We start from the raw sequence: 53,299 nt of genomic DNA, 5'->3' as shown, positions 1-53,299 counted from the left end.
CGAGACAAAGGTCTTTGAGCAGACCGGCCTGTCGGCGCGCTGGCAGGACACGCCCGACCAGTGCTCGGTGGAAGGCTGCAGCTGGGAAGCATCGTTCGACTTCCGCGTTAGTGACGACTGGCCGTCCGGCGCTTACCGGCTGACGCTGACGGCAGACGGCCGCGACGGCAAGCCTATCCAATGCCACCATCTCATCATCGTCGCTCCTTCCCCCGGCAAAAAACATGGCCGCGTGCTGCAGGTGGCGGCGACCGGCACATGGCTCTCCTACAACACCTGGGGCGGCTCGAACGCCTATCAGGGCATCACCGGGCCGGGCCGCGATCAGTATGCGCGTATGGTGTCGACACAGCGGCCGTGGTGCCGTGGCTTCGTCGTATTGCCGAAGGATGCGCCGCGGGTGCCGCTGGAGGTCGCGGTGCCGCCCAAGACCGTGCCGCGTTATCCCCATATGGAATGGGCCTATGCCACCGGCCATTCGAAGAAATACACGTCATCCGGCTGGGCAAGCTATGACAGCCACTTCTTCCGCTTTGCCGAGCGCGCCGGCTACGGCGTCGATCTCGCCAGCCAGCATGATCTGCATTTTTCGCCCGAAATTCTCGATGGCTATGACTGCGTCGTTTTCGTCGGCCATGACGAATACTGGACCTGGGAAATGCGCGACGCGGTCGATGCCTATGTGACAGGCGGCGGCCACGCGGCGCGCTTTGCCGGCAATTTCATGTGGCAGACCAGGCTGGAGGACGAAGGCCGCCGGCAGGTCTGCTACAAATACCGCGCACGGGCCGAAGATCCCGCCTACAGCGGTGGTGACGTTACCCGCGCCACCAACTCGTGGGAAGCGCCGGAGATCGGCCGTCCCGGCAGCGCCACCTTCGGGCTCAACGCCACACGCGGCGTCTATGCCGGCTGGGGCGGCTGCGCGCCGCGCGGCGTACGCGGCTTTCCAGTCTACCGTCCGGAGCATTGGGCCTTTGCCGGCACCGGCATCTATTATGGCGACCTGCTCGGCGCCGACAGCCATGTCTATGGCTATGAGGTCGACGGGCTCGATTTCGAGATCCGCGGCGGTCTGCCCTACCCGACATCGGACAGTGGCGCGCCCGACGGCCTGCAGGTGCTGGCGGTCGGCATGGCCAGCCAGGTCGAGGAAAGCGCCGACATCCCGATCGAAGACCAGTTTTTGACCGACGAGGATGGCCGCTTCACCGCCGAGACGCTGTTCGGCGAGCCGAGCGACGCCAATCTGGAAAAAGTCAAACGCGGCAACGGCATGATCGTCAATTTCCCGCGCGGCAAGGGCGAGGTCTTTCACGCCGGAAGTTGCGAATGGGTCGCCGGCCTGCTGAGGCAAGATCCGATGGTCGAGCGCGTGACCAGGAATGTAATCGACCGCTATCTCGGAAAGTCCTGACATGCAAAAACCTGCCGCACCCGAAGCCGGCCGCGCGTCGCATCTGTTCTACCTCTCCAGCCTGCGCCGGCCGCTGATCGACCGCGCCGAAGGCATCTACATGTGGACGCAGGATGGCCGCCGCTTCATCGACGGATCGAGCGGTCCGATGGTCGCCAATATCGGCCATTCCAATCGCAATGTGCTGGACGCCATGAAGCGTCAGATGGACCGCGCCACCTTCGCCTACCGGCTGCATTTCGAAAACGAACCGGCCGAGGAACTGGCGCGGGAACTGGCGGGCAAACTGCCTGAAGGCATGGACCGCATCTTCTTCGTCTCGGGCGGTTCGGAAGCGACGGAGTCCTGCATCAAGCTGGCGCGGCAATGGGCTGTTGCCGCCGGCCAGCCGAAGCGCTGGAAGGTGATCACCCGCTTCCCCTCCTATCACGGCGGCACGCTGGGTTCCCTTTCGATCACCGGCGACGATGCGCTGGCCGAAACCTTCACGCCGATGATGCGGGTGATGCCGACCGTGCCGGCGCCGACCGCCTGGCGCGACCGCGATAATCTTTCCATGGAACAGCGCGGCATCCGCTATGCCGACATGCTGGAGGAGAAGATCCAGGCCGAAGGGCCGGAAAGCGTCGTCGCCTTCATCATGGAGCCGATCGGCGGCGCGGCGACTTCCGCCCTGGTGGCACCGGACAGCTACTATGCGCGCATCCGCGAGATCTGCGACCGCTACGGCATCCTGCTCATCCATGACGAAGTGATGAGCGGCGCCGGGCGCACCGGCAAATTCCTCGGCGGCGACCACTGGAACTGCAAGCCCGACCTCGTCGCGCTGTCCAAGGGGCTGGGCTCGGGTTACGCGCCTCTCGGCGCGCTTGCCGCCCCGATGCGGCTGGTCGAGCCGCTGCTGGCGTCGGGCGGCTTCCAGCATGGCCACACTTATGCCGGCAATCCGCTCGCCTGCGCCGCCGGGCTCGCCGTGCTCGGCGAGATGGACCGGCTCGACCTGATCGCCAACGCCGCCGCCATGGGCGACGTGTTGATGGATGGGCTGAAAGGGCTGGCGAAACGTTTTCCGTTCATCGCCGACGTGCGCGGCAAGGGCCTGCTCACCGGCGCCGAGATGGTTGCCGACCCCGAGACGCTGCGGCCGATCGAGCAGGGCAAGAAAGCCACGCAGCGCCTGCTCGACCTTGCCTATGAACGCGGGCTGATCATCTATGGCCGCAGGGTCAAGGGCGGCGTCGACGGCGACAATTTCATGGTTGCGCCGCCGATGATCGTCACGGCTGAGCAGATCGGCGAGATCATTTCCATCATCGGCGACTCGCTCGAGGTGCTGGCCGGCGAACTCGACCTGCCGGTCGAAGGGTAAGAAGCATGGCGCCGCGAAAAGTCATCATCACCTGTGCGGTCACCGGCTCGGTGCACACGCCATCGATGTCGCCCTATCTGCCGCTGACGCCGGACCAGATCACCACGGACGCCATCGCCGCGGCGGAAGCCGGCGCCTCGATCCTGCATCTGCACGCCCGCGACCCCAAGGACGGTCGCCCGACGGCCGATCCTGAGGTCTTCATGCAGTTCCTGCCGCGCATCAAGCAGGCCACCGATGCGGTGATCAACATCACCACCGGTGGCTCGTCGCTGATGACGCTGGACCAGCGGCTGGCGGCGCCGCTCAGGGCCGAGCCTGAAATGTGCTCTCTCAACATGGGATCGATGAATTTCGCGCTGTTCCCGATGCTCGACAAGCCGAGGGAATGGCAGCACGAGTGGGAGCCGAAGCTGCTCGAGGCCACGCGCGACACGATCTTCAAGAACACTTTTGCCGATATGGAAGGCGTGCTTGAAAAGCTCGGTAAGGGCTGCGGTACGCGCTTCGAATTCGAATGCTACGATGTCGGCCATCTTTATTCGCTGGCGCATTTCCGCGACCGCGGGCTGGTGTCCGGACCGCTGTTCATCCAGTTCGTGCTTGGCATTCTGGGCGGCATCGGCGCCGACCCGGATAATCTCGTCCACATGAAGCGAATCGCCGACAAATTGTTCGGCGACAGCTACCAGTTCTCGGTGCTCGCCGCCGGCCGCAACCAGATGCCGCTGATCTCGATCGCGGCTGCGATGGGCGGGAATGTCCGCGTCGGGCTGGAGGACAGTCTCTATGACGGCCGCCAGCTGGCGAAATCCAACGCCGACCAGGTGCGCCGCATCCGAGCCATTCTCGACGGGCTGTCGCTGGACGTCGCCACGCCGGCGGAGGCAAGGGAAATGCTGGCGCTGAAGGGCGGCGATCGGGTGGCATTCTAGAGCTTGCATGCGATCGCGTGGTAAAAGGAGGCTGACATGGAAAAGATTCTCGTCTCAGCCTGCCTGCTCGGCAGCCACGTCCGCTACAACGGCTCCTACCGTCTCAACAACCATCCGGTGCTGACGCGGTGGCAGGCGGAGGGTCGGGTCGTGCAGATTTGCCCCGAGGTCGCCGCAGGTTTCTCCACGCCGCGTCCCCCGGCAGAAATTCTCGGCGCAGCCGGCGCTGTGCTGCACGGCCAGGGTCATGTGGTCGAGCAGACGGGAAACGATGTGACCGCACTCTATCTCGAAGCCGGACAGCTTGCTCTCGAACTCGCCCGGGAAACCGGATGTCGCTATGCGGTTCTCACCGACGGCAGCCCGTCCTGCGGTTCAAGCTTCGTCTATGACGGCAGTTTTTCCGGCAAGCGTGTGGCCGGTCACGGCACGACCACAGCACTCCTGGAAGCCAACGGCATTCGCGTCTTTTCGGAAGACAATATCGGCGAACTGGACGATCTCCTGAACGGCGCAGCCGGAACCGCGGCCTGATCCATGGCAGAGAAGATCCAGACCAGGACCGGCGATACCACCCTCCGCCCCGGCACCATCGACGACGTCGACACCATCCACGCCGCGCTTCTTCGCTTCGGCGCCCATACCGGCGGGCATCAGCAGATCACCTCCACCGCCGAGGATTTCCGCCGCTATGGCTTTGGCGACAAACCCGCCTTCTCCACCCTGATCGCCGAAGTCGGCGGCGAGTTTGCCGGGCTGTGCCTGCATTTTCCGATCTTCTCGACCTGGATGGGTCGGCCCGGCGTCTATATCCAGGACCTCTATGTCGAGGATCGCTTTCGCGGCCGCAAGATCGGCGAAAAGCTGCTGCGCCGGGTCGCGCGCGACTGCCGCAGGGATGGCGGCGTCTATCTCAGGCTGTCGGTCGACACCGACAATGACGGCGCCAAGGCCTTTTATGAAAAGCTCGGCATCGGCTGGGCGCATTATGAGCAGACGCAAAAAATCGTCGGCGAGGCGTTTTTTGCCTTTGCCGATGCCGTGCAGGACGGGGAAACGGAATGAAAGCCTTCTTTGCCGAGGAGCAGAAACGCCACGACCCGAAGGCCTTTCTGTCCAGCGGCGCACCGCAGCCAAACCCCGAACAGCCCGCGCGCGCAGAGCGTTTGTTAGCCGGCGCAAGATCTGCCGGATTGACGGTTGAAAAGCCCAGGGATCATGGCCTCGGCCCGGTGGCGGCAGTGCATACGCCAGAGTATCTAGCCTTCCTCGAACACATTTTTGCGCGCTGGCAGCGCATTGAAGGCGCTTCGGCGGAAGTGATCCCCAACATCCACCCGATTGCCCGCACAGGGTCCTATCCCGCCTCGGCGGTCGGCCAGGCCGGTTACCACATGGCCGACACCGCTTGCCCAATCTCGGCCGAGACCTGGCAGAGCGCGCTGTGGAGCGCCTGGAGTGCGGTCGAGGCAGCCGAAACCGTCATGGCTGGCGCGCCCGCCGCTTACGCGCTCTGCCGGCCACCCGGCCATCATGCCTTTGCCGATGTCGCCGGCGGCTTCTGCTTCATCAACAATTCGGCGGTCGCGGCGCAAGTGTTGCGCAAGCAGGCCGCGCGGGTGGCGATCCTCGATGTCGACCTGCATCACGGCAACGGCACGCAAGGCATTTTTTATGCGCGGCCCGATGTGCTGACGGTATCGCTGCATGCCGACCCGGTGCGCTTCTATCCGTTCTTCTGGGGCCATGCCGACGAGCGCGGCGAGGGGCCAGGCCTCGGCTATAATTTCAACCTGCCGCTGCCGCGCAAATCCGCCGACGCGGCCTTTCTCGAAGCGCTTCAAGCGGCATTCCAGCGTATCCGCGCCTTCTCTCCGGACGCGCTGGTCGTAGCACTTGGTCTCGACGCGTTCGAGGGCGACCCGTTCGGCGGGCTTTCCGTGACCACGCCCGGTTTTTCGCGCATTGGCGAGGCGATTGCAAAACTCGGCCTGCCGACGGTGATCGTGCAGGAAGGCGGCTATCTCTGCGATGCGCTTGGCGACAATCTCACCGCCTTCCTCACGGGTTTCGGCGGCAAGCAGCGATAGCGGACTAGCGCTGTTGCCTCAGCATTGCGATGACGCGATGCACGCTTTCCAGCGTTTCGTCGATCTCCGCTGCCGAGTTGTAATGCGCGATGCCGATACGCACGACGCCTTGCTCGGCCGGAATGCCGAGCTGATGGACGATCTCCCAGGCGTAGTTGTGGCCCGACCACAGGAAGATGTTTTCGGCATTCAGCTGCCGCACGATCGTCTCCGGCACGATGCCGTCGACCGTGAAGGACACCGTCGGCACGCGCTCGCTTACACGTTTGGGATCGGTGATGCCGCGAATGGTCAGGCCCTCGATATCGGACAGGCCTTCAATCAGCCTTAGCGCCAGCGGGTTTTCATGGGCGATCGAGACTTCGAATGCCTTGGCAATCTTGCGTCTGCGCGAACCGCTCTCACCGGCGGCCGCACCGAGATCGGCGAAATAGTCGACCGCGGCGGTCAGCCCGGCCATCAGTTCGATCTGCGGCGTGCCGAGTTCGAAACGCTCCGGCAGGCCGTTGGACGAGCAGCGGCATTTGTAGGGTTTCAGTGCGTCGATGACGTCGCGGCGGCCCCAAAGGATGCCCATATGCGGGCCGAAGAATTTGTAGGCCGAGCAGACCAGGAAATCGCAGCCGAGGTCCTGTACGTCGACCAGCCCATGGGGCGCGAACTGCACGGCGTCGACATAGACCAGGGCGCCGGCCTGTTTGGCGATTGCCGTCAGCGCCTTGACCCGGTTGATCGAGCCAGTGAGGTTCGAGGCATAGTTGAGCGCAACCAGCCGCGTCTTGTCGGAGAGCAGAGCGCTCAGCGCCGCCTCCTCGACCTGCCAGCTCTTTTCGTCGAACGGCAGAAAACGCAGGACGAGACCAAGGTCTTCAGCCAGTTGCAACCAAGGCGAGACATTGCCCTCATGGTCCATGCGGGTGACGATGATCTCGTCGCCCGGCTTGAAGCCGCGGCCAAGCGTGCGCGACATGTGACAGGTCAGCGTCGTCATATTGGCGCCGATGATGATTTCCTCAGCGCTCGCCGCACCCAGGAAATCGGCCATCGCCGCATGCGCGTCGTCAACCACCTTTTGCGCGGCAAGCGTGGTCTCGAAATAGCCGCCGAGATTAGCGTTGGTGGTCAAGAGGCAGCGCGCCACCGCATCGGCAACCGCTTGCGGCACCTGCGTGCCGGCCGGATTGTCGAGATAGATGCGCCGGCGGCCTTTGTCGGTCAGGTCCAGCGCCGGAAATTTCCCTCTGACGGTCTCGATCGGAAAATCCATTGCTGTCCCCTTCCCCTTGTCTTTGCTCGGCAATTTTTGCCGAATGGCCGCCTTACGGGCACGGATTGCCGACGCGCTGGTGGATCGCGTCGACGCCCTTCTGCATCTCCTCGGTCCAGGTCACGTCCGCCGAAGACAGCGCCATCTCGAGCTGCGCAATCGTCGTCGCGCCAATGATGCTGGAGGTAACAAATGGCCGGCTGGCGACATAGGCATTGGCAAACAGCGCCGGCTCGAGGCCGAAGGAGCGCGCCAGCTCATTGTATTCGAGCTGCGCCTCGGCGGCATTCGGCGTCTCGTAACGCTGGCCGCGGTTGAACAGCTGTGAGCGCGAGCCTTGCGGGCGCGCGCCATGGTCGTATTTGCCGGTGAGATAGCCTTGCGCCAGCGGCGAATAGGCGAGAAAGCCAACCTCTTCGCGTTCGCAGACCTCGGCGAGGTTCACCTCAAAGGTGCGGTTGACGAGATTGTAGGCGTTCTGCAGCGAGACGACGCGCGGACCGAGGCCCTTGTCGGCCTCGGCGATGAAGCGCATGACGCCCCAGGAGCTTTCGTTCGACAGGCCGAGATGGCGGATCTTTCCCGCCTTCACCAGATCCTCGAAGACGGCCAGTGTCTCGGCGATCGGCGTCTCGCCGGCCGGCGCGCCAACGGCGTCGGCACGGCGCGGCGTGGCGCCGACGCGGGTCGGGTTGGCGCCCCAGGGGATGTCGCGTTCCGGCCAGTGGATCTGGTAGAGATCGAGATAGTCGGTGCCGAGCTTGGCCAGCGATTTGTCGATGGCGTCAAAGATGTCGGCGCGCACCAGTTTTGACGGCCGGTCGCCGCGAAACCAGCGGTTGGCGGTGCGGCCGACCACTTTCGAGGCGAGGATGACCTTGTCGCGATTGCCCTTGGCCTTCATCCAGCTGCCGATGAACCTCTCCGTCCGCCCCTGCGTCTCCTCTTTGGGCGGGATCGGGTAGAGCTCGGCGGTGTCGATGAAATTCACGCCGCGCTCAAAGGCCAGATCCATCTGCGCATGCCCTTCGGCCTCGGTGTTCTGCTGGCCCCAGGTCATCGACCCCAGGCAGATCTGGGTAACAAGAAGATCGGTCCGACCGAGACGGCGTTTGTGCATGGAATTTCTCCGGCGGGAATTTTTGCGCGGCTGCGCGGGAAATGAAGCCGCATCTATAGGGAAAGCAGAGGCGCTCTCCAAGCCTTGGCATGCCGACTTTTACGCGAAGCTGAAAAAGTTAGCGCCGGGCGCCGGCCACCGTGCGCCGCTTGGCTTCGTCGATCAGCATGTTGGCGACCTGCATGCGGATCATGGCGCGCTGGCGCAGATGCGGCGCGACGCGATCAGGATGATTGGCAAAGGCAAAGCTGCGGCGCATGCGGCCGAGATCGGCGTTCTTGACGGGATGATCGAGACCGAGCTCGACGGCGATCGCCTCGGGATCGATCGGCGGCAGTCTTTCCTCGGGCTTTGTTTCCTCGCCGGCCAGTGCCAGCTTGGCCTGGTCGAGAAGTGCGGCAAATTCGGCGGCAAGATCGGACCCAGACTCGCGATATTCGGCGGTGAAGGTTTCGCCGGAGACCTTGATGCGGCCGGAATGAAGCTCGTCGGCCACGGACAGATAGTCGAACGGGATCGACGGCCGCGCGCCTGTCTCCTCACCAGCCTCGTCCTTGTCGGAGGCGACGAAGAGATCGTCGAGCAAGGAAGCGAAATCCCGCTTGGCGCCGATGTCAGCCTCCCCCTCGTTTTAACCGTGAGCATGTGAATAGAGCCAGCCGCACCATAGAACCGGCTCGTTAAAAATGAATGCCACTGATCTTAACCAGTTTAGGCGTTCGCCAGACTTGCGCAGGCGGCTTGATAGTGCGGGAAGTTCAACAAAAAGCCGGACTGCACTTTCATGCAGCCCGGAAAATTCGCCAGGAGTGGCGAGGAAAAGCCGGCCATGTGCCAGCGTCTATGCATACGGTCCGCATTCGCCAAAAGTTTCAGCCAATGAGTTGATTGTGCCGAAAAGAAATCGCCCGGCATGGCTGCCATGCAAATGCTGCACTGCACAATCTTCATATTTTCCCTATATTCGGTGTTGTGGAGGATCAACTAAGGGGCCGAATCATGGGGTTCTTCACTGAAATGTTTGCTCGTCCGCGTCCGCAGGAGCATCAGCGTTACCGCTCGGCACTGGCATTGCTGCATTCGATGAGCAACGCCGACCGCGCCGACGTCGGCATCAAGCCGGCCGATTTCCCGCGCATCGCGCGCGAAATGTCGATGCGCTGAACCAGCGCAAGACGAGGTTTCCCCGGCAGCGACCGGGAAACCTCGGAACGCCGAATTCCTCAACGATTCCCGAGATAGGCACCCTTGGTCAGCGGCACGCCGTTGTGGCGAAGGATGTCGTAAGCCGTGGTGACGTGGAAATAGAAGTTGGGCATGGCGACGTGCAGCAAATACTGCAGCCCGGGCATCGAGACCTCGCGCTGGCCAAATTTCAGTTCGACGATCCTGTCATCCGAGCCATCGAATTCGGCGGCCGAGAACGACGCCAGAAGCTCGAGCGTCTTGGCGAGGCGCGCCTGAAGCTCGGCGAAGGTCGCTTCATTGTCCTCATATTTCGGCACTTCGCGGCGGGCCAACCGCGACGGCGCGCCCTTGGCATGGTCGGTGGCGACCTGCACCTGCCGCACCAGCGCGTACATGTCGGGCGCCAGCCTTGCGGTCAAAAACACCTGCGGGTCGATCTTGCGGTCGGCCGCGTTCTGTTCGGCAGTCGACAGCACGGTTGAGAGCGCCTTCAGCCTGGCCGAAAACACCGGCACCGAGGCCTCGTACATCGATATCGTCATCTTGATTCTCCCTGCGGCCCGAGCGCCGAAGGCGCGACCTAGCGCTTTCGCCGACGATTGTTCAAGCCACTGCAGCCACGCGTCACCGCGCCGCCGCAATCAGTGTGGTAGAATCTTCGTTACCATGCGGAGATTCCCGATGAAGCGCATCTTTCTCGCAGCAGTTGCACTCTTCTCCCTTGCCACGATACGCCAAGCCGCGCTGGCTGCCGAAGACACACCCGAAGTGCCCTACGTCGACGACCGATCAAGCGCCGATGCCGTCGTCCGTTCGCTTTACAGCGCCATCAACCGGCACGAATTCGCCCGCGCCTGGGGCTATTACGGCGATACAAAGCCGGCAAAGGATTTTGACGCCTTCGTCAAGGGCTATGACGGCACCGAAAAGGTCGATGTCGAAACCGGCGACGTTTCCGATGAGGGCGCGGCCGGCAGCATCTATTACAGCGTCCCTGTCGCCATTCGTGCCACCGACAAAGACGGCAACGAGGCGGTGTTCGCCGGCTGCTACACGCTGCGCCAGGTCAGTGCAGACATTCAGGCCCCGCCGTTCCGGCCGATCTTCATCGACAAGGGCGCGCTGAAGCCGTCCAAGGCCGATTTCGAGGAGGCGCTGCCGGCAAGCTGCGGCGACGGACCGCCGCCGCCGAGAAAGGACACCGTGCTCGAACAGGCCAAGAAAGCTTTCCTGGCGACTTATGGCGACCAGTGCGACAAGCAATTTCTCGGCGAGGAGCCGAACGCTTTTTCGATCAAATACAAGGAGAAGGATGCGGCTGAAGGCGATCCCGACAAGGAGACACGGCTTTTCGAATTCTCCTGTTCTGCCGCTGCCTACAATACCGCCTCGGTCTACTACATGACCGACGCGCTTGGCGGCGTGCTGCAGCTGCAGTTCGCCGAGCCGGAACTGGATATCCGTTACGAGAACAACGACAGCGACGGCAAACTGCTCGGTGTGACCGTCACCGGCTTCCATACGACCGGCTGGGCGACCAATCCCGAATATGACGAAGAAACCAGGACGATCCGCACGTTCAACAAATGGCGTGGTGTCGGCGATGCCTCCGACAGCGGCACCTATCTGTTCCGCAACGGTGATTTTTCGCTGGTCCAGTACGACGTGGACGCGTCCTATGACGGCGAGGAAAACCCGCAGACGGTGGTCGACTACAACACCGCGCCTTGATCGATTGCCATCGGCTCAGGGCGCTCTCGACAGCATCCAGTTCAGCGTTTCGCGCCAGTCGACCATGCGGATCGGCGTGCCGTGGGTGCCCGTTTCAAAACGGACGAAGTGTGTCGGATAGGGATAGGCTTTCGAGTTCGCGATGATGGAGCGAAAGAAGGCTTCCTGCTTCTCCACGGGAAAGACCGGGTCCTTGCTGCCCTGGCCGAAAAAGACCGGTACATGGCGCCTGTAGGCCGGGCTCGACAGGAAACTTTCATCCCATAGCGAGCCGAGCAGCAGCAGCCCGTTTATGCGCCGTCCCGTATCGTTGCGGCCGGCCAGCTTCCAGCACAGCGCGCCGCCCATCGAGCCGCAGGCGACGAAGATTTTTGCGTCCGGCGAGGCCTCGGCATAATGGGCGATCAGTGCGGCGACCTGGGCTGCGCCTTTGTCGCCGAAATCTGTAAAATCAGGGCTGAGATAGAGGCCGCCATTGCCGGCCATCAGGTTCTTGATGCGGTTGAAATTGCCGCCGAAGGTGAAGTCGTCGACGCCCTGCTTGCGGCTGCCGCCCTGCCCGTGCAGGTAGAGCACGATGATGCCGGCGCCCTCGGTCCTGCCGACGGCGACATGCCTGACATCGCCGGCATCGGTCTTCAGCATCAAATCCTGCTGCACCTTGCGCACGCCGGTGTCGGTATACTGCGCGTGCACGCGCTTTTCCGGCACCTCGTCGCGGGCATTGATGTCGCGCATCTCGCGGTAGTCGATGACCGTGTAGGCGCCCTTGTCCGTGGACGAGAGCGTCGCCGGATAGGCGAAGAGGTCGTCCTTGTAGGGTTTTAATTCGAGGGCATCGGCGTTGGCTGCGGACAGCGAAAGCGCGATTGCGCTCAGCAGCGCGCGGGAGAGTTGGAAGCGAAGAGCCATCCCTCAGCCATGCGTTTTTCAGCTTCGGTTTGTCAATCCTGCAGCACGCCGCCGGCGTCTTCCAGCGCCTCGCGGGTGTCGACATCGATCGATGCACCGTCACCAATCTCGACGTCGATGACATCAAGCCCTTCGGCTTCGACCAGATGGCGGGCGCCGGTGTCGCCTTCGAGATGGGCGATGGCTGGAAACAGCGCGCGCGGCAACAGCACCGGATTGCCGCGGCGGCCGTCATGCGCGGCGCGCACCACCGAATGGCCGCCGTCCCTACGGAAGGCCTCGATCAGCCTGTCGAGATCGGCCGAGGAGATGCCCGGCATGTCGCCGAGGACGATCATCGCACCGGCGGCATCGGCTCCAACCCGGGCGATGCCGGCTTTGAGCGACGAGGAGAGGCCGTCGGCGAAATCCGGATTGTCGGCGAAGATCACGTCCAGGCCAGCCAGGACCTGGCCCACCCGCTCGCGCTGATGGCCGGTGACAACGACGGTGCTGGATGCCTTCGAACCAAGCGCGCGTTCGGCGGTGCGGCGCACCAGCGGCTTGCCGTCGAACAGCGCGAGCAACTTGTTGGGCCCGCCCATGCGGCTGGAACGGCCTGCGGCCAGAAGCACGATCTCGACCTTCAACCCGGCTCTCGTGGGCAGCAGCTCGCGCGGCTGCGGGCGGGTCGGGATCTCCATCAGAAGCCCGCCGACGCCCATGCCGGCGATGTCCTTGGCTGTCACGTCAAGACCGGCGATCAGCCGGTCGAGCACCCAGTCGAAGCCGTTCTCCTTGGGGCTGCGGGCACAGCCCGGCGCGCCGATGACGCGCTTGCCATCGAGCGTGCCGAGCACCAGCAGATTGCCGGGATCGACCGGCATGCCCGCGCGGATGACCGTGCCGCCAGCCTTCTCGATCGCCGCCGGAACGACATCGCTGAAATCGCTCATCGCCGAGGCGCCGAAGATCACCACCATGTCGTTGTCGCGCGCCAACGCGGCCGCGGCCTCGGCGACGGGCGCAACCTCGTGCGGCGTGCGGCGCTCGGCGGTCAGCCGGGCGCCGGAGCGCGCCAGCCGCGCCTCGGTGACGCGCAGCGTCTTGTCGAGCACGCTGGCCTTGATGCCCGGCAGCACCGTCTGGATGACGCCGATGCGCACCGGCTGGTAGGCATTGACGGCGAAGATCTCGCCGCCGGCGCAGATTTTTACCACCGCATCGACCAGGGCCGAGGCAACGGCGAACGGGATGATCTTGACCGTCGCCACCATCTGGCCCTTCTCGACCGGCGCATGCTGCGCCAGCGTGGCGATGGTAATGGTCGGGTCGACCGCATTGATGGCGTCGATCATCGTGGCATCGACGGTGAAGACACCGGCCGCCTTGGCATGGAGGTTGACTCGGCCGGTTGCAGCCGGTTTCGCCTCGATGTTGCGGTGGGCCATGCTTGCGGCGATCTTCTCGGCCGCCGCATCCTCGCTGAGATCATCGGCTGCAAGCACCGCCGCGACGATCTCGGCAATGCCGGCTGCTTTCAGCGCCGAGACGTCCTCGGCGCTCAGCCTGTGCGCCTTGCGGAAACGTCGCTCGCCGGCCGTGGTGGCATGCGCGAGCACCGCGCCTTCGGCCTGGTCGATCGGAACCGGCCCGAATTTCACGCCGCAGCGCCTTTCGCTTCGAGACCGCGTGAGCGAAAGGCGTGGATGGTCTGCGCCAGCACGGCAACAGCAATTTCAGCCGGGCTGGCGGCACCGATGTCGAGGCCGATCGGCGCGTGAATGCGGCCGATCTGGTCGGCGCTGGCGCCCAGCGCCAGCAGGCGCTCGACGCGCTTGGCGTGGGTTTTGCGGCTGCCGAGCGCGCCGATATAGAAGCAATTGGCATCGAGTGCCGCCTTCAGCGCGAAATCGTCGATCTTCGGATCATGGGTAACGGCGGCGAGCGCCGTGTAGCTGTCGAGCGGTTGGCGCTTCAGCACATCCTCGGGCCATTCGGCATGCAGCGCGACATCGGGAAATCGGTCCGGCGTGGCAAAGGCGGTACGCGGATCGACGATTTCGAGGGGATAGCCGGCGATCTTTGCCATGGGCGCCAGCGCCTGGCTGATATGGACGGCGCCGATCACCACCAGGCGCGGCTGCGGCAGATGCGCGTTGAGGAAGAAGGTGCGCCCTTCTGCCTCGACCGAACCCGAATTGCCCGACCGAAACGCCTTGGCGATCGCTTTCCCGAGTTCGCCGGCGACCGAATTGCCCTCACGCACGAGCCGGTCGCGGCCGTCGCCGAGATCGGTGACCAGGATCGCGGCGCGGCGGGCGCGGCGTTCTGCATTCAGTGTTTTGAGGGTGTAGGGATCCATCAGCGGTCAGCCCAGTCTTTCCACATAGACCTTGATGCGGCCGCCACAAGACAGGCCGACCTGCCAGGCGGTTTCGTCGGCAACGCCGAATTCCAACATCCTGGCTTTGCCGGAATCGATGACGTCGATCGCCTCGCTCACCACGGCACCCTCGACGCAGCCGCCGGAGACCGAGCCGTGGAAATTGCCTTCGGCATCGATGACCAGATGGCTGCCGACAGGCCTCGGCGCCGAACCCCAGGTCTCGACCACTGTGGCAATGGCGACATCTTTGCCATCCTTCATCCAGCCTTCCGCGATGATCAGCGGGTCGCGGGCCTCATCGAGATAGATGCTGTTGTCCATGATCGCTTCTCTCAGAGTCTGTTTTTGCAGAAGTAAACATATGGCTATGCTGCGCGCCTGATGCCAGCTTCCAGCCAGCGGCGCGGATCGACCGATGCAGCCGATTTCTTGTCCAGCGAGGCGCAGAGGTCGGCCAGCGCATCGAGATTGTGCACCGAGCGGAACTCATCGACATGCGGCAGCATCGCCTTGACGCCCCGGGCGCGCGCCTCGAAACCTTCGAAGCGCAGCAAGGGGTTCAGCCAGATCAGCCGCCGGCAGGATTTGTGCAGTCGCTCCATCTCTTCCGACAGGCCGGTGACATCGTCGCGCTCCAGCCCGTCGGTGATCAAAAGCACCACCGCGCCCTGCCCCAGCACACGGCGCGACCACTGCTTGTTGAACTCGGCCAGCGTGTCGCCGATGCGGGTGCCGCCGGACCAATCCTTGACCGCTGCCGAGCAGTCGGCAAGGGCGGCATCGGGGTCGCGATGTCGCATCTGCCTGGTCAGATTGGTAAGCCGCGTGCCGAAGACGAAGGTGTGCACGCGCCGGCGCTTGTCGGTCAGCGCATGCAGGAAATGCAGGAAGATGCGCGTGTACTGGCTCATCGACCCGGAAATATCGGCGAGCACGACCAGCGGCGGATGCACCTCACGGGCCGAGCGGAATTTCGGCAGGATCAAGTCGCCACCGGTGCGCGCGGCCGACCGCATCATGGCGCGCGGATCGATGCGGCGGCCATGCGGGTCGGCCTTGAACCGCCGCGTCCGCACCATGTCGAAGGGCAGTCGCAGCTGGGCGATAGCCTTCTTGGCTTCAGCCATCTCGGCGGCGTCCATCTGGGCAAAGTCCTTGCCGCGCAGCACCTCGTTGCCGGAGAAGCTGAAGCGAGCGTCGACTTCGAACTCAGGGATTTCCTTGACCGGCTGGTTCTTATGATGGCCTTCGAACATCGCCTGGCTGACGCGGTTCTCGGCCGCGCGGGGTTTTTGCTTCTCCCTGGTGTCGGGCGCCACCGGCGAAAACATCGCCAGCAGCTTTTCAATCAGTTCGCGCGATTTCCAGAACAGCCGGAAGGCTTCGTCGAAGACAGGATGATCCTCGTGCCTGGACACCAGCACGGCATGCAGCGTCCAGTAGAAATCGTCGCGAGAGCCGATGCCGGCGGCGAGCACCGCCTCGATCGCATCCTTGACCGAGGCCGGCCCGACGCGCATGCCTGATTTGCGCAAGGTGCGGGCGAAATAGACGATGTTGTCGGCTATGCGCCCGTCTTCCGTCGCTTCTCTGGGGTCGGGCACTTTGGGGTAGGCACTCGGCGCCTTCACTATCCTACTCCGCCGCCGCAAGCTCGGCCTTGACCTCGTCGAGGATGCGCCGGCCCTCGCCCGCGCCGATGCGGGCAATGTCGTCCTGGTATTTCAGCAAAACGCCGATTGTGTCGGATACGGTCTCGGGGTCGAGCGCCACCTTGTCGAGTTCGGTCAGCGCGCCGGCCCAGTCGATGGTTTCGGCAACACCCGGCGCCTTGAACAGCTCGACCTGGCGCAATTTCTGGATGAACGACACCACTTCGGCTGAAAGCCGGCTGTTGGCTTGCGGCACCTTGCGGCGCACGATCTCCAGCTCGCGCTCGGCGTTGGGATAGTCGACCCAATGATAGAGGCAGCGCCGCTTCAGCGCGTCATGGATTTCGCGGGTGCGGTTGGTGGTGATGATGACGATCGGCGGCTCCTCCGCCTTGATCGTGCCGAGCTCGGGCACCGTCACCTGGAAGTCGGACAGGATCTCGAGCAGGAACGCCTCGAAAGCCTCGTCGGTGCGGTCGAGCTCGTCGATCAGGAACACCGGGGCAGCACCGGCCTTGCCGGTCAGCGCATCGAGCACCGGGCGGCGGATCAGGTATTTTTCGGAGAAGACATTGCGCTCCATATCGGAGCGGTCGACCGAGCCTGCCGCCTCCTCCATGCGGATCTCGATCATCTGCGCGGCATAGTTCCACTCATAGACGGCGGAGGAGACGTCGAGGCCTTCATAGCACTGCAGGCGGATCAGCCGGCGGCCGAGCGCCTGCGCCAGCACCTTGGCGATCTCGGTCTTGCCGACGCCGGCCTCACCTTCGAGGAACAACGGCCGCTGCATGCGCAGCGAAAGGAAGAGCACCGTTGCCAGCGAGCGGTCCGCGACATAGTCCGCGCCGGTCAGGAGATCGAGCGTTTCGTCGATCGTCCGCGGCGCGGGGCGCGGTTTCAGCTCGGTCATTCTTTCTCCGTTGACGCCTCTGCTCCGCTTTCCAGCACGTGGTAGTCGCGGGCGTGGTAGATCAGCGGCCGCAAATTATCGCCCATGCGCAGACCTGTCACCTTGCCAAAAAGCACACGATGGGTGGCGAGATCCTTAGTGTCGATCAATTCGCAGTCGAAAACGGCGAGAGCGCCTTTAAGCGTCGGGGCGCCTGTCGATATGACATCCCACTCGCCGAGCGCGAAACGCGCATCGGACGACAGGCCGGTCAGGCCTGAAAACGCCACCGATAGCGGCTGCTGGTGCGAAGCCAATGTGTTCAGCGCAAACCGGCCGTTTTGCACGAACAGTTCGTTCTTGGCATTTTCGCGGTTGAGACAGACGAGAACCGTCGGCGGCGTGTCCGACACCGAACAGGCGGCGATCACCGTCGTGCCGCGTTTGCCGGCGGGACCGTCGGTGGTCACCACATGGACGTGGCCGGCAAAATGCGCCATCGCATCGCGATAGGCCTGCGGCCCTATGTCGTTCAACTTCAGCACCGATGATTTTCCATAAGCGGGAATCCAAGCGTTATATATGGCGGCACACAATAGGCCACAAGCGAAGTGCTTGACGCCAATCCGCAAATTCGCGTGTTGCGCCTGGGGCAGGCAGCCTTTAGGTCTTGGCGCAAGAGACGCTGGAAGCATGCGACCGGCACGGAGGAATTCTTCGTCAGAATGCGACCCCTAACAGCTGTAATAGCGGCACTGCTCTGGCTGTTGCCGGCAAGCGCCGGCGCTCAGACGCTGCGGGTCGGCGTCGCAGCCCCCCTGTCCGGCCCGTCGGCGATCCTCGGCAAGCAGATCGAGGCCGGCGCTGCCTTGGCAGCGGAAGCCAACGGCGCCGAGATCAAGACGGTCGACGATGCCTGCACCGCCGATGGCGGCGCTGCCGCCGCCAGGGAATTCGCCGCTGCGAAGGTCAACATCGTCGTCGGCTTCCTCTGCACCGAGGCAATCCAGGCGGCGCTGCCGATCCTGAAGGACGCCAACATACCGGTCGTCACTGTCGGCGTGCGCACCGAAAGCCTGACCGATCGCCGCGCCAAGACCGGCTGGCCGGTCTATCGGCTGGGGCCGCGGGGCGACGACGAACGCAATGCGGTGGCCGCCATCCTCACCCGGCTGTGGCAGAACGAACTGTTCGCCATCGTCGACGATGGCACCATCTATGGCCGCGAAATCGCCGAGACATTGCGGGCAGCCGCCGAGCAGGCGGCGCTGAGGCCGGTCTTCACCGACACGTTCCGGCCGCAGCTCGACAACCAGATCGGGCTGATCGGGCGGCTGAAGAAGGCCGGCGCGACGCATGTCTTTGCCGGCGGCGACGGCGACGACATCGCGATTATGGGCCGTGACGCCAGCCAGCTCGAGGCCGGCATCACCTTTGCCGGCGGCGAGAACTTGCGCACGCCACCCGGTGACGTGCCTTACGCCGTCGGCACGCTGATGATCGCGCCGCCGGAATGGGCCGATGTCGCCGATCCCAAGGTAACAGAGGCATTTGCGGCCAAAAACATCACGCCGGACGGCTACACATTGCCGGCCTATGCCGCGGTGGAAATAGCCAAGGCGGCCTCTGCGGCAGCCGAGACCTCTGGCAAGCCGCTGGCCGACGCGCTCACCGCGCATGATTTCACCACAGCGATCGGCCCACTGCGGTTCGACGACAAAGGCGATCTGACCCAAAACCTCTATCGCGCCTTCCGCTTCGACGGGACGCGTTTCGTGCCGGCGGAGACGAACTGATGTTCCGCATCGGGCCGCGCAATTTGATCACCGATGTCGCCGGCCTGCGCGTCGGCAACGCCGGCGATGCCAGGCTGAAATCCGGGGTGACGGCGGTGCTGTGCGACGAACCGGCGGTCGGTGGGGTGCAGATCCTGGGCGGCGCGCCAGGCACGCGTGAAACCGACCTGCTCGAACCGCACAATTCCATCGAAGCGGTTCATGCCGTGGTGCTTTCGGGTGGCTCGGCCTTCGGCCTTGACGCCGCCTCGGGCGTGCAGGCGGCGTTGCGCGAAAAGGGCATCGGCGTCGATGTCGGCGGCTTCCGCGTGCCGATCGTCCCGGCGGCGATCCTGTTCGACCTGCGCAATGGCGGCGACAAGGATTGGGGCCGTTATCCGCCCTACCGTGACCTCGGCTACGAAGCCGCGCAAACCGCTGCGATCGACTTTCCGCTCGGCACAATCGGCGCCGGCACCGGCGCGCTCAGTTCCGGGCTGAAGGGCGGCCTCGGCTCGGCCTCGACCGTGCTCGACAGCGGCGTCACCATCGGCGCGCTGGCCGCCGCGAACCCGACCGGCTCGGTGACGATAGCGCGGACGCGTTATTTCTGGGCCGCACCGTTCGAGATCGGCGATGAGTTCGGCGGACTTGGCTATCCCTCGCCAATGCCGGACGACGCCAGGCGGATCCTTTTGAAATACCGCGACAGGCGTGTGGGTGGGACGGGCGAGGCCGGCGGCAACACCACCATCGCCGTCATTGCCACCGACGCCGTGCTGACCAAGGCGGCGGCCAAACGGCTGGCCATATCGGCGCATGATGGCTTCGTGCGTGCCATCTGGCCGGTGCACACGCCGGCCGATGGCGACCTGGTGTTCGCGCTTGCGACCGGCAAGAGCGGCATCGAGCTTAACGCCGACGATGCCGTCGACTTCTTTGCCGCCGCCGGTGCCACCATGGCGCGCGCCATCAGCCGCGGCATCCATGCCGCGACGGCTGATGAAGGCGATCTGTTTCCGGTGTGGTCGTCGCGCTGAAGGACGATCAGGTGGGGTGATCAGGTTGGGTCGGACTTTTCTTCCTCGAAGCTGACCGCCACATCCGAATTCGCCGACAGCCAGACTTTCTTGCCATCGACCTCGGCGAGCAGGCTCAGGGGAATGTAGTGGTGATGGCCTTTGTGCCCACCCATGCCGCTATCGGCCTTGGTCAGCTTGATCCGGTCGCCATCGACCTTGTCGACAGTGCCGATGTGAACGCCGTCGGCGCCGACCACTTCCATATGTTCGCGAATCTTGCTGGCCTCGGTCATGGGGTGTTCTCCTTTTGAAGACGATCGACGATAACAAACAGAGGCGCAATTGGATGCATCGGCTTTTGGACAGCACGATGTTTTGACTGTCTCATGATAGGGAACGATCGAACCATGGCGGCCGGAGCGGGAACACCGATGCGAAATCTTGTCCTGATTGGCGTTTGCCTGCTGGTGCAGCTGGCATCCGGCATCGCCGCCCGGGCGGGCGATGTCGCCGAGCTCGAGATCCTCGGTTTTACCAAGGATGGCGGTGTCTTCGCCTTCGAGGAATACGGCGTCGCGGATGGATCGGGCTTTCCCTATGCCAACCGCTACTACATCGACACCGCCGACGACACCTTCCTGAAAGGCACGCCGATCCGGGTCCGGCTGGAGGACGAGAACGCCTCGCTGGACGCGGCCCGCCTGCAGGCAAGGCAAAAAGGCGAAGTCATCATTGCCCAGGCCGAGCTTGCCGCCAACCGCGGCATCACCGCCGGCTTCAATCCGGTGACCGAATTGTCGGCCGACCCGTTCCGCATGGTGGTCAACCCGCGGCCGATCTTTTCGCCGGTCGACCCGCCGCTGGAATTCCGGCTCGATGAGATCGGCATGAACAATACGGCAAGCTGTGAGAGCCAGGGCGAGATCAACGGTTTTCGGCTGCTGCGCATCGAAGCCAGGGATGGCGGCCAGACCCATCTCTTGCATGAGGACAAATCGATCCCGAAAAGCCGCGGCTGCCCGAACGGCTACCGGATCGGCGCGGTGCAGACGTTCTCGATGGACAGCGTTAGCGCTTACGCGGTGCTGATCGCGGTGCGCCAATACGGCTTCGAAGGGCCGGATTTCCGCTGGATCGCAGTGACCGGCCGCCTGTGACAGCGCTCGATCAACCCGGCTGGCGCCAGCGCGCTGGCAATCGCGTCCGCCGCGCCGTGCCGTCGCCCGTCGCGGCTCTTCTCGGCGCCCTGCTGTGGGCGATGGCCATGGGCGCCAGTGCGCTGCTCTGTCTTTGGCTCGACAATTGGGAGACGCCGGAAAAGATCCGCTTCGTCGTCCTGCTCTATGCCATGGGTGCGGCAATCGCCTTCCCCGTCGGCCTGTTCGCGGCGCGGCTGATCTCGCTCGACCGGCAGGCGGAAGTGGCGTTTGCCGCCGCCTTCATCTGCCTGCTTGCCGCAACGCTTGCCTTCACCGGCGGGCTGTTTGCCCTGCAATACCGCTCCTACTACGCCGAATGGCATGCCGAGGCCTTCACCGTCCGCTGGGCATTCGAACTGGTGTTCACCTCGCTGACGGCGCTCTACCAGTTCGTGGTGCTGGGTATCAGGCTCTATTTCCCGATCGGATTCATCGCGCTTGCCTGCGCCAGCCTGTGGTTTGCGCGCCAGCAGCGTTGAGCATTTGGTCCACCTCTGATAGGAGGCGGACTTATCCACCGACACATCAGGACTGACGGATGATCCCTCGCTATTCCCGGCCGGAAATGGTCGCCATCTGGTCGCCGGAAACCCGCTTCCGCATCTGGTTCGAAATCGAGGCCCATGCCTGCGATGCGCTGGCCGAGCTTGGCGTCATCCCTAAGGAAGCGGCCAAAACCATCTGGGAAAAGGGCAACGCTGCCAAATTCGATGTCGGCAAGATCGACGAGATCGAAGCCGTCACCAAGCATGACGTCATTGCCTTCCTGACCCATCTCGCCGAATTCGTCGGGCCGGATGCGCGTTTCATCCATCAGGGCATGACCTCGTCGGACGTCCTCGACACCTGCCTTGCGGTGCAGCTCAGCCGCGCCAGCGATCTGTTGCTCGCCGATCTCGACGGGCTGCTGGCCGCTCTCAAGCGCCGCGCCTTCGAGCACAAGGACACCGTCACCATCGGCCGCAGCCACGGCATTCATGCCGAGCCGACCACCTTCGGCGTCAAGCTGGCGCAGGCCTATGCCGAGTTTTCGCGCTGCCGCGAGCGGCTGGTGCACGCGCGGGAAGACATCGCCACCTGCGCCATATCAGGCGCCATCGGCACCTTCGCCAATATCGACCCCTATGTCGAAGAGCACGTGGCGAAAAAGCTTGGACTGAAGCCGGAACCGGTGTCGACGCAGGTCATCCCGCGCGACCGCCACGCCATGTTCTTCGCCACGCTCGGTGTCATCGCCTCGTCGGTCGAGCGGCTGGCAACCGAGATCCGTCATCTGCAGCGCACCGAGGTTCTGGAAGCTGAGGAGTATTTCTCGCCGGGGCAAAAGGGCTCGTCGGCGATGCCGCACAAGCGCAACCCGGTGTTGACCGAAAACCTCACCGGCCTTGCCCGCATGGTGCGCTCCATGGCGCTGCCGGCGATGGAGAATGTGGCGCTCTGGCACGAGCGTGATATCTCGCACTCGTCGGTCGAGCGCATGATCGGACCGGACGCCACCGTGACGCTGGATTTCGCGCTGTCGCGGCTGACCGGCGTCGTCGACAAATTGCTGGTCTATCCCGACAACATGCTGAAGAACATGAACAAGTTCCGCGGCCTGGTGCATTCGCAGCGCGTGCTTTTGGCGCTGACGCAGGCCGGCGTATCACGCGAGGACGCCTACCGTCTGGTACAGCGCAACGCCATGAAGGTGTGGGAACAAGGCGCTGATTTCCTTGAGGAACTGTTGGCCGACAAGGAGGTCACCGCAGCGCTGCCCGAAGTCGAGATCCGCGAGAAATTCGACCTTGGCTATCACACCAAACATGTCGACACGATCTTCAAGCGGGTTTTTGGGGAAGCTTAGCTTCCTTCTCCCCGTCACTATACGGGGAGAAGGTGCCGGCAGGCGGATGAGGGGCGGCGCGAACTTTTGCGATGATCGAAACCGCTCACGCGTGACAATCTCAGAACGCTTGCGCTGCCCCTCATTGCCCTGCCGGGCATTTCTCCCCGTATAGTGACGGGGAGAAAGACGATTTCGCCGCCGCTTTCGCCAACCGCCAACGTTGTCTAATTACGCCTTGCCGGGAACCGTCCTGATCACCGTGCCCCACGGATCCTCGCGGCTCGTTTCCTTGGTCACATTGTCCGACCGCATCTCGACCCAGGCAAGGCCGGTGCGAGACGGGTCGCGGCGGCCAGCGCCGGCACTATGCCACGAATTACCACCGATATGGTGATGATAACCGCCGGACGACAGGAACACCGCCTGGCCGCCATATTTGGCCACCGTGTCGAAGCCGAACTCCTGGTGCCACCAGGCTTCGGCGTCCTCCGGCCGGCCGACGCGCAGGTGGACATGGCCCACAATGCTGTTTTCCGGGGCGCCCTGCCAGCCGGCGTCACCGGCCGGCACGCTGGCTGCCACGGCAGCCAGGTTCAGCCGCTCGGTCGCCATGGCGATCTTGTCGCCGTTCCACTTCCACTCCTCCGGCAGGCGGTCTCGATAGATTTCAATGCCGTTGCCTTCGGGGTCAGTCAGGTACAGCGCCTCGCTGACCAGATGGTCGGAGGCGCCCTCGATGCGGATCTTGTTGGCGGCGGCATGGTTGATCCAGCGGCCGAGATCGGCGCGGCTGGGCAGCAGGAAAGCGGTGTGGAACAGGCCGGCGCTGCGCGGATCGTCCGCCTTTGCCGCCGCATCCGGCTCGATGACCAGCAACGGGCGATCGGCGGCGCCCAGCGTGATCGCGCCGTCGGCGCGGCTCAATTCCTGCAGGCCGACAACGGCACGGTAATAGGCCGCGAGGCTCTCGGCATCGCGCGCCTTCAGGCCAACGCGTGACACACTGACTGGGGTAGTCGCGGCAAAAGGCAGTTCGCTCATAAAACTCTCCATTCGGCGCACCGTCCGAGGCGCCCCAGCAATTCTGTCGATGGTCCCAATGTGACATCTCAGATCGTCTATCCCGATCGTTCACACAAGACGGAAAGAATCGAACAGGTTGTTCACAATTGTGATGCATTGCGTGCATCAGCATGGTTGCACGAGACAGAGCTGCTCGCTATCTCAGCGGCATGAAAGTCAAAGACGCAGATATCTTGATCGTGCCGGGCTACACCAATTCAGGCCCGGAACACTGGCAGACACGCTGGCAGGCCAAACTGTCGACGGCGCGCCGAGTCGAGCAGGCCGAATGGTCGAAGCCGGTGCGCGAGGACTGGACAGCGAGCGTGGCGAACGCCGTCAACGTAGCGGAGCGGCCGGTGGTGATCGTTGCCCATTCGCTGGGCGTGGCAGCCGCGGTGCAGGCCATACCGCAATTCAAGAAGCCGGTCGCCGGCGCGTTTTTTGTCGCGCCTCCCGATGTCGCCAACCCGGAGATAAGGCCGAGGCACCTGATGACCTTCGGCCCCTATTCGCGCGAGCCGCTGCCCTTCCCGTCCATCGTGATCGCCAGCCGCAACGATCCGTTCTGCGCCTTCGAGGTTGCCGAGGACATTGCCGGCGCCTGGGGTTCGCTGTTCATCGATGCCGGCGAAACCGGTCACCTCAATGAGGACGCCGGCTTCGGCCCGTGGCCCGAGGGATCGATGACCTTTGCCAAGTTCCTGACCGACCTCAAGGCCTGACCGGGGGAAGGCGTCGCGCCTTAGCCCTTGATCGAATCGTTCATGCTCTTGATCAGGGTTTTTGCGCCGAGTGAAATCAGCGCGTGGTCCGAGCCCATCGCCAGCAGCCGGTAGCCCATTGCCACGACGCGGCCGGCTATCGCCGGCTCGACGACGTAGATGGCGGCATGCTTGCCAGCCTTGCGTGTCCGCTCGGCGATGGAGGCGACGGTTTCCATCATGCTTTCCAGCGTCGAGTTGATGGTGGCGCCGTTCGACCAGGCGATCGAGAAATCCGATGGACCGAGGAAGATGCCGTCAATGCCGGGCGTATCGAGAATGCCGTCCAGCGCATCGAGCGCGGCGCGCGTTTCGACCATGGCAAAGGCCATGGTGCGCTGATTGGTGTCGCGCAGCCACTCGGCATGGTCGCCCTTGCCGTGGCGCGGAAAGGCATAGGTCGGGCCCCAGGAGCGCTCGCCGAGCGGCGGGTACTTCATGGCGGCGGCAAAGAGTTTTGCATCGGCCACCGAGTTGACCATTGGCGCAATCACTGCCTCGGCGCCGAAATCGAGCGCGCGGCTGGCCATGTCGAAGCGGCCTACCGGAATGCGCACCAACGCCGGCTTGTTGGCGGCGAGCACCGGCACGAGACCGCGCAAGACCGAGTCTTCATGGTGCCCGCCATGCTGCATGTCGAGTGTGACGGCGTCAAAACCCTGCTTGGCGATGATTTCGACCGTCAAGGCGTCCGGAACCCCGGACCAGGCGGTGAACAGCGTTTCATCCGCCGCCAGGCGTGATTTCAGGGACATCGGCGCTTTTCCTTGTTGGCACGGGCCCTTCAGCAGGGCCTGCGCGCAGTTTCAGCCGGAAAAGGCTGAAAAGGCAAAGAAAAACCGCCCGGTTGGGCCGGGCGGTCGATTGGTCCAGAAGTGGCTGCAATCAGGTGTTCTTGATCTGCTCGATCGCCTCCGCCATCAATTCGTCCATGGTGCGGCGGATCTGATGGTCGGACTGGTCGACGCCGGCGGCGTCGAAATCCTTGCGGATCTTGCGGAACACGTCGTGGTCGCCGGCTTCCTCAATGTCGGAAACAACCACTTCCTTGGCATAGGCGTCAGCGTCAGCGCCGGACTTGCCCAGCTTTTCGGCGGCCCACAGGCCAAGCGCCTTGTTGCGGCGTGCGGAGGCCTTGAAGCGAAGTTCTTCGTCGAAGGCGAATTTGCGCTCAAAACCCTCTTCGCGGTCTTTCATGCTGCTCATGGCTTCCCTCCGGTGAAATCGATTCGCGTTGGCGGTGGATATGTGTGTTGCCGCAGCACAAACCAAAAGGGCGCGGGTCGGTCAATATGCTACATCACTTGCTGCGCTGCGGCATTTCATTCCTGAAAGCGGTCAACGAGAAGGATTTGCCGATTGAGCAAACGCTGTGATTGGGATAGACCCGGCATTGAACCCACCCGTCGCCGCACTAATTTAGGCAGACGGACAGGAACTGGTCGCTTGCCGCCTGCCCGCAAATCCAGAGAAAAAATCAGATGAAAAATCGCCGCCGCATTTATGAAGGCAAGGCCAAGATCCTCTATGAGGGACCAGAACCGGGCACGCTGATCCAGTTCTTCAAGGATGATGCGACCGCGTTCAACAAGAAGAAACACGAGGTCATCGATGGCAAGGGCGTGCTCAACAACCGCATTTCCGAGTACATCTTCAATCATCTGAACCGCATGGGCATTCCGACCCACTTCATCCGCCGGCTCAACATGCGCGAGCAGTTGATCAAGGAAGTCGAGATCATTCCGCTCGAAGTGGTGGTGCGCAATGTCGCCGCCGGTTCGCTGTCCAAGCGCCTCGGCATCGAGGAAGGCACCGTTCTGCCGCGCTCGATCATCGAATTCTATTACAAGGCCGATGCACTCGACGACCCGATGGTGTCGGAAGAGCACATTACCGCCTTCGGCTGGGCGAGCCCGCAGGAGATCGACGACGTCATGGCGCTGGCCATCCGCGTCAACGACTTCCTCTCCGGCCTGTTCATGGGTGTCGGCATCCAGCTCGTCGACTTCAAGATCGAATGCGGCCGACTGTTCGAAGGCGACATGATGCGCATCGTCGTTGCCGACGAGATTTCGCCGGATTCGTGCCGGCTGTGGGACGTGGCAACGCAGGACAAGCTCGACAAGGACCGTTTCCGCCGCGATATGGGTGGCCTCGTCGAAGCCTATCAGGAAGTCGCCCGCCGCCTCGGCATCATGAACGAGAACGAGCCGCCGCGCCCGACCGGCCCGGTGCTTGTCGCCTCGACCGAAGGCATCAAAGGCAAGCCGCACTAAGCCGCGCCATGCAAACCATTCGAACAGGAACCCGTCTAGCATGATCAAGGCCCGCATCACCGTCACCCTCAAGAACGGCGTGCTCGACCCGCAGGGCAAAGCCATCGAGCACGCTTTGTCCGGCCTGGGCTTTGGCGGTGTCGGGCAGGTGCGACAGGGCAAGGTGTTCGACCTCGAGCTTGCCGAGACCGACAAGGCCAAGGCAGAAGCAGATCTCAAAGCCATGTGCGACAAGCTGCTGGCGAATACGGTGATTGAGAACTATAGTGTGACGCTTACCTGAGGTTGTACCGGAGCGGCTGATGGCAGAAGTCACGAATGAGCTGATGTACGAATTTCTCAAGAAAATCCATTCAACGATGGATCGGCTTGAGAATGGTCTAGGCGAAGTTAAGCAAGAGATTGTTGCGGTCCGGCTGCAGGCTTTGAGCACGCAAACGGATGGCAGCAACATCTACGCGATAACCGGTCGCATCGATCAACGTCTTGAACGGATTGAGCAACGCCTCGATTTGCGAGAGCTAGCCGAAAATCAGAGGCCTTACGAACCGAAATGAAATCAGCTGTCGTTCTTCTCCCCGGCCTCAATCGCGACCGCGACATGATCGCCGCATTGACCAAGATTTCGGGACAGGCGCCGGCCACCGTCTGGCAGACTGACACCGAAATCCCCGATGTCGATCTGATCGCCATTCCCGGCGGCTTCTCTTTCGGCGACTATCTGCGCTGCGGCGCCATTGCCGCGCGCATGCCTGTCATGCGGGCGGTGGCGGAAAAGGCGGCCAAGGGCGTCATGGTCATCGGTGTGTGCAACGGGTTCCAGATCCTGGTCGAGGCCGGCCTGCTGCCCGGTGCGCTGATGCGCAATGCGTCGCTGAAATTCGTCTGCCGGCAGGTGAAGCTCGAAATCGCGAACGCCAACACCATGTTCACCCGCCGCTACCAGCCGGGCCAGATCATCCGCACGCCGGTGGCGCATCATGACGGCAACTATTTTGCCGATGCCGACACGCTTGCCCGCCTCGAAGGCGAAGGACAGGTGGTGTTTCGCTATGCCGAGGGCACCAATCCCAATGGCTCGATCAACGACATTGCCGGCATCATCAGCGAAAAAGGCAATGTACTCGGCCTGATGCCGCATCCGGAGAACCTGATCGAGGCCGCGCATGGCGGCAGCGACGGGCGGGCGCTGTTCGAAGGCGCGCTCGGCATCGCCGCCTGATATCCTTTTTCGAAATTCCTTTCAAAGCGCGGGGGCGGCTGACCATGAGACTGACGATTGCCCGGATGGCTCTCCTGACCGCCGCCGGCTTGGCGTTGGCGTCCTGCCAGTCCAGCCCGAAGAGCGCGCCGGCGCCTGCGGGCAAGAGCGCTTCGCTGCTGGCCATGGAACAGGTGGCGATATCAGCCCACAAATGCTGGATCGCCAGCAAGGATCCCGCGTTCAAGTCGTACCAGATGGCCAATGAGCTGAATTCGTTCAGCGGCACGCCGCGCTTCCTGCTGGTTCCTGCCAAGCATTATGGCGGCAAGCCCTTGCTGGTCGTCCAGGCGCAAGGCAATTCCAGCCGCATCGACGTGTTCGGTCCGCTGATGGACGATCCGCTCGGCGCTCGCATCGGCTCCGACATTGCGCGCTGGCAGACGGGCAATCCCTCGTGTAACGCGGCCGCCTGACGCCATGGCCCGCTTCCTGCAGATTGCGGGATTGGTCATTGGTCTGGCCGGGCTTGTCCTGCAAGCCTGCATCACCATCCCGGCGTCGATGGAAGCTGGCCGCAGTTTTCTCGGCTCGATCATCTTTCTGTTCAGCTTCTTCACCATCCTGACCAACATCGGCGCAGTGCTGGTCCACACCTCGCTGCTGTCACCCAGCGGCTACGCCTGGCTGCCCGCCTTTGCCGGACCGCGGATGCGCGCAGGCGTCGCGGTTTCCATCGCGCTGGTCTTCATTGTCTATGCCACGGTTCTGGCACAGCTCTGGCAGCCGCAGGGCCTGTTTCTATTCTGCGACGTGCTGCTGCACTATGTGACGCCGGTGCTGTTCGTGCTGTGGTGGCTGGTGGCAGGCGCCGACGGCAGGACACGCTGGAGCGACATCTCCTGGTGGATGACCTATCCGATCGCCTATCTCGCCTATGCGCTGGCGCGGGCGCCGATCGCAGGCGAAGTGCCCTACCCGTTCCTGGACGTTGCGAAAAACGGCGCGGCCAGCGTCGCGCTTGCGGCGCTGGCCGTCACCGGGGTTTTTCTGGTGCTGTGCATCCTCGCCGTGCTTGCCGACAAGGGCGTCTCACGCCTCAGGACACCGGGTGTCCGTCGCTGACTGGAACGGTTCCGGGTCAGTCCCAGAAGCGCCGGATCCCTTCGCGGTAGGCGTCGGAACGCGACACACCGATATCCTTAAGCTGCTCGTCGGTCATTTCCAGCAGGACCAAGCGGCCGCGACGGCGCTCGATCAGCGCGTCGATCTGCTGCGCCAGCGACCTGACCACCTGCACGATGCGGCTGACAAAGCCTCGCCGGCCCGACGGGCGCGGCCCGACCAGTTCAATGCCCGCGCAGCGGATTGTCTCTGATGTATCCATTGTCTTTCTGCCAAGGTTGCAAATTGTACCCATTTTGATACGGTGCTGATATGTATTGACTCCTAATTCGGTGCAATATACAAAATTGTCACCATGACAAATTGGCTTCCTGACCTCACCACCGGTTCCGGCCCGCTCTATCAGCGCCTTGCCGATAGCATTGAGGCCGATATCGACAAGGGCATCATCGACGCCGGGGCAAAATTGCCGCCGCAGCGCGATCTCGCCTATGACATCGGCACCACGGTCGGCACGATCGGCCGGGCCTATCAGTTGCTGCGCGAACGAGGGCTGGTGAGCGGCGAGGTCGGACGCGGAACCTATGTGCTGGCCCAGCAATCGGAAGCGGCGAGCCCCGAATTCGCCGAGCCCGCCGTGCAAGGGACGCGCTATGTCGATGCGCCGCCCGGCAAATTGCGCTTCGACAGCACGGCCGCGCCCGACATCGGCCAGGGCGCCATTGTCGCCGACATGCTGCAGCGCACGGTGCAAGATCACCCGCATGAGATTTCCAGCTACACTAGGGATTTTCCAGAGCGCTGGTTCGAGGCCGGCGCCCGCTGGCTATCGCGCAATTCGTTCCGCCCGGCGGCCGAGACCATCGTTCCCACGCTCGGTACCCATGCCGCTGTCATGGCGGCGATCGCGGCGCTGACCACGCCTGGCGACTATGTCGCCTTCGAGCACCTGACCTATTCGCAGATCGCCCGCAGCGCCGGGCTGATCGGGCGGCGCATTGCACTGGTGGCATCGGACGAGGAAGGTCTCGATCCCGAGGATTTTGAGCGCGTCTGCGCGCAAAAGCACCCGAAAATGATCTTCCTGATGCCGACGGTGCAGAACCCGACGCTGGCGATCCTGTCGGTTTCGCGTCGCGAGGCGATCGCGCGCGTCGCGCGCGAGTACAATGTCATCCTCATCGAGGACGATCTCTATGGCGGTCTGACCGAGGACCCGACGCCGCTCATCGTTGAATATGCGCCCGAGCGCACCATCGTTGCCGGTGGCCTGTCGAAATCGGTCGCCGCCGGCGTCCGCGGCGGCTGGCTCTCCTGCCCGCCCGCCTATCGCCATCGCATCCGCGTCGCCCACAAGATGATGACCGGCGGCATGCCGTTCCTGCTGGCGGAGGTGAACGCGCGGCTGGTGCTGTCCGGGCAGGCCGGCGATATCCGCCGGCGCAGCATCGCCGAAATCGCCGCCCGCATCGCCATCGTGCGCGAGACTCTGGCCGGCTTCGCCTTCAAGTCACACGACAGCGTGCCCTTCGTCTGGCTCACCTTGCCCGACCCCTGGCTGTCCGGCACCTTCCGTAGTGCATGCCTCGAAAATGGAGTGCTCCTCGACGACGAGGACGAGTTCAAGGCGGGGCGCTCCGAGCAGGTTTTCCACGGTGTTCGTTTCGGCGTTTCGCAGCCAAGGCGGCGCGAGGATATTGCCGGAGGCGTCGCGGTGATCCGGCGGCTGCTGGAGGAAGGCCGCGCCGGCTACGACAGGTCTTCCTGACCCGTTGAGGCTTAACTGGTGCTCGCGGCCCTGGCCTCGGTCAGCCCTCTGCCTTGAAGTTTTTGGCTTCCTTCGCGCCCTTTTCCTTGCCGTGCTTCTCGGCAAGGTCCTTGGCTTGCTGCGGCGAAACGTCGGTGATATCGGCAAGATGCATAGCTTCCTTGTCCGAGAGGCGATTGTCTTTCTTGCCTTGCTTGGTGGCCATATCCAGATCTCCTGATTGATTGGAGACCTAACGGCCGGAATGCCATAGCGTTCCCCGACGGGCTCCACTGCCCCCTCGCCTTGTGGCTTTCCGGCGTTTTTTCGTCAGCGGATGGGGTGTATCACGCCAAAGCTTGCGATAAGAGGGGACTCAGAAATCCCCCTCTCCCATGGATACCAATCGCTGCCCATGACCATTTCCAATTCCGTGCCGATCACTCCGGAACTCATTGCCGCGCACGGGCTGAAGCCCGACGAATACCAGCGCATCCTCGATCTGGTCGGGCGCGAGCCGAGCTTTACCGAACTCGGCATCTTCTCGGCGATGTGGAACGAACACTGCTCCTATAAATCCTCGAAGAAATGGCTGCGAACGCTGCCCACCACCGGGCCGCAGGTCATCCAGGGTCCGGGCGAGAATGCCGGCGTAGTCGATATCGGCGACGGCGACTGCGTCGTCTTCAAGATGGAGAGCCATAACCACCCCTCCTACATCGAGCCCTATCAGGGTGCGGCGACCGGCGTCGGCGGCATTCTGCGCGACGTCTTCACCATGGGCGCGCGGCCGATCGCGGTGATGAACGCACTGCGCTTCGGCGCGCCAGACCATCCCAAGACACGACATCTGGTCTCCGGCGTGGTTTCCGGCGTCGGCGGCTACGGCAATGCCTTCGGCGTCCCGACGGTTGGCGGCGAGGTCAATTTCGACGCTCGCTACAACGGCAACATCCTGGTCAACGCCTTTGCCGCCGGTCTCGCCAAGACCGATGCGATCTTCCTGTCGGAAGCCAAGGGCGTCGGCCTGCCGGTCGTCTATCTCGGCGCGAAGACCGGACGCGATGGCGTCGGCGGCGCCACCATGGCGTCGGCCGAGTTCGACGACAAGATCGACGAGAAGCGCCCGACCGTGCAGGTCGGCGATCCCTTCACCGAAAAATGCCTGCTCGAGGCCTGCCTGGAGCTGATGGCATCGGGTGCCGTCATCGCCATCCAGGACATGGGTGCGGCCGGCCTCACCTGCTCGGCGGTCGAGATGGGCGCCAAGGGCGACCTCGGCATCGAACTTCAGCTCGACCAGGTGCCGGTGCGCGAAGAGCGCATGAGCGCCTATGAGATGATGCTCTCGGAAAGCCAGGAGCGCATGCTGATGGTGCTGCGCCCCGAGAAGGAAAAGGAAGCCGAGGCGATCTTCCACAAATGGGGCCTCGACTTCGCGATCGTCGGCAAGACCACCGACGATCTGCGTTTTCGCGTCATCCATCAGGGCGACGAGGTCGCCAATCTGCCGATCAAGGACCTTGGCGACAAGGCGCCGGAATATGACCGCCCCTGGGTCGAGCCGAAGAAGCCGGCGGCATTGGCGGCCGGCGATGCGCCGAAGGCCGATGTCGCCGACGCGCTGCTGAAGCTGCTCGGCGGACCGGATTTGTCATCGCGGCGCTGGGTGTGGGAGCAGTATGACACGTTGATCCAGGGCAATTCACTGCAACTGCCGGGCGGCGACGCCGGCGTGGTGCGCGTCGAAGGCCATCCGACCAAGGCGCTCGCCTTCTCCTCCGACGTGACGCCGCGCTATTGCGAGGCCGACCCCTATGAGGGTGGCAAGCAGGCGGTGGCCGAATGCTGGCGCAATCTGACCGCAACCGGCGCGCTGCCCTTGGCGGCCACCGACAACCTCAATTTCGGTAATCCGGAGCGGCCCGAGATCATGGGCCAGCTGGTCGGCGCGGTGAAAGGCATTGGCGATGCCTGCCGCGCGCTCGACTTCCCGATCGTGTCCGGCAATGTCTCGCTCTACAACGAGACCAACGGCCAGGGCATCCTGCCGACGCCGACCATAGGCGGCGTCGGGCTGATCGCCGACTGGTCGAAGATGACGCGCATCGGCTTTGCCGCCGAGGGCCAGATGATCCTGCTGGTCGGCGCGCCGGCGACATGGGGCAGCCATCTCGGCCAGTCCGCCTATTTCAGAGACATTCATGGCCGTACCGACGGCCCACCGCCACCGGTCGACCTCGCACATGAGAAGCGCGTCGGCGACCATGTGCGCGCCCTGATCGCGTCGGGCGTGGTGACTGCCGCGCATGACCTTTCCGATGGCGGCCTTGCCGTGGCGCTGGCCGAAATGGCGATGGCATCCGGCATCGGCGCCACCATTCCGGGCCTTGCCGGCACCGACCCGATTCCGGTCTGGTTCGGCGAAGACCAGGGCCGCTACCTCCTGACGCTGTCGGTCGATCCGCAGAGCAAGGAATGGGACGCCATCCGCGAGGAGCAGAGCAAGCTCGGCATTTTTGCGCCATGGATCGGCTCGACCGGCGGGCGCGAGCTGAAACTCGGCGATGCCAGGGCGATCCCGGTCAGCGAATTGACCGCCGCCCATGAAGGCTGGTTCCCGCGCTTCATGGACAAGGCCAGTTGAGCAGACTGGCTGCCCGGACGCTGATCGCTGTCGTCTTCTGGCCGTCGCTGTTCTTCTTCTGGTTCCTCGGCCCGTTCGTCTTTTTCCTGCTGTCGACGACCTCAAGCGAGGTCTGTCCGCTGCTGGAAAGGCGCGAGCAATTCCTTGAGGCGGCCAACGGCGCGCTTCCGATGCTGGTCCTGCAGAACCTCCTTTATGCGGCTCCGATCATCTGCCTGGTGCTTTGGATCCGGCTTTTGCCGGACCCGGCGCGAGCAAGACATGTCGTCACCTGCATCAAGCTTTTTATTGTTGCAGTGGTCATAGGGGCGCTGTGGGAATATGGCTCGTCGCTGGCCTGCGACGGCTACGGCCAGCCATTCTTCTCGCCATTGTGGCAGATGACCAGCTATCTCCCCCTCGTCAGCCTGGTGATCAACATTCCGCTCTATGTCCTGACCTTCAGCCTTGGCCGAGGGTTCTCGACCCGCGACGACATCACCGAGGATGGTGTGGTCCACCCTCGGCAGGATGGCCCGTAGGTCCTGTGTTGATGGACAGGACGGCTTCAATCCGAGCCGGAAAGGCTTTAGGCTTACGCCCGAGTCACATCGTACAAGCTGCCTAGCCGCCGCCCAGAACAGGATTTTGCCATGGCAATGGATGCCCACGACATCGAAAAACTGATCAAGGCCGGCATTCCGGACGCCAAGGTGACGATCCGCGACCTCGCCGGCGACGGCGATCACTATGCGGCCGAGGTGGTGGCCGAGAGCTTCCGGGGAAAGAGCCGCGTCCAGCAGCACCAGATGGTCTATGACGCACTGAAGGGCAATATGGGCGGCGTGCTGCACGCGCTGGCCCTGCAGACCAGCGTGCCGGACTGAAGCCAGGCTCGCCTACTGCGTCAGCGGCTGCCTGGCCGAAACGGCAATGATCGGCCCGGCCGGATACTTACCGCCGACGATCATTCTCTTTCCATCCGACATCGCCGAGACCGCGCCGTCGAGGAACAACGCGTTGCGGCAGCCAAGCGCGTCGCGGAACAACCGGGCGAAGCTGCCGAAACTCACCTCCGAACGTGAGATCGCCAGCACGACGGTGTATTCATCGCGCACGCCGACGCCGTTCCTGATGTAGCGCGAGGTGCCGTTCGGCTCGAAGCGCGGGTGAATCTGACCGTCGATCACCAGCATCGGGCCCGACTGCGTGGCGAAGGCGACATCGGGTTTCGCCGCGACATAGGCGCTGCTTTCCATGACAGCGGCCTTGCCGTCCTTGCCAACCAGAAAGACGCCGTTCGGCTTCAGGAAGAAATTGCCTTCGCCGTCGGCACTGTTGAGCGGCGATTTTTCGCTGCCGTTCTCGACCAGCAGGCCGACCGGCGACAAATCCTGGTGATACATGCCGCCATTCATGGCGAGCAGCACCGGCCTGCCCTCGCCGGCAACCGCCTTGTCAAAGGCTTCCAGCGAGCCGAAGGGCTTGCCGTCGGCACCGGCATGGAAAACTCCGATGCTGTCGGCTCGAAGATCGATCTCGCAGACGACATAGGTCACTGCCTCGAAAGCGACATTCCGACAGGGTGCGGGCAATTCGCCGCCGACAACCAGCGGTGGCGGCGGCTCCGGGCGTCTCGGCCACCAGATAATGGCTGTCGCCGCCACCAGGATTGCGATCAGAAGGGCGGCGCCATGTCGTTTTTTCATCATCTTCCGAAGGCTGCAATCGGGCGGGATGCTTGGCCCAAGACAGGCGATCCTTTGCGCCATTTCCGCGGCAGCGGCGCAAACATCTTGTTTCGGCCCATCTATGGGTTTATTTGATGGCTATGCTTCGAGCCTGACTCCCACAGGCGTGAAAGGATATTCCATGAGCGGCATCAACGACTACATCGACAGCGAAGTGAAGGGCAATGACGTCGTCCTTTTCATGAAGGGCACGCCCGGTTTTCCGCAGTGCGGGTTTTCCGGCCAGGTGGTGCAGATCCTCGATTACATCGGCGCCGACTATAAGGGCGTCGACGTGCTGACCTCGGCCGAACTGCGCCAAGGCATCAAGGAATACTCGAACTGGCCGACGATCCCGCAGCTCTACGTCAAGGGCGAATTCGTCGGTGGTTGCGACATCATCCGCGAAATGTTCCAGGCGGGCGAGTTGCAGACGTTCCTCGTCGAAAAGGGCGTCAGCGTCAAAGCTCCCGCCTGATTCTGGGGCGCCTGATTCTGGTTTGAGACCGGGGCAGCCCCGCCCCGGCAAAATGTTACCTCCCTTTCGGGGTGAGGACGAATGGATGCGCCGGCATGCCGGCGCATATTCGTTTTGAAGATCGGACTCGCCGTGGACCAGCAGTCACAAGCGCCGCAACAGGCAAGCAACTTGCCTATTCCGCGCTGGGAATTCATCGCGCTGTGCGCGGCGTTGATGGCGTTGAACTCGCTGGCCATCGACATCATGCTGCCCGCGCTGCAGCAGATCGGCGCCACGCTCGGCGTCGAAAATGAAAACCACCGCCAATATGTAATCACCGCCTACATCTTGGGCTTCGGCGGCGGACAGCTTTTCTTCGGGCCGATCTCGGACCGGTTCGGGCGCCGCGCGCCGCTGGTCGTCGGGCTGGCGATCTACGTCGTGGCGGCGGCGGCTGCCGCCATCGCCCCCTCATTCGCCATCCTGCTGCTGTGCCGGCTTGTGCAAGGCATCGGTGCTGCGGCCACGCGCGTCATCGCCGTCTCGATCGTGCGCGACACGTTCGACGGCCGGCGCATGGCCGAGGTAATGTCGCTGATCTTCATGGTGTTCATGGCCATCCCGGTGATTGCTCCGGGGATCGGCCAGTTCATCATGCTGTTCGCAAGCTGGCACTGGATCTTCGTCACCATGGCGGTCGGAGCGCTGATCGTGTCGGCCTGGTCGCTGCTGCGGCTGCCGGAAACGCTGCACCCGGAATATCGCCGGCCGTTGACAGTCTCATCCGTCCTCGGCGGTTTCCGCATCGTGCTCACCAACCGCATTGCGCTTTGCTACGCCTTCGCCAGCACCTTCATTTTCGCCGCCATGTTCGGCTTCATTGCCTCGGCGCAGCAGATCTATGTCGACATTTTTCATGTCGGCGAGATGTTTCCGGTCATCTTCGCCGGTGTCGCCGGCGTTCTTGCTTTTTCGAATTACCTCAACTCGCGCCTGGTCGGCCGCATTGGCATGCGCCGTCTATCGCAGAGCGCGCTGCTGCTGTTCCTGGTGATCAGCCTTGCCTGGCTCACCGTTTCGCTGGAGATGAACATGCCGCTCTGGCTGTTCATCACCTTCTTCGCCGGCGCGATGATCCCGTTCGGCGCGCTGGGCGCCAATTTCAACGCGCTTGCGATGGAGCCGCTCGGGCAACTGGCCGGCACGGCGTCGTCGATCCTGGGCTTCATGCAGACGTTTCTCGGCGGCATTCTCGGCACGCTGATCGGCCAGGCCTTCAACGGCACGGTGACGCCGCTGGCCGCCGGTTTCTGCAGCGTCTCGGTCGCGGCGCTGCTGATGATCCTGATCGCCGAGCGCGGCAAGATGTTCCAGCCGCACAACCCACCCATTTCAGGACACGTCACCGACCTGCATTAATTTTGGTCTGGAGACCGGACGCCTGGCGACTTAAACGCCAGAGCAGGAACTGAGCCTACTCGGCCCATAGTTCGCGGCGCAATTCCTGCCAGCTTTCCCTGTCGGGCGCGACCAGGATGCCGCCGTCGACATGCGACGGCAAATAGGCGCTGCCGTCGATGCGCGCGGTGTAGCCGCCGGCCTCGGCATGGATCAGCACGCCGGCCAGATGGTCCCACGGCATCAGCTTGTTGTAGACGACGAAATGCGCATGGCCGCTGGCCAGCAGCCGGTATTCATGCGCGGCGCAGCGATAGCCGAACTGCGACAGCGTCTTGGTCTGGTTGCGGGCCAGAAGCGACCGCTGCGGCTCAGTCAGATATTGCCAGGAAACCGAACCGGTCATCTGCGAGACGGGCACGGCATCCGCGACGTGCACCTTCTCCAACGCGCCATGCGCGTGACGTATGTGGGCTCCAGCGCCCTTGACGCCGATCAGCCAGTCCTTGCCTACGGGATCATGGATGATGCCGGCCACGGTCTCGCCCTTGACCACGACGCTCTGCATGACGCCGAACAGCGGCACGCCGGAGGCGAAGTTGAAGGTGCCGTCAACCGGGTCGATGACAAACGCCAGATCGGCATCGCCCAGCCCCTGGAGCAGCGCCGGATTGTCGGAACAAGCCTCCTCGCCAACGATCATCGCCTGGGGGTAGCGCTCGCGCAGCCTTGCCGTGATCAGCCGTTCGGCATTGACGTCGGCCTCGGTCACCAGGTCGGCGGCCGAAGTCTTCTGGCGGACGTCGCCCTCGCCCAGCCGGCGAAAGCGCGGCATGATCTCGGCCCTGGCTGCATCGGCGAGAAGTTCGGCCAGCCAGTCGATCGCACGGTCGTCAAATGTCATCGGAAACGTCTTGTCCTGCGGTAAGGCTGCCGTTGAGGGCTGTGAAATCGAACAGTTTGCGGTCGAGCAGATGCGAAGGCCTGGTGTTGGACAGCGCGCGCAGCATCGTATCCTTGCGGCCGGGCATGCGCTTTTCCAGATCGTCCAGCATTGCCTTCATGGCGTTGCGCTGCAGGCCTTCCTGGCTGCCGCAGAGATCGCAGGGAATGATCGGGAATTTCATCGCGGCGGCGAATTTCTCCAGATCCGCCTCGGCGCAGTAGCTCAGCGGCCTCAGCACCATGACGTCGCCGTCATCGTTGAGCAGCTTTGCCGGCATGGCCGCAAGGCGGCCGCCATGGAACAGGTTCATGAAGAAGGTTTCAAGAATGTCTTCGCGGTGGTGGCCGAGCACCAGAGCCGAACAGCCCTCTTCACGCGCGATGCGGTAGAGATGGCCGCGCCGCAGCCGCGAGCACAGCGAACAATAGGTGCTGCCCTGCGGCAGCTTGTCGGTGACCACCGAATAGGTGTCCTGGTACTCGATGCGATGGGAAATGCCGTGCGCGTCGAGATAATCCGGCAAGATGTGTTTCGGGAAATTCGGCTGGCCCTGGTCGAGATTGCAGGCGAGCAGCTCGACCGGCAGCAGACCGCGCCATTTGAGATCGAGCAGCACGGCGAGCAGTCCGTAGGAATCCTTGCCGCCGGAGAGCGCCACCAGCCAGCGGTCGCCGGGCCTGACCATGGCGAAATCCTCTATCGCCTGGCGGGTCAGCCGCAGCAGCCGCTTGCGCAGCTTGTTGAACTCGACGGAAGACGGCACGTCGGCGAACAGCGGATGGAAGCCGCCTTCGGCATCGGCAACCGGTTCAAGCAGATCGGCGTTTGGCAACATGTTCATGGCGCGTCGGCCCAAATCCCTGTTGCGCCCGGATTAGCGCATTGGCTCGAAAATCGAAATCGGTTTTTGGTCGATGCTTCGCAAAGCGCGATGCACAAAGAAAAAGGCCGCCTCGAAAGGCGGCCTTCGATATCTGCGGCAAAGAGGCCGATCAGCGCGAATAGAATTCGACGACCAGGTTCGGTTCCATCTGCACGGCGAACGGAACGTCCGCCAGGCCGGGGATGCGCGAGAAGGTCGCGACCATCTTGTTGTGATCGGCTTCGATGTAGTCCGGGACGTCGCGTTCGGCGAGACCGACCGATTCCAGAACGATCACCAGCTGCTTCGACTTTTCGCGCACTTCGATGACGTCGCCCGGCTTGCAGCGGTACGAGCCGATGTTCACGCGCTTGCCGTTGACGTTGACGTGGCCGTGGTTGACGAACTGGCGGGCGGCGAAAATGGTCGGCACGAACTTGGAGCGGTAGACGACCGCGTCCAGACGCGACTCGAGCAGGCCGATCAGGTTCTCCGAGGTGTCGCCCTTGCGGCGGTCAGCCTCTTCATAGACCTTGCGGAACTGCTTTTCCGAAACGTCGCCATAGTGACCCTTCAGCTTCTGCTTCGCACGCAGCTGCAGGCCGAAGTCGGAAAGCTTGCCCTTGCGGCGCTGGCCGTGCTGGCCGGGGCCGTATTCACGCTTGTTGACCGGGGACTTCGGGCGGCCCCAGATGTTTTCGCCGAGACGGCGGTCGATCTTGTACTTCGCGGATTCGCGCTTGCTCATCGCATTCCCTTTCAAAACAAACCACCCGGAACCTCATGGTCCGGGTGAAGGAAACGCGCCCTCCTCTGGCCTCCGTTTTCGAGACCTGACAGGGTTTTCCACGCAATGCGATGGAAAACCCACGGGACACGTCAGTTTAACAAGGCCAAGGAAACGATAAACCTGTTTTCCCTGGGTTCTTGCCATGCAAAAGAAACCACCGGGCATTGCGGCCCGGTGTTGGTGGGCTCGTTAAACGGAGATTTAACCGGTGTCAAGCTCGCTGCTGGCGGCGGTAGCGGCATCCATATAGCATTTCTGGTGTTAAGTGCGGTGCCGGATGTGGCGGGGTCGTTGCCAACGGCATTAGGAAGGGACTGGAGCTAGAGGAGCCAGAAGTCGTATGAAAAAATTCTTCCTTTCGTTGGTAAGTGCAGCCGTCCTGGCAGGATCGATGTCGATTGCCGTCCCCGAGCCGGCGATGGCCAGGCATTGGCACGGTCACAGGCACCATCAGGTCTGCCGCATCGTGGTGAAGAAGAAGGTCGTCTGGCGGCACGGCCACAAGAAGGTCATCCGCTACAAGGTGAAGCGCTGCTGGTGGCGCTGGTAGTTTCGGCTTCGGCCTGAAGTGAAGAGCCCGCGGTCTGGGCCGCGGGCTTTTGTTTTTGACGGCACAGTATCCGGGCCTCAGTCCACCGATTTCTTCTCGGGCAGCCCCTTGCGCTTGGTCTCGGCGAATTCCTCAAGCTGCTTTTCGCTCATCGATTCATACATTTCGCGTGCAGCGCCTATGAGTTCGCCTTTCTTGGTTTCGCCGCGTTTGGCCGAAAGCGCGGCGCCGGCGGCCTTTTGCTGGGCTTGTGATTTTGCAGGCATATCGGTTCCTCCTTTGCTGCCAGAAGGAGAAACGTTGCGCTTCGGCGACGGTTCCAGCGCCGGCGGGCAACTCCCGGTCCGCACTCGTGTCTGTCCGGCCCAGCAGCCGGCCTTCCCGTGTCCGGAACGCCAGTGTAGGACAGCGCCATGAAATCATTGACCGATCCCTCGCAAGCCCTCGCCACCGGCCTCGCGAAAATCCGAACCGAATTCCATGTGCCGGACGGGTTTCCTCCTGATGTGATTGCCCTGGCGCAGACGGCGGCCAGACGGGAGCCCAGCCAGCATGCCGACCGGACGGCGAGGCCCTTCGTGACACTCGATCCGGCAACTTCCACCGATCTTGATCAGGCGTTTTCGATCGAGGCGAGCGGCAGCGACCTCCTGCTGCACTATGCCATTGCCGACGTAGCCTGGTTCGTCGAGGACGGAGACGCGGTGGATGTCGAAGCCTGGGCGCGGGGCGAGACCCTGTACTTGCCAGACGGCAAGGCCGGGCTCTATCCCCAGGTGCTTGCCGAGGGTGCCGCGAGCTTGCTGCCCAGCGGGCCGCGTCCGGCAGTTGTCTTCACGATTCGGATCGCCGCGGACGGCGCGGTAAGACTGGATGGCGCGGAGCGGGCCATCATCCAGAGCCGCGCCAAGCTCGCTTACGACAGCGTGCGAGCCTCCGACGTTCCGGCCGGCTTCGCCGAAATTGCGCGGCGCATGGCGGCAAACGAAGAGCGTCGTGGCGCTTCCCGCGTCGACCCGCCCGAGCAGGAGGTGGAACAGCTTGCCGACGGCACATTCCAGCTTTCGTTCAGACCGCTGCTGCAATCCGAACAAGACAACGCCGCGCTTTCGCTCGCTGCCAACATGGCGATTGCCGACGCCATGCTGGCACACCGGACCGGACTGTTCCGGGTGATGGCGCCGCCGGATGCGTCCAAGGTGCAAAGACTGCGCAACGCGGCACTGGCTCTCGGCCTGTCCTGGCCGGCTTCGACCAGTCTGCGCGACTATCAGCGAACCCTTAATCCGGGCGACAGGCAACAGGCAGCGCTGATGCTGGAAATCCGCCGTGCCGGTTCCGGTGCGTCCTACCAGCCCTATGAGGAAGGCGTCGTCCCGTGGCACGAGGCCATGGCTGCGACCTATGCCCATGCCACCGCGCCGCTGAGGCGGCTTGCAGACCGCTATGTCGTGCGTTGCGCGCTGGCAATCGCCAACGGCCAGCCGGTGCCGCAGGCCGTTAGCGATGCGTTCACCAGGCTGCCGAAGGTGATGGGGCGGGCGGATGCCCGCGCCTCGCAGATCAACCACGCGGCCATCGACCTTGCCGAGGCGGTGATGCTGAAGGGACGCCAGGGTGAAATGTTCAAGGCCGTCGTCACCGACGTCGCCGACCAGCGTATGCGCGTACAGCTCTCGAACATGCCTGTCGTTGCGAATGTGAAGGCCTCCGGGTTCAGGCAGGGCGACAGCCTGACGCTAAGGCTTGTTTCGGCCGATCCGGATCAACGCAGCATTGTCTTCCAACCTGCCTAGCGTGCGCTCAATCCAAAACCCTGCATCAGCCGGCCGATGGCGAAATCCGGCTTTCCCGAGGTAAAGACGGCGATGTCGGGCTCGCCTTGCGGCAACGCCCCGTCGACGGCCGGAAGCAGCGACAAGGCACGGCGGGCAATCGCCTCGGCCGGATCGATCCAGTCGACCGGCCAGGGTGCTGTCTTGCGCATGCGGTTGGCCAGGAACGGGTAGTGCGTGCAGGCGAGCACGACGATATCGGTGCGCAAATCGTCATGCTGGACGAAGCACGGTGCGATCTCGGCGCGCACGGCCTCTTCGTCGACAAAGCCCTCGCGCATGTAGGCCTCGGCCAGTCCGGCCAGATTGTTGCTGCCGACCAGGCGGACATGGCATTTCTGCGCCCATTTGCCGATCAGGTCGCGCGTGTACTGGCGCTTCACCGTGCCCGGCGTCGCCAGCACCGAGACCAGCCCGGAGCGGGTGCGCTCGGCTGCCGGCTTGATCGCCGGCACCGTGCCGACAAAGGGATGGCCGGGGAATGTTTCGCGCAGCGCGTCGATCACCAGCGTCGAGGCGGTGTTGCAGGCGATGACCGAAATCGCCGGCCGAAAACGGTCGAGCAGCTTGGCGAAGAGATCGAGTATGTGAGCCTGCAGCGCCGGCTCTTCCCAGGCGCCATAAGGAAAGGCCTTGTCATCGGCGACGTAGACGAAGCGCCGGTCGGGCATCAGCACGCGGGCTTCGCGCAGCACCGTCAATCCGCCAACGCCGGAATCGAACATCAGGATCGGGCTGTGGCTTGATCGATCGCTCATTGATGTCGGACCATGGAAAGAGGCTGGAGGGCTGGCCAGTGATGTGGCCGATGCCGTTCTATCCGCAACGATCATGGTCTTGAAGTGGCGAATTCACCCAAGTTTTGCGCAAAGCCGGCGAAGACCGCTTTCCGATTGCTCTACAGCCCACGCTTGCCGAAGCCCGCGGGCTTTGGCCGACCCACCGGTTGGACGGATGGCACCGAGCGTGTGGCCGGTGCTGCGGCGCGCGCAGTGGATGGCGCAGCGCTGTTGGCCATCCGGCCGCTGGCCGACGGAACAGCGCCCTCGAAATCGAAAACCGATGTCAGCTCATCGATATTGCTGCCCGCCACCGGCTTCGCCACCAGGATCGTGCACCAAAGGCCGAAGATCGACAGCGCAAGCAGATTCAAACCACTGGGCGTGCTTTCCGGATTGTTGAAATCGATGACCAGCAGCGTGCCGGCCTGCAGGAAGGCGTAGATGGCGCAGAACACGATGTAGGACCACAGGATCCAGCCCTTCCCGTTGGCGTCGCGGCTGCGCCGCCAGGCGATGTTGCCGCGCATAACCACAGCCAGCAGCGAAACGACGAGGACCGCGCCGGCCATTCCTTGCCGCGACGGACCAGGCGCGGAGTTGATGAAGCCCCCAAAGCCCATCGTGCCGACAATGCACACCAGAGCAGCCATGGCCTCGAGGAAAGCTACCCCAAGGGAATAGAAGAAGAAGCGCATGCGGCCGATATTGGAGGTGAACATGAGCGACCCACCGTTTTCACAACAATAGATCAGCACCAGATAATATTCAGTTACGCCGGACGTTCGAAGCTTACAGAGCTTAACCTTCTTGGTCTGTCTTCCGGTTTCGCGCGGCGGCCGGAAGCCGTCTCGGATCGTCTCCGGGTGAGCCGTCGCCGCGCGGCATGGCCGGCGAAAACCGGTCCAGCGACGAAATGATGCCGCGCAGCACCTTCAGTTCCGGCTCGGCAAACCCGGCGCGCGTCAGGACAGCGCGCAGGTTGTCGACCATCTTCGGCTTCTTCGGCGCCGGGCGGAAATAGCCGCGCGCTTCGAGCGCGCCTTCGAGATAGGCAAACAGGCCGTGCAACTCTTCCTTGCTCGCCGGCTTCATTTCCGGGCTGGAGAAATTGGTCGTCGTCTCATCCTCCAGGCCCGACTTCATCCACTCATAGGACATCAACAGCACGGCCTGGGCGATGTTCAGCGACGAAAAGCCGGGATCGACTGGAAAAGTGACGATCTCGTCGGCGAGCCCGACCTCATCATTGTAGAGGCCGAACCGCTCGCGGCCGAACAGGATGCCGGTGCGCTGGCCAGCTATCTGACGAGCCCTCAGCGCCCTGCCCGCCTCGACCGGTCCGCGCACCGGCTTGAAGCCGTCGCGCTCACGCGCCGTGGTGGCGAAGACGAAATTGAGATCCGCCACCGCGGACGCCAGATCGCCAAACACGGTGACGGCATCGATGACATGGTCGGCGCGGCTGGCGGCAGCGCGCGCCTTCTCGCTTGGCCAGCCATCGCGCGGATTGACGAGCCTGAGTTCCGACAGACCGAAATTGGCCATGGCGCGCGCGACCATGCCGATATTCTCGCCAAGCTGCGGCTCGACGAGGATGATCGCCGGGCCGGCGGCGGAGACGTTTTCAGGAGGTTGCGCGGCGGACATGATCTCAATGAACTGCTGTTTGCGGCATTTTCAGCGTTCCCTGCCACATCCGCCCGCCAAAATGAAGCGTTTGCAAAAACACCAGGTCGCCGCGCGGACGGCCCATTCAGCGCCGATCGGCGTTTGCGCCGCCAAATAGGCTTTGATATACGGGCCGCATCCCCGGCCGAAAGCCATGCGGGCAAGGCCGTTTTGTCCCCCCAAAAGCGAGGCATTCTTTCCATGGCGAAGATCAAGGTGGCGAACCCGGTCGTCGAACTCGACGGCGACGAGATGACCCGCATCATCTGGCAGTTCATCAAGGACAAGCTGATCCACCCTTATCTCGACCTGAAGCTCGAATATTACGACCTCGGCATCGAGCACCGCGACGCCACCAACGACCAGGTGACCATCGATTCGGCCAACGCCATCAAGAAATGGGGCGTCGGCGTGAAATGCGCGACGATCACCCCCGACGAGCAGCGCGTCGAGGAGTTCAAGCTGAAGAAGATGTGGAAGTCGCCGAACGGCACCATCCGCAACATCCTCGGCGGCACCATCTTCCGCGAGCCGATCATCATGAAGAACGTGCCGCGGCTGGTTCCGGGCTGGACCAAGCCGATCATCGTCGGCCGCCACGCCTTCGGCGACCAGTACCGCGCCACCGATTTCCGCTTCCCCGGCAAGGGCAAGCTGACCATCAAGTTCGTCGGCGAGGACGGCAAGGTGATCGAGCATGACGTGTACGACGCGCCTGGCGCCGGCGTCGCCATGGCGATGTACAATCTCGACGATTCGATCCGCGAATTCGCCCGCGCCTCGCTGAATTACGGCCTGCTGCGCAATTATCCGGTCTATCTCTCGACCAAGAACACCATCCTCAAAGCCTATGACGGCCGCTTCAAGGACATTTTCCAGGAAGTCTACGAGCAGGAATTCGAAGCCGAGTTCAAGGCCAAGAAGCTGTGGTACGAGCACCGCCTGATCGACGACATGGTGGCCTCCGCCCTGAAATGGTCTGGCGGCTATGTCTGGGCCTGCAAGAACTATGATGGCGACGTGCAGTCCGACACGGTGGCGCAAGGCTTTGGTTCGCTCGGCTTGATGACCTCGGTGCTGATGACGCCGGACGGCAAGACGGTGGAAGCCGAAGCCGCGCACGGCACCGTCACCCGGCACTATCGCCAGCACCAGAAGGGCGAGGAAACCTCGACCAATTCGATCGCTTCGATCTTCGCCTGGACGCGTGGCCTCGCGCACCGCGCGAAGCTCGATGACAATGCCGAATTGAAGCGGTTTGCCGACACGCTGGAGAAGGTCTGTATCCAGACTGTCGAGAGCGGCTTCATGACCAAGGATCTGTCGCTGCTGATCGGCCCCGACCAGCCCTGGCTGTCGACCACCGGCTTCCTCGACAAGATCGACGAGAACCTGCAGAAGGCGATGGCATAAGCCGACAATGAAGGCTCCGACAGGAGCCTTCATTTTTGGGCGAGAATGCGAGCAGCAGCGAAGGGCTGATCGATGAGCAAGCCGATCCTCTACGGCGCTGATTACAGCGTCTATGTCCGCATCGCGCGGCTGACGCTCGCGGAAAAAGGCGTCGGCTATGAGTTGGTGCCTCTCGACATCTTCGCTGCCGAGGGCGTTCCGGCCTGGTATCTGGAGCATCACCCGTTCGGCCGCATTCCGGCCTTCGAGCATGACGGCTTTCGCCTGTTCGAGACCAGCGCGATCGCCCGCTATGTCGATGAGGCGTTCGACGGCCCGGCGCTGCAGCCGAAAGACCCGCACGGCCGTGCGCGGATGAACCAGATCATCGGCATGCTCGACGCCTATGCCTACAGGTCGATGGTCTGGGACGTCGCTGTCGAGCGGCTGGAGAAGGAGGCGCCCGACGAGGCGCTGATCGCCAACGGACTGCGCCAGGCCGAAACGGTGCTCAGGGTACTGACCGCCCTCAAAGCGCCCGGGCCGTGGCTGCTCGGCGATCAGCTGACGCTGGCCGACCTGCATGCGGCAGCCATCATCGCTTATTTCCTCAAGGTCCCCGAGGGGCAAAAGCTGCTTGCTGACTTCGCCGCTATCCAGGCCTGGTGGGACGGAATCGCCTGCCGGAACGCCTTTGCCGTGACCGAAAAGGCCGATTGAGCGGCTGCAGAGGGCGACGGTCTAAAACCCGATCTCGGGCCTTGTGACCATCAGCCAGAGCACGGCGGCGAAGGCCGGAAAGCCGCACGCAAACCAGATGCGAAACAGACGCTTTTGCTCAGGCGGCAGCGGCGCGTTTTCGATGACCGCCTGTCGCGCCAGGTTGCGGATGCGGATCTGGATCCAGACCACCGGTAGCCAGAACAGACCGGTCACGACATAAAGCAGCAGGGACAGCACGATCCAGCCTTCGGAAAGCGGCCAGCCCACGGCGTGCGCCAGCAGCACGCCGGTGATCGGCTGCACGATGACGGCGGTCGCGGTGAAAATCGTGTCGGCGATGACGACGGTGTCCGCGACATGGGCAACGAGTTCGGCGCGGCCGGTGCGCTGCGCCATCAGCATGAAGAAGGCGATTCCAGCGCCGGTGCCGAACAACACCGTGGCGCCGATGATATGCAGCCAGCGCAGGAGGTCGACCCAGAGGTTCATCGCTCGTCCAAAATCGCCAAGGCCACCAAGGCAAGGCACAGTGCGGGAACAGCCTTCACGATTGCTCCCAAAGGATCGAGCCACAGATCGGGCGCAAGCGCGGTTGCTGCGCCAAGATAGACCAGCGTGATGGCAATCATCCCCATCAGTGCGAGGCGCGCCAAGGACCGCACGAGAACAGCGGCCCCGACAGCGATGTCAGCCACGCTCCCGGCAAGGACCATCCCGAGCGCGAGCGCCGGCGACAGGCCATGCGAGACCAGGATGTCGGCGGCCACATCCTGTTTGATAAAGCCGACAATTCCGGACACCAGCCAGAACAGCGACAGCACCCCGAATACGACCGGTTTCAGCAACCAGAGCCGGGCGAACCACCGCTCCTGAACATGGGCGGGCATGGCGGCCAGCGTTGCTTCCAGCGGCTGCAATTTGTGATCTGAAATCTCGCTCCAGGACGCGGCGTTGCCGGTCACGCCGCGCGCCAGTGCGGCAAGGGCTGCGCTGCGCAGAGGCGAGCGCCAGCCAAGCCGGCCGAGACCATCGGCAACAACAGCCGCGATCCCACCAAGAAACGCCGGCATCGGCACCAGGCGGGTCGGCGGCAGTCCAAGCCATGCCCGGAAGGCAAGCAGCACATCGGCGAGCGGGCGCGGCTCGGCTTCGACGAGATCGACGGAAAGACGCGGCGGCAGGGATCCGGCAACCGCACGCGACACTGCCTCAGTGACGTCCGTGACCGCCACGGTCTGGATGGGCCGGCGCGCCATCACGGCAGGGATGAAACCGGGAAAGGCGGCAAGCGCGCGCAAAAGTGCCGTCCCGCCATAGGCGGCAGGCGCGATCACCAGGCCCGGGCGCAGGATCGTCCATTCGAGCGATGAATTTGTGACGGCCTTGTCGCCCTCACCTTTGGTGCTGAAGAAAACATCTGATGAGGTGGGATCGGCACCGATGGCGGAGATCTGTACGAAACGGCTGATACCGGCCTGTTCGCAGGCGGCGACCAGCGCCACGACCGCGCCGCGATGGATGGCGTCGAGGCGGTCGCGCGGGCCATCCTGCAAAGCGCCCGCCGCATTGATCACCGCATCCATGCCGGCGACCATCGGCAGCCAGTCTTCAGGGGCAAGCAGCAGCGCCATGTCGGCCGCAATCCACTGCACAGCCGGCCAGCGCCGCTCGGCATCCCTGATGTCGCGGCCGAGGCCGACCACCCGATGCCCGTCGCCAAGCAGGCGGCCGACGACGGCTTCGCCGATCAGTCCATAGCCGCCGAGGACGAGCACCTTCTTGCCGGGGCTATCGGGCATAGGATGGCTTTCAGGCTGCCTCCAGCGCCGCCTTGACCGCGGCGATCGCATCATTGGCCTTGGACGCATCCGGGCCGCCGGCTTGCGCCATGTCGGGCCGGCCGCCGCCGCCCTGCCCGCCGAGCGCTGCCGAAGCCACACGAACCAGATCGACGGCGCTGAAGCGGCCGACGAGGTCGTCGGTGACGGCGACAACGACGCTTGCCTTGTTGTCCTCGCCGGCGCCGACGAAGACGACAACGCCGGAGCCGAGCGAGGTTTTTCCCGCATCGGCCAGCGGCTTCAAATCCTTCGGCGACACGCCGGAAACGGCCTTGCCGAGGAAGCCGACACCGGCGACGGTCTCGTTCTCTGAGGGCGCGCCGGCCGCGGCGCCGCCGCCCAGCGCCAGCTTCTTGCGCGCTTCGCTCAGCTCCTTCTCGAGCTTCTTGCGCTCTTCAAGCAGCGTCTCGACACGCGCCGGCACGTCGGCCGGCGAGATCTTCAATGTCGAGGCGACGGCCTTCAACCGCCTGTCCTGCTCGTCGAGATGTTTGCGCGCGGCTTCGCCGGTCAGCGCCTCGATGCGGCGCACGCCGGCGGCGACCGCGCTGTCGGAGACGACGCGGATCAGACCGATATCGCCGGTTGCCCGAACATGGGTGCCGCCGCAGAGCTCGACCGAATAGGGCCGGTTAGCCTTGGCGCCGTGCAGGCCAGTGCCCATCGACACGACACGCACCTCGTCACCGTATTTTTCGCCGAACAGCGCCATGGCGCCTTCGGCAATGGCGTCGTCGACCGACATCAGGCGGGTCGTCACCGGGCTGTTCTGGACAGCGATTTCGTTGGCCATGCGCTCGACCTCTTCGAGCTCCTCAGCCGAGATCGGCTTGTTGTGCGAGATGTCGAAACGCAGCCGCTCCGGCGCGACCAGCGAGCCTTTCTGCGCGACATGGGTGCCCAGCACCTCGCGCAAAGCCTCGTGGATCAGATGCGTCGCGGAATGGTTGGCGCGCAGCCTGGTGCGGCGCGCATGATCGACCTTCAGCTCGACGGCCGCACCTGTCTTGACCGTGCCGCTCGCCACCTTGCCGAGATGCACGAACAGGCCATCGGCCTTCTTTTGCGTGTCGGTGATCTCAATCGAGAACCCCTCGCCGGAGATGATGCCGGTGTCGCCCATCTGGCCACCGGACTCGCCATAGAACGGCGTCTGGTTGACGACCACCGCCACCGCATCGCCCTTGCCGGCGCTGTCGACGGTCTTGCCGTCCTTGACCAGCGCCTGGATGAGGCCTTCCGCAGCTTCAGTCTCGTAGCCGAGGAATTCGGTGGCGCCCGCCTGCTCGCGCACCGAAAACCAGATAGTCTCGGTGGCCGCGTCGCCGGAACCAGCCCAGTGCTTGCGCGCCTCCGCCTTCTGCTGCTCCATCGCATGGGTGAAGCCGGCAAGATCGACCGAGATGCTGCGCTGGCGCAGCGCATCCTGCGTCAAATCGAGCGGGAAGCCGTAAGTGTCGTAGAGCTTAAACGCCGTCTCGCCGTCCAGCATGTCGCCGGCATGCAGCGTTTCGGTTGCCTCCGAGAGCAGGCCGAGACCGCGCACCAGCGTCTTGCGGAACCTGGTCTCCTCGAGCTTCAGCGTCTCGGTGATCAGCTGTTCACCGCGCAGCAGTTCGGGATAGGCCTGGCCCATCTCGCGCACCAGCGCCGGCACCAGCTTCCACATCAACGGTTCCTTGGCGCCGAGCAGCTGCGCATGGCGCATGGCGCGGCGCATGATGCGGCGCAGCACATAGCCGCGGCCTTCATTCGACGGGAGCACGCCGTCGGCGACCAGGAAGGAGGACGAGCGCAGATGGTCGGCAATGACGCGGAAGGAGGCGACCGTCTCCTTGTCGGGCCCATGGCCGAGCGCGGACGACGCGGCATCGATCAGATGGCGGAACAGATCGGTTTCAAAGACGCTTTCCACGCCTTGCAGAATCGAGGCCATGCGCTCCAGGCCCATGCCGGTGTCGATCGACGGCCGCGGCAGGTCGATGCGCTCTTCCTTGGTGACCTGCTCATACTGCATGAACACCAGGTTCCAGAATTCGAGGAAGCGATCACCATCCTCTTCCGGGCTGCCGGGAGGGCCGCCCCAAATGTGCTCGCCGCGGTCGATGAAAATCTCCGAGCAAGGACCGCATGGCCCGGTGTCGCCCATCGCCCAGAAATTGTCGGACGTCGGGATGCGGATGATGCGGTCGTCGGAAAAGCCAGCGATCTTTTTCCAGAAGCCGGCTGCCTCATCATCGGTGTGATAGACCGTGACCAGCAGCTTGTCCTTGTTCAGCCCGAATTCTTTCGTGATCAGGTTCCAGGCAAGCTCGATGGCGCGCTCCTTGAAATAGTCGCCGAAGGAGAAGTTGCCGAGCATCTCGAAGAAGGTCAAATGGCGTGCGGTGTAGCCGACATTGTCGAGGTCGTTGTGCTTGCCGCCGGCGCGCACGCTCTTCTGCGCGGTCGTGGCGCGCGAATAGGGCCGCTTCTCCAGGCCGGTGAAGACGTTCTTGAACTGCACCATGCCGGCATTGGTGAACATCAATGTCGGGTCGTTACGCGGCACCAGCGGGCTTGAGGCGACGACCTCGTGGCCCTCCTTGCGGAAATAGTCGAGGAATGTCGACCGGATCTCGTTCACGCCACTCATCACTGCTGCCTTTTCGCGAAAACCGCCGGCACGGCCGGCGGAAACTGGTCTCTGCTTTTAGAAGATCGACTTGGCCTTTTAGCGGGCAGGCTTCACCCTGTCCAGAAACACGGAATTGGGCCAATCCTGCAGCTGCCAGGCCGGCTCCACGCCTGCCCAAAAACGAAAACCGCCGGCGCGAAGGCCGGCGGTTTGGAACACGATACTAAGGAACTCTGTTACTTAAGCATCAGATAATGGACTGGATTTATGGCCGAACTCTGGCAGCTGCCTTACATGGCGCCGGATTCTTCCTCGAAGCCGTCGTCTTCGCCGCGCTCGGGGCCGCCATTCTCGAGGAACTTTTCTGCAATCAGCCCGGCATTCTGCCTGAGCGCCAGTTCGATCTCGCGCGCCGTGTCGGGATTGTCGCGCAGGAACAGTTTGGCGTTCTCGCGGCCCTGGCCGAGGCGCTGCGAATTGTAGGAGAACCAGGCGCCCGACTTCTCGACCACGCCGGCCTTGACGCCGAGGTCGACCAGTTCGCCGGTCTTGGACACGCCCTCGCCATACATGATGTCGAACTCGACCACCTTGAAGGGCGGCGCCAGCTTGTTCTTGACCACCTTGACGCGGGTCTGGTTGCCGACGACCTCGTCGCGGTCCTTGACCGAGCCGATGCGGCGGATGTCGAGGCGCACCGAAGCGTAGAATTTCAGCGCATTGCCGCCGGTGGTGGTTTCTGGCGAACCGAACATGACGCCGATCTTCATGCGGATCTGGTTGATGAAGATGACCATGGTGTTGGAGCGCGAGATCGAGGCGGTCAGCTTGCGCAGCGCCTGGCTCATCAAACGCGCCTGCAGTCCGGGGAGCGAATCGCCCATTTCGCCCTCGATTTCAGCGCGCGGCGTCAGTGCCGCAACCGAATCGACCACCAGCACGTCGATGGCGCCGGAGCGGACCAGCGTGTCGCAGATCTCCAGCGCCTGCTCGCCGGTGTCGGGCTGCGAGATCAGGAGGTTCTCCAGGTCGACGCCGAGCTTGCGGGCATAGACCGGGTCGAGCGCGTGTTCGGCATCGACAAAGGCGCAGATGCCGCCCTTCTTCTGGGCTTCGGCAACTGTGTGCAACGCCAGCGTGGTCTTGCCCGAGCTTTCCGGCCCATAGATCTCGACGATGCGGCCCCGCGGCAGGCCGCCGACGCCAAGCGCGATGTCGAGGCCAAGCGATCCGGTCGGCACGGTTTCGATCTCGACGACCTGCTCATTGGCACCCAGCCGCATGATCGAGCCCTTGCCGAAGGCGCGCTCGATTTGCGACAGCGCCGCGTCCAGAGCCTTTGATTTGTCCACCGCTTTGTCCTCTACAAGCCGCAAAGAATTCTGAGCCATGATACATCACCCCTTGGTCGTCAATGAAGGCCGGACAATCCGTAATCCCTGCCCAGTTTGTACCTTTTTTGTTCTCGTTTGGCAAGAGGGGTCAAATATCTGAAAAACAATCTTTATCCTGATTTGTTCTTTTTTTGTCTCGTGGTTTTGTTTTCGGACGCTTTCCGCATTGGGCCAGACGGTCCGGCGGTTTGGCTCCGCCCGAATCGCTGGCTTGCCTGCGAAGCTCCGCCACACAGCGTAGCGCTTGTGCGGCTCAAATAACAAAGGTCATATCGCCGGCATGGTGAAATCAGCAAGAATCCTGGCGGTGGGCGGCGCCCATATCGACCGGCGCGGCCAGGTGTCCGGCGCCTACGTGCCGGCAGCGTCCAACCCCGGGACGATGCGCGAGGATGTCGGCGGCGGCGTCTTCAACGCGCTGCGCAGCCTAGTGCGGCGTGGTGTTTCGGCCTCGCTCATGTCGATGCGCGGCGGCGATGCAGCAGGCGAGACGGTTGCGCGCGCCATCGCTGAGGCCGGCATTGCCGATCTGTCGGCGGTGTTCCTCGACCGCACCACGCCAAGCTATACGGCGCTGATCGACCGTGACGGCGAGCTGATCACCGGCTTTGCCGACATGGCGCTCTATGATCTGGCGTTCCCCAAGCAGATCCGCCGCTCCAAGGTGCGCGAGGTGGTCGCCGAGGCCGACGCGGTGCTGTGCGACGCCAATCTGCCGTCATCGGCGCTGGAGCGGCTGGTGGGC

At 63.4% G+C, this 53,299-nt stretch carries 63 protein-coding genes (2 of these 63 only partly in view); 33 read left to right on the top strand and 30 right to left on the bottom strand.

The genetic code is table 11. The annotated features are described in order from the left end of the window. The 6 genes in view from ACYHH6_RS21225 to ACYHH6_RS21200 are tightly spaced (at most 36 nt apart) and all read left to right on the top strand, a layout consistent with a single transcriptional unit that may run on beyond the window. A protein-coding gene (locus ACYHH6_RS21225; RefSeq protein ID WP_352586730.1) for a N,N-dimethylformamidase beta subunit family domain-containing protein crosses the window boundary here: on the top strand, nt 1–1,417 show its 3' portion. The gene continues 224 nt to the left of window position 1, outside the view; the window shows 1,417 of its 1,641 coding nt (coding positions 225–1,641); its start codon lies beyond the left edge, outside the window; its stop codon occupies nt 1,415–1,417. A gap of 1 nt (nt 1,418) precedes the next feature. Then, a complete protein-coding gene (locus ACYHH6_RS21220) occupies nt 1,419–2,786 on the top strand; it encodes an aminotransferase family protein (protein ID WP_352586728.1) in 1,368 nt (455 codons plus the stop codon). A gap of 5 nt (nt 2,787–2,791) precedes the next feature. Beyond that, nucleotides 2,792–3,721 (top strand): 3,5-dioxohexanoate:acetyl-CoA acetone transferase, encoded by a 930-nt coding sequence (kce, locus tag ACYHH6_RS21215; RefSeq protein WP_352586727.1) that lies wholly within the window; start codon nt 2,792–2,794, stop codon nt 3,719–3,721. A gap of 36 nt (nt 3,722–3,757) precedes the next feature. Further along, nucleotides 3,758–4,255, top strand: a complete 498-nt coding sequence (locus tag ACYHH6_RS21210; protein ID WP_352586726.1) for a 2-thiouracil desulfurase family protein — start codon at nt 3,758–3,760, stop codon at nt 4,253–4,255. A gap of 3 nt (nt 4,256–4,258) precedes the next feature. Next, the gene (locus tag ACYHH6_RS21205; RefSeq protein ID WP_352586724.1) at nt 4,259–4,786 is read left to right on the top strand and encodes a GNAT family N-acetyltransferase; all 528 of its coding nucleotides are present in this window, start codon (nt 4,259–4,261) and stop codon (nt 4,784–4,786) included. After that, nucleotides 4,783–5,811 (top strand): histone deacetylase family protein, encoded by a 1,029-nt coding sequence (locus tag ACYHH6_RS21200; RefSeq protein WP_352586722.1) that lies wholly within the window; start codon nt 4,783–4,785, stop codon nt 5,809–5,811. The genes ACYHH6_RS21205 and ACYHH6_RS21200 overlap by 4 nt, the downstream gene beginning before the upstream one ends. A gap of 4 nt (nt 5,812–5,815) precedes the next feature. Here ACYHH6_RS21200 and ACYHH6_RS21195 read toward each other — a convergent pair whose 3' ends face one another. The 4 genes from ACYHH6_RS21195 to ACYHH6_RS21180 all read right to left on the bottom strand — a co-directional run bounded on the left by ACYHH6_RS21195 (nt 5,816) and on the right by ACYHH6_RS21180 (nt 9,122). Continuing rightward, nucleotides 5,816–7,078, bottom strand: coding sequence for a cysteine desulfurase-like protein (locus tag ACYHH6_RS21195; protein ID WP_352586720.1), 1,263 nt, complete (start codon nt 7,076–7,078; stop codon nt 5,816–5,818). A 52-nt stretch (nt 7,079–7,130) separates the two neighbouring features. Continuing rightward, on the bottom strand, nt 7,131–8,198 hold the full coding sequence (locus ACYHH6_RS21190) for an aldo/keto reductase (protein WP_352586718.1): 1,068 nt from the start codon (nt 8,196–8,198) through the stop codon (nt 7,131–7,133). Nucleotides 8,199–8,316: 118 nt separating this feature from the next. Beyond that, nucleotides 8,317–8,784 (bottom strand): hypothetical protein, encoded by a 468-nt coding sequence (locus ACYHH6_RS21185; RefSeq protein ID WP_352586716.1) that lies wholly within the window; start codon nt 8,782–8,784, stop codon nt 8,317–8,319. 125 nt (nt 8,785–8,909) lie between these two features. Then, the gene (locus tag ACYHH6_RS21180; RefSeq protein ID WP_352586714.1) at nt 8,910–9,122 is read right to left on the bottom strand and encodes a hypothetical protein; all 213 of its coding nucleotides are present in this window, start codon (nt 9,120–9,122) and stop codon (nt 8,910–8,912) included. A 75-nt stretch (nt 9,123–9,197) separates the two neighbouring features. Between ACYHH6_RS21180 and ACYHH6_RS21175 the strand changes: the two genes are divergently transcribed. Next, nucleotides 9,198–9,362 (top strand): hypothetical protein, encoded by a 165-nt coding sequence (locus ACYHH6_RS21175; RefSeq protein WP_192253608.1) that lies wholly within the window; start codon nt 9,198–9,200, stop codon nt 9,360–9,362. Nucleotides 9,363–9,421: 59 nt separating this feature from the next. On the opposite strand, the gene ACYHH6_RS21170 is transcribed toward ACYHH6_RS21175, so the two are convergent. Then, on the bottom strand, nt 9,422–9,928 hold the full coding sequence (locus ACYHH6_RS21170; RefSeq protein ID WP_352586712.1) for a DUF1993 domain-containing protein: 507 nt from the start codon (nt 9,926–9,928) through the stop codon (nt 9,422–9,424). Between the two features lie 139 nt (nt 9,929–10,067). On the opposite strand from ACYHH6_RS21170, the gene ACYHH6_RS21165 reads away from it, so the two are divergent. Continuing rightward, on the top strand, nt 10,068–11,117 hold the full coding sequence (locus tag ACYHH6_RS21165; RefSeq protein WP_352586710.1) for a DUF1176 domain-containing protein: 1,050 nt from the start codon (nt 10,068–10,070) through the stop codon (nt 11,115–11,117). A 15-nt stretch (nt 11,118–11,132) separates the two neighbouring features. Here the strand turns inward: ACYHH6_RS21165 and ACYHH6_RS21160 are convergent, their stop codons facing one another. Genes ACYHH6_RS21160 through ACYHH6_RS21130 form a run of 7 tightly spaced genes read right to left on the bottom strand, consistent with a single transcriptional unit; the run spans nt 11,133 to nt 17,486 of the window. Then, nucleotides 11,133–12,029, bottom strand: a complete 897-nt coding sequence (locus ACYHH6_RS21160) for an alpha/beta hydrolase (protein ID WP_352586708.1) — start codon at nt 12,027–12,029, stop codon at nt 11,133–11,135. Between the two features lie 32 nt (nt 12,030–12,061). After that, nucleotides 12,062–13,672 carry an NTP transferase domain-containing protein gene (locus tag ACYHH6_RS21155; RefSeq protein ID WP_352586706.1) on the bottom strand — a complete coding sequence of 537 codons (1,611 nt, stop codon included), beginning with the start codon at nt 13,670–13,672 and terminating at the stop codon, nt 12,062–12,064. Next, nucleotides 13,669–14,373, bottom strand: a complete 705-nt coding sequence (locus ACYHH6_RS21150; RefSeq protein WP_488500470.1) for an XdhC family protein — start codon at nt 14,371–14,373, stop codon at nt 13,669–13,671. The genes ACYHH6_RS21155 and ACYHH6_RS21150 overlap by 4 nt, the downstream gene beginning before the upstream one ends. A 6-nt stretch (nt 14,374–14,379) precedes the next feature. Then, nucleotides 14,380–14,718 (bottom strand): XdhC family protein, encoded by a 339-nt coding sequence (locus ACYHH6_RS21145; RefSeq protein WP_203279346.1) that lies wholly within the window; start codon nt 14,716–14,718, stop codon nt 14,380–14,382. Between the two features lie 44 nt (nt 14,719–14,762). Next, nucleotides 14,763–16,028 (bottom strand): vWA domain-containing protein, encoded by a 1,266-nt coding sequence (locus ACYHH6_RS21140; RefSeq protein WP_352586702.1) that lies wholly within the window; start codon nt 16,026–16,028, stop codon nt 14,763–14,765. 4 nt (nt 16,029–16,032) lie between these two features. Beyond that, the gene (locus ACYHH6_RS21135) at nt 16,033–16,962 is read right to left on the bottom strand and encodes an AAA family ATPase (RefSeq protein WP_023711480.1); all 930 of its coding nucleotides are present in this window, start codon (nt 16,960–16,962) and stop codon (nt 16,033–16,035) included. Next, the gene (locus ACYHH6_RS21130) at nt 16,959–17,486 is read right to left on the bottom strand and encodes a flavin reductase (RefSeq protein WP_352559750.1); all 528 of its coding nucleotides are present in this window, start codon (nt 17,484–17,486) and stop codon (nt 16,959–16,961) included. The genes ACYHH6_RS21135 and ACYHH6_RS21130 overlap by 4 nt, the downstream gene beginning before the upstream one ends. 180 nt (nt 17,487–17,666) lie before the next feature. Between ACYHH6_RS21130 and ACYHH6_RS21125 the strand changes: the two genes are divergently transcribed. Continuing rightward, complete coding sequence (locus tag ACYHH6_RS21125) at nt 17,667–18,737, top strand: branched-chain amino acid ABC transporter substrate-binding protein (protein ID WP_352586700.1); 1,071 nt, start codon at nt 17,667–17,669, stop codon at nt 18,735–18,737. Further along, the gene (locus tag ACYHH6_RS21120) at nt 18,737–19,756 is read left to right on the top strand and encodes a P1 family peptidase (protein ID WP_352586698.1); all 1,020 of its coding nucleotides are present in this window, start codon (nt 18,737–18,739) and stop codon (nt 19,754–19,756) included. The genes ACYHH6_RS21125 and ACYHH6_RS21120 overlap by 1 nt, the downstream gene beginning before the upstream one ends. Nucleotides 19,757–19,776: 20 nt before the next feature. On the opposite strand, the gene ACYHH6_RS21115 is transcribed toward ACYHH6_RS21120, so the two are convergent. Beyond that, nucleotides 19,777–20,031: a DUF2171 domain-containing protein gene (locus ACYHH6_RS21115; RefSeq protein WP_352586696.1), complete on the bottom strand. Its 255-nt coding sequence runs from the start codon at nt 20,029–20,031 to the stop codon at nt 19,777–19,779. Nucleotides 20,032–20,169: 138 nt separating this feature from the next. On the opposite strand from ACYHH6_RS21115, the gene ACYHH6_RS21110 reads away from it, so the two are divergent. The 3 genes from ACYHH6_RS21110 to purB are packed head-to-tail and all read left to right on the top strand — an operon-like array spanning nt 20,170 to nt 22,783. Further along, entirely contained in the window at nt 20,170–20,895 is a 726-nt protein-coding gene (locus ACYHH6_RS21110) for a DUF2259 domain-containing protein (protein WP_352586694.1), read from the top strand. A gap of 56 nt (nt 20,896–20,951) precedes the next feature. Continuing rightward, nucleotides 20,952–21,416, top strand: a complete 465-nt coding sequence (locus tag ACYHH6_RS21105; protein ID WP_352586993.1) for a hypothetical protein — start codon at nt 20,952–20,954, stop codon at nt 21,414–21,416. A 59-nt stretch (nt 21,417–21,475) separates the two neighbouring features. After that, a complete protein-coding gene (gene purB, locus ACYHH6_RS21100; protein WP_352586692.1) occupies nt 21,476–22,783 on the top strand; it encodes an adenylosuccinate lyase in 1,308 nt (435 codons plus the stop codon). A gap of 210 nt (nt 22,784–22,993) precedes the next feature. Here purB and ACYHH6_RS21095 read toward each other — a convergent pair whose 3' ends face one another. Beyond that, nucleotides 22,994–23,806, bottom strand: coding sequence for a VOC family protein (locus ACYHH6_RS21095; RefSeq protein WP_352586690.1), 813 nt, complete (start codon nt 23,804–23,806; stop codon nt 22,994–22,996). A gap of 191 nt (nt 23,807–23,997) precedes the next feature. Between ACYHH6_RS21095 and ACYHH6_RS21090 the strand changes: the two genes are divergently transcribed. Then, nucleotides 23,998–24,552, top strand: a complete 555-nt coding sequence (locus ACYHH6_RS21090; protein WP_352586688.1) for an RBBP9/YdeN family alpha/beta hydrolase — start codon at nt 23,998–24,000, stop codon at nt 24,550–24,552. Nucleotides 24,553–24,572: 20 nt separating this feature from the next. Here the strand turns inward: ACYHH6_RS21090 and ACYHH6_RS21085 are convergent, their stop codons facing one another. Together ACYHH6_RS21085 and ACYHH6_RS21080 are read right to left on the bottom strand one after the other, a co-directional pair. Continuing rightward, nucleotides 24,573–25,346, bottom strand: a complete 774-nt coding sequence (locus ACYHH6_RS21085; RefSeq protein ID WP_112561442.1) for an HpcH/HpaI aldolase family protein — start codon at nt 25,344–25,346, stop codon at nt 24,573–24,575. A gap of 130 nt (nt 25,347–25,476) precedes the next feature. Next, on the bottom strand, nt 25,477–25,797 hold the full coding sequence (locus ACYHH6_RS21080) for a DUF1476 domain-containing protein (protein WP_352559758.1): 321 nt from the start codon (nt 25,795–25,797) through the stop codon (nt 25,477–25,479). Nucleotides 25,798–25,844: 47 nt separating this feature from the next. Between ACYHH6_RS21080 and ACYHH6_RS21075 the strand changes: the two genes are divergently transcribed. The 7 genes from ACYHH6_RS21075 (at nt 25,845) to ACYHH6_RS21045 (ending at nt 29,193) form a co-directional block, all read left to right on the top strand. After that, complete coding sequence (locus ACYHH6_RS21075; protein WP_352586686.1) at nt 25,845–25,967, top strand: hypothetical protein; 123 nt, start codon at nt 25,845–25,847, stop codon at nt 25,965–25,967. Nucleotides 25,968–26,072: 105 nt separating this feature from the next. Then, the gene (gene purC / locus ACYHH6_RS21070; RefSeq protein WP_056594372.1) at nt 26,073–26,867 is read left to right on the top strand and encodes a phosphoribosylaminoimidazolesuccinocarboxamide synthase; all 795 of its coding nucleotides are present in this window, start codon (nt 26,073–26,075) and stop codon (nt 26,865–26,867) included. 40 nt (nt 26,868–26,907) lie between these two features. Then, nucleotides 26,908–27,150 carry a phosphoribosylformylglycinamidine synthase subunit PurS gene (gene purS, locus ACYHH6_RS21065; RefSeq protein ID WP_023715988.1) on the top strand — a complete coding sequence of 81 codons (243 nt, stop codon included), beginning with the start codon at nt 26,908–26,910 and terminating at the stop codon, nt 27,148–27,150. A gap of 19 nt (nt 27,151–27,169) precedes the next feature. Then, a complete protein-coding gene (locus ACYHH6_RS21060) occupies nt 27,170–27,424 on the top strand; it encodes a hypothetical protein (RefSeq protein ID WP_352586684.1) in 255 nt (84 codons plus the stop codon). Continuing rightward, the gene (gene purQ, locus ACYHH6_RS21055) at nt 27,421–28,089 is read left to right on the top strand and encodes a phosphoribosylformylglycinamidine synthase subunit PurQ (protein WP_112561440.1); all 669 of its coding nucleotides are present in this window, start codon (nt 27,421–27,423) and stop codon (nt 28,087–28,089) included. Before ACYHH6_RS21060 ends, purQ begins: the two co-directional genes overlap by 4 nt. A gap of 44 nt (nt 28,090–28,133) precedes the next feature. Then, complete coding sequence (locus ACYHH6_RS21050) at nt 28,134–28,544, top strand: hypothetical protein (RefSeq protein WP_203279350.1); 411 nt, start codon at nt 28,134–28,136, stop codon at nt 28,542–28,544. A 4-nt stretch (nt 28,545–28,548) separates the two neighbouring features. Continuing rightward, nucleotides 28,549–29,193, top strand: coding sequence for a Pr6Pr family membrane protein (locus tag ACYHH6_RS21045; RefSeq protein WP_352586682.1), 645 nt, complete (start codon nt 28,549–28,551; stop codon nt 29,191–29,193). 16 nt (nt 29,194–29,209) lie between these two features. Here ACYHH6_RS21045 and ACYHH6_RS21040 read toward each other — a convergent pair whose 3' ends face one another. Next, nucleotides 29,210–29,455 carry a DUF1127 domain-containing protein gene (locus tag ACYHH6_RS21040; protein ID WP_352586680.1) on the bottom strand — a complete coding sequence of 82 codons (246 nt, stop codon included), beginning with the start codon at nt 29,453–29,455 and terminating at the stop codon, nt 29,210–29,212. A gap of 93 nt (nt 29,456–29,548) precedes the next feature. Between ACYHH6_RS21040 and ACYHH6_RS21035 the strand changes: the two genes are divergently transcribed. After that, nucleotides 29,549–30,961 carry an aminotransferase-like domain-containing protein gene (locus ACYHH6_RS21035; RefSeq protein ID WP_352586678.1) on the top strand — a complete coding sequence of 471 codons (1,413 nt, stop codon included), beginning with the start codon at nt 29,549–29,551 and terminating at the stop codon, nt 30,959–30,961. A 40-nt stretch (nt 30,962–31,001) separates the two neighbouring features. On the opposite strand, the gene ACYHH6_RS21030 is transcribed toward ACYHH6_RS21035, so the two are convergent. Further along, the gene (locus tag ACYHH6_RS21030; RefSeq protein WP_352586676.1) at nt 31,002–31,166 is read right to left on the bottom strand and encodes a hypothetical protein; all 165 of its coding nucleotides are present in this window, start codon (nt 31,164–31,166) and stop codon (nt 31,002–31,004) included. A 189-nt stretch (nt 31,167–31,355) separates the two neighbouring features. Between ACYHH6_RS21030 and purL the strand changes: the two genes are divergently transcribed. The 3 genes from purL to ACYHH6_RS21015 all read left to right on the top strand — a co-directional run bounded on the left by purL (nt 31,356) and on the right by ACYHH6_RS21015 (nt 34,453). After that, nucleotides 31,356–33,587 (top strand): phosphoribosylformylglycinamidine synthase subunit PurL, encoded by a 2,232-nt coding sequence (purL, locus tag ACYHH6_RS21025; RefSeq protein ID WP_352586674.1) that lies wholly within the window; start codon nt 31,356–31,358, stop codon nt 33,585–33,587. Next, complete coding sequence (locus tag ACYHH6_RS21020) at nt 33,584–34,108, top strand: hypothetical protein (RefSeq protein WP_352586672.1); 525 nt, start codon at nt 33,584–33,586, stop codon at nt 34,106–34,108. The genes purL and ACYHH6_RS21020 overlap by 4 nt, the downstream gene beginning before the upstream one ends. Before the next feature lie 111 nt (nt 34,109–34,219). Continuing rightward, on the top strand, nt 34,220–34,453 hold the full coding sequence (locus ACYHH6_RS21015; protein WP_192253559.1) for a BolA/IbaG family iron-sulfur metabolism protein: 234 nt from the start codon (nt 34,220–34,222) through the stop codon (nt 34,451–34,453). A gap of 12 nt (nt 34,454–34,465) precedes the next feature. Here the strand turns inward: ACYHH6_RS21015 and ACYHH6_RS21010 are convergent, their stop codons facing one another. After that, nucleotides 34,466–35,275, bottom strand: a complete 810-nt coding sequence (locus ACYHH6_RS21010) for a phosphodiester glycosidase family protein (RefSeq protein WP_352586670.1) — start codon at nt 35,273–35,275, stop codon at nt 34,466–34,468. 163 nt (nt 35,276–35,438) lie between these two features. Between ACYHH6_RS21010 and grxD the strand changes: the two genes are divergently transcribed. Together grxD and ACYHH6_RS21000 are read left to right on the top strand one after the other, a co-directional pair. Then, nucleotides 35,439–35,774, top strand: coding sequence for a Grx4 family monothiol glutaredoxin (gene grxD, locus ACYHH6_RS21005; RefSeq protein ID WP_142868104.1), 336 nt, complete (start codon nt 35,439–35,441; stop codon nt 35,772–35,774). A 132-nt stretch (nt 35,775–35,906) separates the two neighbouring features. Continuing rightward, nucleotides 35,907–37,175: a multidrug effflux MFS transporter gene (locus ACYHH6_RS21000; RefSeq protein WP_435053337.1), complete on the top strand. Its 1,269-nt coding sequence runs from the start codon at nt 35,907–35,909 to the stop codon at nt 37,173–37,175. A gap of 55 nt (nt 37,176–37,230) precedes the next feature. Here the strand turns inward: ACYHH6_RS21000 and ACYHH6_RS20995 are convergent, their stop codons facing one another. The 3 genes from ACYHH6_RS20995 to rpsD all read right to left on the bottom strand — a co-directional run bounded on the left by ACYHH6_RS20995 (nt 37,231) and on the right by rpsD (nt 39,710). Then, nucleotides 37,231–38,058 carry an inositol monophosphatase family protein gene (locus ACYHH6_RS20995; RefSeq protein ID WP_352586668.1) on the bottom strand — a complete coding sequence of 276 codons (828 nt, stop codon included), beginning with the start codon at nt 38,056–38,058 and terminating at the stop codon, nt 37,231–37,233. Further along, nucleotides 38,048–38,941 carry a tRNA 2-thiocytidine(32) synthetase TtcA gene (gene ttcA / locus ACYHH6_RS20990; RefSeq protein WP_352586667.1) on the bottom strand — a complete coding sequence of 298 codons (894 nt, stop codon included), beginning with the start codon at nt 38,939–38,941 and terminating at the stop codon, nt 38,048–38,050. Before ttcA ends, ACYHH6_RS20995 begins: the two co-directional genes overlap by 11 nt. 151 nt (nt 38,942–39,092) lie before the next feature. Next, entirely contained in the window at nt 39,093–39,710 is a 618-nt protein-coding gene (gene rpsD / locus ACYHH6_RS20985; protein ID WP_027028657.1) for a 30S ribosomal protein S4, read from the bottom strand. A 105-nt stretch (nt 39,711–39,815) separates the two neighbouring features. Between rpsD and ACYHH6_RS20980 the strand changes: the two genes are divergently transcribed. Together ACYHH6_RS20980 and ACYHH6_RS20975 are read left to right on the top strand one after the other, a co-directional pair. Continuing rightward, a complete protein-coding gene (locus tag ACYHH6_RS20980) occupies nt 39,816–40,076 on the top strand; it encodes a hypothetical protein (RefSeq protein WP_352586665.1) in 261 nt (86 codons plus the stop codon). 16 nt (nt 40,077–40,092) lie between these two features. Beyond that, entirely contained in the window at nt 40,093–40,302 is a 210-nt protein-coding gene (locus ACYHH6_RS20975) for a hypothetical protein (RefSeq protein ID WP_112561428.1), read from the top strand. Nucleotides 40,303–40,379: 77 nt separating this feature from the next. Here the strand turns inward: ACYHH6_RS20975 and ACYHH6_RS20970 are convergent, their stop codons facing one another. Beyond that, nucleotides 40,380–40,568 carry a DUF3008 family protein gene (locus ACYHH6_RS20970; protein ID WP_352586663.1) on the bottom strand — a complete coding sequence of 63 codons (189 nt, stop codon included), beginning with the start codon at nt 40,566–40,568 and terminating at the stop codon, nt 40,380–40,382. Between the two features lie 147 nt (nt 40,569–40,715). Here ACYHH6_RS20970 and ACYHH6_RS20965 point away from each other — a divergent pair, with 147 nt between their 5' ends. Beyond that, the gene (locus ACYHH6_RS20965; protein WP_352586661.1) at nt 40,716–42,098 is read left to right on the top strand and encodes an RNB domain-containing ribonuclease; all 1,383 of its coding nucleotides are present in this window, start codon (nt 40,716–40,718) and stop codon (nt 42,096–42,098) included. Here ACYHH6_RS20965 and murI read toward each other — a convergent pair. The 3 genes from murI to ACYHH6_RS20950 all read right to left on the bottom strand — a co-directional run bounded on the left by murI (nt 42,095) and on the right by ACYHH6_RS20950 (nt 44,566). Next, nucleotides 42,095–42,895, bottom strand: coding sequence for a glutamate racemase (gene murI / locus ACYHH6_RS20960; protein ID WP_352586659.1), 801 nt, complete (start codon nt 42,893–42,895; stop codon nt 42,095–42,097). The genes ACYHH6_RS20965 and murI overlap by 4 nt on opposite strands. Before the next feature lie 140 nt (nt 42,896–43,035). Further along, nucleotides 43,036–43,638 carry a hypothetical protein gene (locus ACYHH6_RS20955; RefSeq protein ID WP_352586657.1) on the bottom strand — a complete coding sequence of 201 codons (603 nt, stop codon included), beginning with the start codon at nt 43,636–43,638 and terminating at the stop codon, nt 43,036–43,038. A 79-nt stretch (nt 43,639–43,717) separates the two neighbouring features. Beyond that, on the bottom strand, nt 43,718–44,566 hold the full coding sequence (locus ACYHH6_RS20950) for an RNA methyltransferase (RefSeq protein WP_352559777.1): 849 nt from the start codon (nt 44,564–44,566) through the stop codon (nt 43,718–43,720). 222 nt (nt 44,567–44,788) lie between these two features. Here ACYHH6_RS20950 and ACYHH6_RS20945 point away from each other — a divergent pair, with 222 nt between their 5' ends. Then, nucleotides 44,789–46,000: an NADP-dependent isocitrate dehydrogenase gene (locus ACYHH6_RS20945; RefSeq protein WP_352586655.1), complete on the top strand. Its 1,212-nt coding sequence runs from the start codon at nt 44,789–44,791 to the stop codon at nt 45,998–46,000. A 72-nt stretch (nt 46,001–46,072) separates the two neighbouring features. Further along, the gene (locus tag ACYHH6_RS20940; protein ID WP_352586653.1) at nt 46,073–46,699 is read left to right on the top strand and encodes a glutathione S-transferase family protein; all 627 of its coding nucleotides are present in this window, start codon (nt 46,073–46,075) and stop codon (nt 46,697–46,699) included. 21 nt (nt 46,700–46,720) lie between these two features. On the opposite strand, the gene ACYHH6_RS20935 is transcribed toward ACYHH6_RS20940, so the two are convergent. The 4 genes from ACYHH6_RS20935 to recA form a co-directional block, all read right to left on the bottom strand. Next, complete coding sequence (locus tag ACYHH6_RS20935; protein ID WP_352586651.1) at nt 46,721–47,191, bottom strand: DUF2269 family protein; 471 nt, start codon at nt 47,189–47,191, stop codon at nt 46,721–46,723. Continuing rightward, nucleotides 47,188–48,501: an SDR family oxidoreductase gene (locus ACYHH6_RS20930; protein ID WP_352586649.1), complete on the bottom strand. Its 1,314-nt coding sequence runs from the start codon at nt 48,499–48,501 to the stop codon at nt 47,188–47,190. The genes ACYHH6_RS20935 and ACYHH6_RS20930 overlap by 4 nt, the downstream gene beginning before the upstream one ends. 10 nt (nt 48,502–48,511) lie before the next feature. Next, nucleotides 48,512–51,178: an alanine--tRNA ligase gene (gene alaS, locus ACYHH6_RS20925; protein WP_352586647.1), complete on the bottom strand. Its 2,667-nt coding sequence runs from the start codon at nt 51,176–51,178 to the stop codon at nt 48,512–48,514. Between the two features lie 272 nt (nt 51,179–51,450). Next, nucleotides 51,451–52,551, bottom strand: a complete 1,101-nt coding sequence (gene recA / locus ACYHH6_RS20920) for a recombinase RecA (protein WP_112561417.1) — start codon at nt 52,549–52,551, stop codon at nt 51,451–51,453. A 283-nt stretch (nt 52,552–52,834) separates the two neighbouring features. Here recA and ACYHH6_RS20915 point away from each other — a divergent pair, with 283 nt between their 5' ends. Beyond that, nucleotides 52,835–53,299 carry the beginning of a carbohydrate kinase family protein gene (locus ACYHH6_RS20915; RefSeq protein ID WP_352586645.1) on the top strand. Its footprint extends 480 nt past the window's final position, so only the first 465 of its 945 coding nucleotides appear in the window; its start codon is at nt 52,835–52,837; its stop codon lies beyond the right edge, outside the window.

It is taken from the genome of Mesorhizobium sp. P171375 (assembly GCF_057786075.1).
Note: the sequence above shows the minus strand (reverse complement) of the source record. Positions and strands in the feature narration are given on the sequence as shown.

Bases quoted from the DNA above. Each gene is read 5' to 3' on its own strand.
- ACYHH6_RS21220 (WP_352586728.1), top strand. From the start codon at position 1,419: ATGCAAAAACCTGCCGCACCCGAAGCCGGCCGCGCGTCGCATCTGTTC.
- kce (WP_352586727.1), top strand. From the start codon at position 2,792: ATGGCGCCGCGAAAAGTCATCATCACCTGTGCGGTCACCGGCTCGGTG.
- ACYHH6_RS21210 (WP_352586726.1), top strand. From the start codon at position 3,758: ATGGAAAAGATTCTCGTCTCAGCCTGCCTGCTCGGCAGCCACGTCCGC.
- ACYHH6_RS21205 (WP_352586724.1), top strand. From the start codon at position 4,259: ATGGCAGAGAAGATCCAGACCAGGACCGGCGATACCACCCTCCGCCCC.
- ACYHH6_RS21200 (WP_352586722.1), top strand. From the start codon at position 4,783: ATGAAAGCCTTCTTTGCCGAGGAGCAGAAACGCCACGACCCGAAGGCC.
- ACYHH6_RS21195 (WP_352586720.1), bottom strand. From the start codon at position 7,078: ATGGATTTTCCGATCGAGACCGTCAGAGGGAAATTTCCGGCGCTGGAC.
- ACYHH6_RS21190 (WP_352586718.1), bottom strand. From the start codon at position 8,198: ATGCACAAACGCCGTCTCGGTCGGACCGATCTTCTTGTTACCCAGATC.
- ACYHH6_RS21180 (WP_352586714.1), bottom strand. From the start codon at position 9,122: ATGGCAGCCATGCCGGGCGATTTCTTTTCGGCACAATCAACTCATTGG.
- ACYHH6_RS21175 (WP_192253608.1), top strand. From the start codon at position 9,198: ATGGGGTTCTTCACTGAAATGTTTGCTCGTCCGCGTCCGCAGGAGCAT.
- ACYHH6_RS21170 (WP_352586712.1), bottom strand. From the start codon at position 9,928: ATGACGATATCGATGTACGAGGCCTCGGTGCCGGTGTTTTCGGCCAGG.
- ACYHH6_RS21165 (WP_352586710.1), top strand. From the start codon at position 10,068: ATGAAGCGCATCTTTCTCGCAGCAGTTGCACTCTTCTCCCTTGCCACG.
- ACYHH6_RS21160 (WP_352586708.1), bottom strand. From the start codon at position 12,029: ATGGCTCTTCGCTTCCAACTCTCCCGCGCGCTGCTGAGCGCAATCGCG.
- ACYHH6_RS21150 (WP_488500470.1), bottom strand. From the start codon at position 14,373: ATGGATCCCTACACCCTCAAAACACTGAATGCAGAACGCCGCGCCCGC.
- ACYHH6_RS21145 (WP_203279346.1), bottom strand. From the start codon at position 14,718: ATGGACAACAGCATCTATCTCGATGAGGCCCGCGACCCGCTGATCATC.
- ACYHH6_RS21135 (WP_023711480.1), bottom strand. From the start codon at position 16,962: ATGACCGAGCTGAAACCGCGCCCCGCGCCGCGGACGATCGACGAAACG.
- ACYHH6_RS21125 (WP_352586700.1), top strand. From the start codon at position 17,667: ATGCGACCCCTAACAGCTGTAATAGCGGCACTGCTCTGGCTGTTGCCG.
- ACYHH6_RS21120 (WP_352586698.1), top strand. From the start codon at position 18,737: ATGTTCCGCATCGGGCCGCGCAATTTGATCACCGATGTCGCCGGCCTG.
- ACYHH6_RS21115 (WP_352586696.1), bottom strand. From the start codon at position 20,031: ATGACCGAGGCCAGCAAGATTCGCGAACATATGGAAGTGGTCGGCGCC.
- ACYHH6_RS21110 (WP_352586694.1), top strand. From the start codon at position 20,170: ATGCGAAATCTTGTCCTGATTGGCGTTTGCCTGCTGGTGCAGCTGGCA.
- purB (WP_352586692.1), top strand. From the start codon at position 21,476: ATGATCCCTCGCTATTCCCGGCCGGAAATGGTCGCCATCTGGTCGCCG.
- ACYHH6_RS21095 (WP_352586690.1), bottom strand. From the start codon at position 23,806: ATGAGCGAACTGCCTTTTGCCGCGACTACCCCAGTCAGTGTGTCACGC.
- ACYHH6_RS21090 (WP_352586688.1), top strand. From the start codon at position 23,998: ATGAAAGTCAAAGACGCAGATATCTTGATCGTGCCGGGCTACACCAAT.
- ACYHH6_RS21085 (WP_112561442.1), bottom strand. From the start codon at position 25,346: ATGTCCCTGAAATCACGCCTGGCGGCGGATGAAACGCTGTTCACCGCC.
- ACYHH6_RS21080 (WP_352559758.1), bottom strand. From the start codon at position 25,797: ATGAGCAGCATGAAAGACCGCGAAGAGGGTTTTGAGCGCAAATTCGCC.
- purC (WP_056594372.1), top strand. From the start codon at position 26,073: ATGAAAAATCGCCGCCGCATTTATGAAGGCAAGGCCAAGATCCTCTAT.
- purS (WP_023715988.1), top strand. From the start codon at position 26,908: ATGATCAAGGCCCGCATCACCGTCACCCTCAAGAACGGCGTGCTCGAC.
- ACYHH6_RS21060 (WP_352586684.1), top strand. From the start codon at position 27,170: ATGGCAGAAGTCACGAATGAGCTGATGTACGAATTTCTCAAGAAAATC.
- purQ (WP_112561440.1), top strand. From the start codon at position 27,421: ATGAAATCAGCTGTCGTTCTTCTCCCCGGCCTCAATCGCGACCGCGAC.
- ACYHH6_RS21050 (WP_203279350.1), top strand. From the start codon at position 28,134: ATGAGACTGACGATTGCCCGGATGGCTCTCCTGACCGCCGCCGGCTTG.
- ACYHH6_RS21045 (WP_352586682.1), top strand. From the start codon at position 28,549: ATGGCCCGCTTCCTGCAGATTGCGGGATTGGTCATTGGTCTGGCCGGG.
- ACYHH6_RS21040 (WP_352586680.1), bottom strand. From the start codon at position 29,455: ATGGATACATCAGAGACAATCCGCTGCGCGGGCATTGAACTGGTCGGG.
- ACYHH6_RS21035 (WP_352586678.1), top strand. From the start codon at position 29,549: ATGACAAATTGGCTTCCTGACCTCACCACCGGTTCCGGCCCGCTCTAT.
- ACYHH6_RS21030 (WP_352586676.1), bottom strand. From the start codon at position 31,166: ATGGCCACCAAGCAAGGCAAGAAAGACAATCGCCTCTCGGACAAGGAA.
- purL (WP_352586674.1), top strand. From the start codon at position 31,356: ATGACCATTTCCAATTCCGTGCCGATCACTCCGGAACTCATTGCCGCG.
- ACYHH6_RS21015 (WP_192253559.1), top strand. From the start codon at position 34,220: ATGGCAATGGATGCCCACGACATCGAAAAACTGATCAAGGCCGGCATT.
- ACYHH6_RS21010 (WP_352586670.1), bottom strand. From the start codon at position 35,275: ATGAAAAAACGACATGGCGCCGCCCTTCTGATCGCAATCCTGGTGGCG.
- grxD (WP_142868104.1), top strand. From the start codon at position 35,439: ATGAGCGGCATCAACGACTACATCGACAGCGAAGTGAAGGGCAATGAC.
- ACYHH6_RS20995 (WP_352586668.1), bottom strand. From the start codon at position 38,058: ATGACATTTGACGACCGTGCGATCGACTGGCTGGCCGAACTTCTCGCC.
- ttcA (WP_352586667.1), bottom strand. From the start codon at position 38,941: ATGAACATGTTGCCAAACGCCGATCTGCTTGAACCGGTTGCCGATGCC.
- rpsD (WP_027028657.1), bottom strand. From the start codon at position 39,710: ATGAGCAAGCGCGAATCCGCGAAGTACAAGATCGACCGCCGTCTCGGC.
- ACYHH6_RS20980 (WP_352586665.1), top strand. From the start codon at position 39,816: ATGCGATGGAAAACCCACGGGACACGTCAGTTTAACAAGGCCAAGGAA.
- ACYHH6_RS20975 (WP_112561428.1), top strand. From the start codon at position 40,093: ATGAAAAAATTCTTCCTTTCGTTGGTAAGTGCAGCCGTCCTGGCAGGA.
- ACYHH6_RS20970 (WP_352586663.1), bottom strand. From the start codon at position 40,568: ATGCCTGCAAAATCACAAGCCCAGCAAAAGGCCGCCGGCGCCGCGCTT.
- ACYHH6_RS20965 (WP_352586661.1), top strand. From the start codon at position 40,716: ATGAAATCATTGACCGATCCCTCGCAAGCCCTCGCCACCGGCCTCGCG.
- murI (WP_352586659.1), bottom strand. From the start codon at position 42,895: ATGAGCGATCGATCAAGCCACAGCCCGATCCTGATGTTCGATTCCGGC.
- ACYHH6_RS20955 (WP_352586657.1), bottom strand. From the start codon at position 43,638: ATGTTCACCTCCAATATCGGCCGCATGCGCTTCTTCTTCTATTCCCTT.
- ACYHH6_RS20950 (WP_352559777.1), bottom strand. From the start codon at position 44,566: ATGTCCGCCGCGCAACCTCCTGAAAACGTCTCCGCCGCCGGCCCGGCG.
- ACYHH6_RS20945 (WP_352586655.1), top strand. From the start codon at position 44,789: ATGGCGAAGATCAAGGTGGCGAACCCGGTCGTCGAACTCGACGGCGAC.
- ACYHH6_RS20940 (WP_352586653.1), top strand. From the start codon at position 46,073: ATGAGCAAGCCGATCCTCTACGGCGCTGATTACAGCGTCTATGTCCGC.
- ACYHH6_RS20935 (WP_352586651.1), bottom strand. From the start codon at position 47,191: ATGAACCTCTGGGTCGACCTCCTGCGCTGGCTGCATATCATCGGCGCC.
- ACYHH6_RS20930 (WP_352586649.1), bottom strand. From the start codon at position 48,501: ATGCCCGATAGCCCCGGCAAGAAGGTGCTCGTCCTCGGCGGCTATGGA.
- alaS (WP_352586647.1), bottom strand. From the start codon at position 51,178: ATGAGTGGCGTGAACGAGATCCGGTCGACATTCCTCGACTATTTCCGC.
- recA (WP_112561417.1), bottom strand. From the start codon at position 52,551: ATGGCTCAGAATTCTTTGCGGCTTGTAGAGGACAAAGCGGTGGACAAA.